Below are 57,671 nucleotides of genomic sequence, written 5' to 3'. Positions count from 1 at the left end.
CCCCGTTGACCTGATCTTCGCGGATGACGGCGCCGCCGCGCGACACGCCGACGCGCCCCTCCGGCGTCTCGCGCACCACGTGCACCGGCTCGCGCACGCAGGAGATGGCCTCCCGCAGATCGGTCGACGTGAACGCGGGGAGCCACGGTCCGCTGCGCCAGATCCCGATCGGCTGGAGGCCGGCGCTGCGGAGGGCCTGCGGTTCCTTTATCATGCTGAGCTGCCTCCCAATGACAAGCTCGCGGTCTATAACATCCGTGGTCTCCGGCCCGCGGTAATGGTTCGGTCACGGAACGACGGCACGCCCCGATCGCGCCGTCCCCTGGGTTCGGCCCATGAAAGCGCTTTCCCTCGGCGCCTTCGCGCCCGCGCCTCATGACGCATCGCGCCTCCGTTTCCCTGGCGATCCCTGAGCCGAAGGCTTCGAAATCGCTTGCTTTTTTTCAGCGCCTCGCCTCTGTGGGTCGAGCGCTGCGCGCCGTCGCGGGCGCGGGCCGGCGCGAATTGTCAGCGTCTCGTCATGAACCCCTTACCGGGCAGCGCGGCGCGCCCTCAGAGAGAGAGACTGAACCGCCAAGAAGCCAAGGGCGGCAGGAGGAGCCAACAGGCCTGCTCCTTGGTTCTCCTCACGCTCTTCACGTCCAGGCGGTTCAACCCCTCTCCCCACTGGAAGGCGGTTTGCTCTCGCCCAACTACGTCCCCGCAAAAGAATTCGAACCACAGAGGCACAGAGGGCACAGAGGGGAGAGAAGAAATAGAATTTTTATTTCTCTCCCCTCTGTGCCCTCTGTGGTTCCTTTTCTCGGGGCTTCGACCCGTTCGGTGTCCTAGAGCGAGTACCCGCCGTCGCTGACGAGGAGCGCCCCCGTCGTGGTGCCCGACGCGTCCGAGAGCAGGAACGCGATGAGCCCCGCGATCTCGTCGGCGCTCGCATACCGGCCGAGGGGCGTGGCCATCGCCGCCATCTGATCGAACGCGGCGCGCTCGCTCCCGGCGGTCGCGACGAGCTCCTGGAAGAACGGCGTCTGCGTCCAGATCGGCGTCTCGACGCCCCCGGGCAGGACGCCGTTCACGCGGATCTTGTCGCGCGCGCCCTCCTTCGCCGCCACGCGGACCAGCTGCGCCGCGCCCGCCTTCGAGGCCGCGTACGCGGCGATGCCCGGCTCGGCCTTGACGGCCGCGATCGAGGAGACGACGACGGCCGTCCCGCCCTCGCCCGACTTCCTGAGCAGGCGAAGGCCCGTCCGCAGCGTCAGAAAGGCGCCATCGAGGTTCACCGAGAGCACGCGCCGCCAGTCCTCGAACGAGGTCTCCGCGAGCGGCGCCCCGTGGGCGATACCGGCGTTCGCCACGACATGGTCGAGCCTCCCGAACCGACGCTCGACGGCCTCCTCGATCTCGGCCCACGGGGCCTCGGTCCCCACGTCGCCGTCGCGCACCAAGAGCTCCGGCCCACGGAGCTCCGCCGCGAGCGCGTCGAGCGCCGCGCGGTTCCGGTCGACGAGGACCAGGCCACCCACGGTTTGCGAAATCCTGCGTGCGGTGGCCGCGCCGATACCCGACGCCGCCCCGGTGACGAGCGCGACTCGACCTGACATAGGCGCAGCTCCTCTACCACAGCGAAGCCGCCATGTGCACCCGCTCCGTCCCGCGGCGGGTGGACGCGGGTGGATCGGAGAGAGGAGACGCGCTCTCGCCGGCACCGCCCGCCATGAGCCAGGTGTCTTTCCACGAGGACGCACGCGGACGCAGCCGGGCGCGCCGCAAACCAGGGCTCGCCAACCGCGACGGAACGGTTCCATGGAGGGCACACCCGGCCGGCGCAACACGAGAACCGCCGCGCTCGTTCGCCGGATCTCCCCGCCGGCCGCCCGTGCTCGGCGACGTTCCGGTGCGGTGATGCTTTGAGGTCGCTCGCGCTCGTTTTATGCTCTCGCGACGAGCCAACGATGCGACGCCCCTACCGGCTCTCTGCCAGGGTCAGCAAGCTCCTCCAGGCCCGTCGAGCGCGCGCCGAAAAGTCACGGGCGTCCAGGGCGGCGTCACCGGCCGAGGCGCGGGTGCACGCCGCCGACATCGCCGCGCAGCAGCAGGCTCAGGCGAGCCTCGAGCAACAGCAGGCGGTCCTCAAGTACGTCATCGCCAACGTCCCCCACGCCATCTTCTGGAAAGATCGTCAGGGCCGGTTTCTCGGAGGAAATCAGAACTTCCTCAACGACACGAACACGAGGGTCCTCGAGAATCTCGTCGGCAAGACCGACTTCGATGTGTGGGGGAAGCAAGACGCTGAGTCGTTCGTGCGCGTCGACCGGGAGGTCATCGAGCGCGGCACACCGATGCTCGACATCGAGGAGCCGCTGCTCCGCCCGGACGGCGAGCGGAGGGTCCTGCTCACCAGCAAGGTGCCCATCCGCGACGAGCGCGGCGACATCATCGGGCTCCTCGGGATCTACGCCGACATCACCGAGCGCAAGCGGATGGAGGTCGAGCTCCAGAAGGCCAAGGAGGCCGCCGACGCCGCCGCCCGCGCCAAGGGGGAGTTCCTCACGGTGATGAGCCACGAGCTCCGGACGCCGCTCTCGCTCATCCTCGGTCCGCTCCAATCGCTCCTGTCGAGCCAGGACGAGCCGCTCTCGGCGCGGGTGCAGGCCGATCTCGAGCGCATCCAGCGCAGCGGGCGGCGGCTCCGCCGGCTCGTCGACGACGTCCTCGACTACCAGAAGATCGAGGCCGGCAAGATGCGCGTCGACTGGGAGGCGGTCGACGTGACAGAGCTCGTCGCGGACATGGTCGAAGAGGCTCGCCCCGCGGCGGAGCGCGGCGGCGTGAGGCTGTCGCTCGAGGCGGATCCGGCGCTCGGGACGGTCCCCCTCGATCGGCGCAAATTCGAGAAGATCGCGCTCAACCTGCTGGGCAACGCGCTGAAGTTCACCCCGGCGGGCGGCCGGGTCGACGTCCGGCTGCGGGCGGCGGACGGGCTCTTCGAGCTCTCGATCGAGGACACCGGTCCTGGCATCCCGCCGGACCAGAGACACCTGCTCTTCCAGCGGTTCCAGCAGATCGACGCGTCGGCCACGCGCAAGCACGAGGGGACCGGGATCGGGCTGTCGCTGGCCAAGGAGTTCGCGGAGCTCATGGGGGGCACGGTCGGCGTGGAGAGCGAGCCCGGGGTCGGCTCCCGCTTCTTCGTGCGGCTCCCGCGCGCGGCGGACGGCGTGATGGCGTCGCGGGCGCCTCGCGCGCCGGAGCCGCCGAGGTCGTCGGGGCCGCCCGGCGGCGCGGACGACCCCGCGGCGTCCAGGCCGCGCGTCGCGGACCACCTCGCGGCGCCCGCGCCTCGGGCCGCGCCGGCGGTCCGCGGAGACGGCCACGCAGAGGCGCCCGCGTCGCGCGTGCTCGTCGTGGAGGACAACCCGGACATGGCGTCTTACCTGGAGGGCATCCTGGCCGCCGAGCACCAGGTCCTGCGCGCGACGAACGGCCGGGAGGCGCTCGAGGCGGTCGGGGCGACGAGGCCCGACGTCATCGTGTCGGACGTGATGATGCCCGAGATGGACGGCTTCGAGCTGGTCCGGCGGCTCAAGGGGGATGCCGGGCTCCGGGACATCCCGATCCTCCTGCTCACGGCCAGGGCGAGCCGCGCCGAGGCCGTCGGCGGGCTCGAGGTCGGCGCCGACGAGTACCTGAGCAAGCCGTTCGACCCGCTGGAGCTCAAGGCGCGGGTCCGCGCGGCCGAGCGGCTGCACCGCGCCTACCTGGAGCTCGCCGCGAAGAACCGCGAGCTCGCGGACGCGCTCAAGCGGCTCTCGGAGACGCAGGAGGAGCTCCTCCAGGCGGGCAAGATGGCGGCGATAGGCACGCTGGTCGCGGGGCTGTCGCACGAGATGAACAACCCGGTCTCGGTCATCGTGATGACCGCGCAGCTCCTGCTCCGGCGGCACCGCAAGGGGCACGGCCTGCCCGACGAGGCCGCGATCGTGAAGGCGCTCGGCACCATCGAGCGGCAGGCGAACCGCTGCTCGGACCTCGTGACCGCGCTGCTCGAGTACGCGCGCGGCAAGCCGGTCGGCCGGCAGGCGTGCGACGTGCGCGAGGCGCTCCGCCGCGCGGTCGACCTCTCCGCGCCGCGGGCGCGCGAGCGGCGGGTCCACCTCCAGGCGAACAGCGCCGCGTCGGCGCTGCCCCCGGTGCTCGTCAACACGTCGCAGCTCGAGTCGGCCCTGCTCAACGTGATCGGCAACGCCCTCGACGCCAGCCCCCAGGGCGGCGCCGTCGTCGTCGGGGCGCGCGCGCTGCCGCGCGGCGACGTCCACGGCGTGGAGATCGACGTGCGCGACACCGGCTGCGGCATCCGCGCCGAGGACCTGAGCCGCATCTTCGAGCCGTTCTTCACGACGAAGCCGCCCGGGCAAGGGACCGGGCTCGGCCTGTCGCTGACGCACCGGTTCATCCAGGAGCACCAGGGCAGCATCCGTATCGAGAGCGCGCTCGGCGAAGGCACGACGGTCCGCATGTGGCTGCCAGCCCTTCAGGCGGACGGGGCGGAGTGAGCGCGCAAGAGACGCGCGTAAGAGGGCGCCTGAGGCGCGCAAGAGGCGCGCGTAAGAGAGCGGCCGGCCCGAGGCGTGAGTCACATCAAGTAATACGGGCTACAGCGCATCATCTCCCACTTCAGCCCGCATCGTCGACTCTTCCACGTCCTTGACAGACACATCCTGTTTGGGATGTCATCGAGAGGCCTGCATGTACCTTGGGAGCCATGCCTCTTCGCGGTGCGTCCATCGAGCCGGCATGGGATCCACGCATCGCGGACAACGCCTGCGCTGCCTGGAGGCCGGGCTGCTCGTCGGGCTCGCGTCCCTCCTCTCGGCGTCCTGCGCGCCGAGCGAGCCCGAGCGCCCCGAGAACGCGGTCGTCATCGGCGCCCTCCTGCCCTTCACCGGCAGCGAGTCGGCCATCGGCCGCAACCTCGAGCAAGCGATGCTGCTCGCGATCGAGCACCTGAACGCCGCGGGCGGGCTCGACGGGCGGCCGTTCGACCTCCGGAGCCGGGACAGCCACTCGAGCTCGGAGCGCGGGATCCACCAGCTGGCCGCGCTGCTCTACAAGGATCAGGTCGCCTACCTGGTGGGGCCCGAAGAGAACGACCTCGCCAACGAGATCTCGCGGGACGTGAAGGAGCTCGACCGGTTTCACATGCTGCCGGGGTATGCCGCCCCCCCCGTTGCGCGCAGCGAGAGGAAGGGGGGCTGGATGCGGCTCGCCCCTACCCCGTTCGACATCGGCTGCGCGCTGGCGAAGGACGCCATTCGCGACGGCATCCGCACCGTGAACAGCCTCGCCGCGTGGGACGACTACAACGCCAAGGTCAACAGCGAGTTCACGACCAACTTCGTGGCGCTCAGGGGAAGGGCGTTCCCGTCGGTGCCGCTCACCGCGGGCGAGCATACCTACACGGACAAGATCGCGTACGCCTTCGATATGGGCCCCGACCGCACGCTCCTGGCCGCCTTTCCTGCCACCGCCTCGACCGTCGTGACCGAATGGACCGTCGCCGGGCGCCCGGGCGCCTGGCTCCTCGGCCCCGCGCTGCGCGCCGAGGCGCTCCTCGCCAACATTCCCGCGGGCGTCCTCGATGGCTACTCCGGGGTCTCGCCCTCGCTGAGCCTGCGGAGCGAGTGCCAGATCGTGGACGAAGCGGAGGAGAAGGTCGAGTGCACGACCGGGAACGCCGCCGCCTTCATCGACCACTTCTCCCGCCGGTGGGGCGGGGAGGTGCCGTTCCCCGCGGCGCACTTCTATTACGACGGCGTCGTCCTCATCGCGATGGGCCTCGTGTACGCCCAGGCCACGAGCGGGGAGATCCCCTCCTCCGGAAACGCGCTGCAGAAGATCATCCGCGAGCTCAACAGCCCCGACAACGAGCCGGCCTCGTGGCGGGATCTGAAGACGGCGATGACCAGGCTTCGCGAGGGGGTCCCTCTCCGGTACGTGGGGGCGGCCGCGGAGTACGAGTTCGACATCTACGGGGCGAACAAGCACCACTTCATGCAGAAGTGGACCATCCGCGACGAGACGTTCGTCGATCTCGACCCCGTCCCCGTCACCTGCAGCGTCAGGCAATGATCTCGCGGCGAGCGTGACGTTCACGCAGGAGTGCGCACGATCGACGAGCCACGGGCGAGGAGGAGCTGCTCATGGGGCGGATTGGACGATGGAGTACGACGGTCCTCGGTCTCGCGCTGACGACGGCGTCATGCGGGTCCGACCAGCCCCCCGGCGCGGGCGAGCAGCTCACGCCCATCCAGCGAGCCCCGATCCCCGACAACGAGTTCACGCCCGTGGAGCTCGAGGACACGGTCGACCGCCTCGTCGCCGAGATCAACGCGAGCGCGCTCCGGCCGATGCGGATGGCGGTCGTGCTGAAGAACGCCGCGGGCTTCTGGGGGCCGGTCGTGACGGCCGCGACCCGGGCCATGGCGGAGCTCGGGGTCGTGGGGAGCGTGATCGGGCCGATCGCGCTGTCGGAGGACGGCCCTCAGCCGGACGAGGTCCAGAACGAGCAAATCGCGCAGGCGGTGGAGGACAAAGCGGAAGGGATCGGCCTCGCGCCCTTCGGCGACCTCCAGACCACCGCCGTCGACGAGGCGGTGGCGAGGGGGGTCCACGTCGTGACGCTCGACAACGACGTGGCGGCCTCGAAGCGCTCGATCTACGTCGGGACGCTCAACGAGTCTGCCGGCACCACGGCAGCGGAGACCCTGCTCGCGATGCTGCCCTCGCCCCCTGGGACGGTGATCCTCCACGGCAGCACCGACGAGGCCGGGAGCGCCGGCCTGGAGCGAACGCAGGGCGCCCAGGACAGGCTCGAGGCAGCCGGCTACGAGGTCGTCGTGGGCCAAGCCCACTGGGACCTCTCGGGCGAGACCGACGACGTCGAGTGGATGACGGCCCAGATCGAGGCGGCGGACCCGCCCCTCGTGGGGATGCTCGGCCTGTTCAACGTCTCGTACCGGTGCGCGATGGCCGCGGAGGCCGCGGGCGCAAAGGTCCCCATCGTCGCCTTCGACTTCGATCCGATAACCGTCGAGTACATGCGCCAAGGGCGCATCCGGGCCACGCACATCCAGCGGCAGTACTACCAGGGCTATCTCGTGCCCTACATCCTCTACGGCATCGAGAACCTCGGCCTCGAGGCGACAAAGAACATCCTCGCCCCGCAGATGGTCGACGGCACCCGGGTCAACACGGGCCTCGACGTGGTCCGCGGGGACAAGGTCGACGACTACAACGACTTCCTCAGCTCGATCGACGCGAACCAGTAGCGGCGCCGCGGCCCAGCGCCCGAGCTCGCCCGTGGCTTCATGAGAGCGCCGCGCCTGCCCCGCGCCGCGCGCCCAGCGCCGGCACGCGCCGTGAGCAGCGGGCCATCCAACAGGCGCCCAACAGGCGCCACGAGCCGACAACTCCCTCCAATGTGGGTAAGGAAATTCCTGTTGCAAATATGAAATAAGCTACGTACCGTCGGGGACTGAAGGGTATTCTCCGTGCGCCTGTCCGCGCTCCTCCGGGGGGACGCTGACACTGCGCGCCGGCGCCCGGACATGCCTTTGTCTTTCGTGGGGGCGCGGATGACGTACGCTCTTCGATTCGACCGTTCCTTGCATCGGGTACGAGCTGCCGCGCCGGTCGCCTGATGCTGGACGCCGGCGCCGCCTCCACGCCCTCGACGCCCGACCGGCAGCGCGCCGGGCGCGCCGGCGTTCCCCTCGGCATCGGCGTCAAGCTCGCGGCGGCGACCGTGGTCGTCCTCACCAGCGTCACCGTGCTGGTGGCCAATCAGGTCATCGAAAAGACACGGGATGATCTCGTGTCGGCGAAGGCGAACGCCGCCTCGATGATGGCGGATCTGCTCTCGGGGTCCCTGACCGCGCCGCTCGATTTCGGCGATCGCGACGCGGCCCAGGGCGAGCTCGACCAGCTCCGGTCGAACCGGGCGCTGATCGGCGCGATCGCGTGGGGCAGCGACGCCGAGCCCGTCGCCAAGGTCGGGGATCCGCCAGAGGGGCTGTCGGTCTTCATCGCGCGCGGCGCCGAGAACCAGGTCCTCGAGCGCGAGATCCGCGTCGCCCGCGCGGTCGTGCGCGACGACGGGCGGCGCCTCGGGACGCTCGCCCTCGTCTTCTCCCTCGATCCCGAGAACGCCGCGTTCGCCGCGGCGCGCCGCGACATCCTCGAATACGCGGGGCTCGTCGGCGCGGTGACCGCCTTCCTCCTCCTCGGGTTCGCCCGGTGGCAGATCGTGCGCCCGCTCTCGCGGCTCGTCGACGCCGCGCGGCGCCTCGGCGAGGGCGACCGCACCGTCCGCGTGCGCGTCCGCACGAACGACGAGCTCGGCCGGCTCGCCGACGTCTTCAACGCGATGAGCTCCGCCATCCTCGAGCGCGAGGGCAAGCTGGAGATGGCCACGGAGAGCCTCCGCGAGCTCTTCGACAACATGCGCGAGGCGATCGTCGCCTTCGGCCCCGACGGCCGGCTGGGCGTCGAGGCCTCGAAGCACGCGAGGCAGCTGTTCGGCGAGCGCGCCGAGGCGGGCCGCCACGTCGCGGAGCTCCTCTACGGCGACGACCCCCTCAGCGTCGAGAGCCAGGCGCTCCGGCAGTGGATCGACGCCGCGTTCGGCGCGGAGCTCGACCTCTTCCCGGAGGTCGCCGAGCTCGCCCCGCGCTCGCTCTGGTTCGAGCGCGCGCCGGGCGACCGCAGGTTCTTGCGGCTCGAGTTCTGCCCCGTCGTCTCCGGCCAGCAGGTCGCGCGCGTCATGCTGCTCGCGACCGACGAGACCGAGCTCCGGCGCCTCGAGGCGAGCGTCAAGACCAAGGACGAGGAGCACGCGCGCCAGATCGCGGCCATGCGCCGCCTCGTCGCCGGCGGCGGCCAGGTCTTCGTCCGCTTCGTCGAGATCTCGCGCGAGCGCGTCGCCCGGTGCGCCGAGATCCTGGGCGCCGGCGGGCGGCTCGGCGCCGCGGACCTCGACGAGCTCTTGCAGCAGCTGCACACCCTGAAGGGCGAGGCCCGCTCGTTCGACCTCGAGCGCCTCGCGGACGAGGTCATGACCCTCGAGGACGAGCTCGCCGCGGTCCAGGCGCGCGCGCGCTCGGAGGACGAGCTCTCCGTCGACCTCGGCGCGGCGACCCTTCGCGCGCGGCTCGAGCGCGTCGCCGAGGAGCTCGCGCGCGCGCAGGAGACGTTCGTCGACGCGTCGCCCGTGGGCCGCGCGGTCCTCGACCAGATCACCGTCCGCCGCACCGACGTGAGCCGGCTGGGCGAGCTCCTCGCCGGGCAGGGCGGCGAGGCCGCCGAGATCGCCCGCCGCCTCGCGTCCCGTCCGTTCGGCGAGGTGCTCGCGGCGCTCGTCGAGCGCGTGCCCCGCTGGGCCGAGAAGGAGGGCAAGCGCGCCTGCCTCGAGATCGAGGGCCGCGAGGTCCCTGTCCCCGCCGATCTCGCCGGCCTGCTCCCGGGCGTGCTCATCCACCTCGTGCGCAACGCGATCGCCCACGGCATCGAGACCCCCGACGCGCGCGCCCAGGCGGGCAAGCCCGAGCTCGGCGTGATCCGCGCCGTCTGCGCCGAGGCTCAGCCGCTGCCCACGATCGTCGTCGAGGACGACGGCCGGGGGCTCGACCTCCACGCCCTCGCGGCGCGCGCCGGCGTCGACCCGACCGATCTGCGCCGCGCGCGCGAGCTCCCGTTCGCCCCCGGCGTGAGCACGAAGGGCGACGTGAGCGACCTGGCCGGCCGCGGCGTCGGCCTCTCGGCGGTCCGCGCCGACCTCCTCTCGGTCGGCTGGCTCATCGAGGTGGACGCGTCGCGCCAGACCGGGACGGCGTTCGTGATCCGGCCCCGCGACCGGGCCGTTCCCCTCAGCAACGGAGATTGAACCGATGGCACACGGCGGACGCATCCTGGTGATCGATGACAGCGAGATCGTGCTGATGCGGATCCGCGTCGAGCTGTCGAGCGCCGGCTACGACGTGGTCACGACGACGCAGCTCGTCGGCACCGCCCGCCACCTGCGCGGCTGCGATCTGGTCATCATCGACTTCTTCATGCCGGGCCTCGACGGCGGCGCCGTCCTGCGCTCGCTCAAGGCGGCGGTGCCCGCGACCGAGCGGCCTCCGCTCTTCTACCTCTACACGACCGACGCCAAGGCCGGGGCCCAGTACGCGGAGCTCGGCTTCGACGGCGTCTTCGGCAGGAAGGGCGATCTCCTCGCCCTCACCCCGCAGGTGGAGGCGGCGCTCCGCATCCGCAAGCTCTCCGGCCTCGCCCGCGCCAAGGAACGCAGGGCGTGACGCTCTGCCGGCGCGCCTTCGTGCTCGGCCTCCTCGCCGCGGCCGCCCTCGCCCCGCGCCGCGCGCGGGCCGAGACGGCGACGGCGCCCTTCGACGTGCAGGCGGAGATCGTCACGCGCATCCTGCCGTACGACCGGGGCTTCCCGGAGCGGGTGAAGGCGCAGGTCTCCTTCCTGCTGCTCACGAGGGCGCGCGACGCGGACTCGGCGAGCGCCGCGCACCAGATGAGGCGGGCGCTCCTCGACATCGGCAAGGTGCGCGACCGGCCGATCCGCGTCGAGGCCATCGAGTACTCGAGCGCGCCCGAGCTCGCCGCGGCGTGCCGCGCGCGCGACATCCACGTCGTCTACATCTCCTCCGGGCTCGCGAAGGACGTCGCCGCCATCCGCGGCGCGCTCGCGGACACGGGCGTCTTGAGCTTCGCGGCCGTCGAGCCCTACGTCGCGCAGGGCGCCGTGCTCGGCGTCGACGTCGCGAACGGCAAGCCGCGCATGAGCATCAACCTCGCGCAGGCCCGGGCCCAGCGCATCGATTTCCCGGCGTCCATCCTCAAACTGGCAAGGATCTACTGACGTGCGCTCGCCCGGTTTGGCACTGCTCTGCACAGCGTCGCTCGCGTGGTCGACCGCCGCCTCGCGCGAGGCGCGGGCGGAGGACGTCAGCTCCCTCCTCGAGATCCTCGAGGAGAACGTCGTGTCCGGCGCCTCCCGCGCCGCGGAGCGCGCGAGCGACGCGCCCGCCATGTCGTCGGTGATCACCGGCCAGCAGCTCAAGCGCTTCGGGATCCAGCGCCTCGCCGACGCGCTCAACTTCCTCGGGAGCGGCGTCTTCGCGCACTACCGCATGTCGGCCCCCGAGGTCGGCGCGCGCGGGGTCGCGCTGACCCGGGACGCGAACAGCCACGTGCTGCTCGTGCTCGACGGCATGGTCGTGAACGAGCAGGGCGGCGGCGCGGTCTTCCTGCACGACATCCCGGTCGACGCCATCGACCACATCGAGGTGATCCTGGGGCCGGGCTCCGTGCTCTACGGCGCGCAGGCCATGCTGGGGGTCATCAACGTCGTCACGAAGAAGGCCGCCGACCACCAGGGCCTCCACGCCTCGCTCATGCTCGGGGCGTCGCCGCCGCTCGACGAGTCGGGGAGCATCATGGCCCCGGCGGTCGAGAGCCCCGGGGGCGAGAACACCGTGGCGCTGAGCCTCGGGCGCAGCTTCACGCTGCTCGGGCAGCCCGCGGGCGTGGTGGCGGCGGCCGACATGCACACGTTCAAGGGCCCGCACTTCGCCTTCGCGAAGCAGCCCATCCCGGTCGGGCCCGACGGCGCGCCCTCGCTGGATCTCGGCTCGCACGCCGAGCCCGGCACCTGGGGCGGTCCGGTGAAAGAGCAGTGGTTCCGCCGCAAGGCGGGCGCGTACCTGCGCGTCGACGTCGGCGACCTGAGCGCCGCCGCGCAGGTGACGCGCTCGGTGTGGGCGGCGCCCCAGATGGATCTCTACGAGAACCGCGTCGGCGCCTACGACGACGCGCACAACAGCAACACGCAGTCGCTGTCCCTGGCCAGCGTGCGCTACCGCGCCCGCTGGAGCGAGCGGCTCGAGGGCGTGGCGCGCGCGTATTTCGGGTACAGCCGCCTCCTGCGCTCGCGCTACGTCGTCGGCCACGACGCGCTCGTGCCGGGCGTGCCGCTCAGCGTGAGCGATCCCGAGCAGTGCCCGCGCGGGCCGTCCGGGCCCTGCCGGAAGGAGGCGCTGTTCCTCTCCCGCTGGGTCGGGCTGGAGCTCCAGGCGGTGGTCGACTGGGCGGGCGACGGCGCCTTCTCGACCCTGGCGGGCGTCGACGGGCGCCTCCGCACGTCCGCGTACGAGATCGTCGCGTTCGACGACCTCACGGGCAAGAGCTACGGCTCCGAGACCGCGCTCACGCGCTGGCACGGCGGCGGGCACCGCCTCGAGGACGAGGCCGCGCTCGGGGCCTACGTGCAGCAGACGCTGCGCCCTTTCCGGCCCATCGCGCTCAACGCGGGCATCCGGGTCGACCTCGACTCGCGCATCCCGCTCGAGCACCTGCCGGCCGCGATCTCGCCGCGCGCCGCGCTGATCGCCGAGCCGGACGATCGCGTCTCGCTCAAGCTCATCTATTCGAGCGCGTTCCGCGCGCCCAGCTTCGTCGAGCTCTACATGCTGAGCGGCAGGCTCCTGCCGAACCCGGACGGCCTCAAGCCGGAGAAGGTCTCGTCGGTGGAGGCGGTGTCGTCGTTCCGGACCGGCGCGTACGCGATCACGGCCGGCGGCTTCGCCTCGACCTGGCGGGACGTCATCGAGCTCCAGATCGTGAAGGCCAGGGCGCCCAGCGTCTCGAGCTTCAAGAACGTACCGGGCATCCGGAACTACGGCGCGAACCTCGGGTTCGAGGCGAGCTTCCTCGAGCGGCGGCTGCGCGTCGGCGCGAACTCCACGTTCGCGGTGACGCGGCGCCGCATGTCGGGGACGCAGATCGACAACAATGCAAAGTTCGGCGTCGGCGACGAGGTCCCCCTCACGGTCGCGCCGTCGGTGTACGGCAACGCGCACGTCTCGTACGAGATCGGCGCCGGCGCCGTGTCGCTGGCGGCCGCGTACATGGGCCGCCGGATCGCGGATCAGGCGTATGTTGGCGGCAATCCGTCGAACATCTCCCCGCGCCCCGAGGTGTCGCCGCAGCTCGAGCTCCGCGCGGCGCTGACGGGCGCGTTGCCCGGGGTGAAGGGCGCCGGGTACACGCTCGGCGGTCAATACGCGTTCTCGGCCTACGAGCCCTACGTCGTCGGCCCCAACCAGGGACAGCCGCGCTACCTCGTGGAGCGCGGCCCCAGCGCGGATTTCGCGCTGACGAACCGGCTCACGGTCTTCGCCGGGATCGAGCTTCACCTGGGCGGCGATGACGCTGCCGCCGGCCCGCCCGCGGCGGCCGGGCCCTCCTCGCGCGCGACGGCGTCCCGCGCGCCCCTGGGAGCTTTGCCGTGAAGAAGAGACCGATCCTCTCCTCGCTCCTCGTCGTCTCGCCGGCCGCCGCGTGCCTCCTTGCGTGGGGCTGCATCGAGGTCGGCCACCCTGTCGAGGTGGGCTGTTACGTCGAGGTCGACAACCCGAATTGCGTGGACACGGGCGTCTCCGCGAGCTCCTCCCGCGCGAGCGGGACCACCTCGACCGGCGTCGGGGGCGGCGGCGGCGCGGACACGCACGGCGGCGGTGACGGCGGTCACGGGGGAGGCGGCGCCGGCGGGACAGGCGGTCACGGCGGCGACGGCGGGACAGGCGGTCAGGGCGGCGACGGCGGCGCCGGCGGGACAGGCGGTCACGGCGGCGACGAACCATGATGGACGCCGCGCGTTGGCAGCCAAACATCTCTCACCCGATCGCACCATCGTTCTTGACGGCTTTCTTGGTTCTCGAGCGTGGAGGGGGTTCATGCGCTATCAAACATTCTCGGGTATTCTCCTGGTGACCAGCCTGCTCGCCTGCAGCGACAGCGAGAGCGCGACGGGTGATCCGATCACCATCGCCTACATCACGCACAACAAGTGCAATCGATTCCACGACCTCGGGCGCGAGGGCGCCAGGCAGGCGAGCACGGAGCTCGCGGCCACGAGCGCGCGCCCGGTCGAGGTGATGATCCTTGATCCCGAGTGCCCGGAGCTCGATGGGAACGGCGATCCGAAGGATCCCGACGACGAGTGCTACTTCTCCCGGCCGCAGATGGCGGTGCTGGAAGAGGTCATCGCCAGGAAGGTCGACGCCATCTCCGTCGACGTCTTCGACGGGGTCTGCGAGAACGACATCATCAACCGGGCCGTGGACGCCGGCATCAAGGTCGTCACGTACGGCGGCGACGCGCCGAACAGCAAGCGCCACACCTACTACGGCATGGACAACAAGGCCGCTGCCGCCTTCCTCATGGATGCGCTCGCGACCATCAACGGGAAGACCGGGAAGATCGCCTTCCAGACGATGATGGAAGAGAACAGGGACGGCGGCTACACCCCCACCGCCGCAGGGACCTTCATCGACCGGACCGCCGGCTTCTCCGAGGCGCTGAAGAAATACCCGGACATGACGAACGCCGCGACCCTCCCCTGCCTCTGCTGCGACTATCAAGACCCCTTCTGCACGCAACAGGCGGAGCAGGCGCTGGAGGACGACCCGGAGATCACGGGCTTCTTCTTCTCCTACAGCAAGCTCCTCGGCGAGCCGGACCTCGAGGCCCACGCGCCGTTGCTCGCCGAGAAGGCGATGGCGAAGGAGATCCACTCGGTCGCGTTCGATACGCTGCCGGAGTACCTGGATCGCATGCGCGCCGGCTACGTCGACGTGCTCCTCGGCCAGAAGCTGTTCGGCTGGGGCTACGACACCGTGATGCTGGCGTACGACCTGGTCACCACCGATCGGCGCGTGGACCCCTTCACCGACGCTGGCTGGTACGTCGTCTGTCCGAACAACCTGGACGAGTTCGAGCGCAATACCCAGGCGATGGACTACCGGACGCCCCTGTCCGACTGCAGCCTGCTCCCGTGAGCCCGCCGGTGCGCCGCGCGGCAGGCGACGCCGCGTGACGCGCGCCGCGCTGGCTTGCTGCCTGCGCCTGCGCGGTAAGGCTGGCGCGCCGCGCCGGGCGCGCTCGACAGGGAGGCGACGTCGTCGATTCGGCCGCGCGCCCCGCGGCCAGTGGCTATCATGTGGCAAGCTCAGGCCCGCGCGCTTGCCGCCGCCCGACGTCGAAGGAGCCACCATGAACAAGGCCGTGCCGGGATGAAAGAGACCAGGGGCAAGGACCACCATGAGGCGACCGGCGGGCGCGCTCAGCGGATGCTCGACGCGACGCCGGCGATCCTGTGTGTCGTGGACATGAGAGAGCGGCGGCTCACCGCGCACAACGCCGCCCTCGCCCGCGCGCTCGGTTGCTCCGACGAGGAGCTCTCGACGCGCGGCCTCGCGGCGCTCTCGGCCCGCATCCACCCCGACGACCTCGCCGGCCTGGCCGCGCGCGCCGAGCGGCTCTCGGCGGCGCGGCACGGCGAGGTCGTGGACGGCGAGCTGCGGGCGCTGGGCCGCGAGGGGGACGAGCGGCTCTTCGCCGTCCGCGCCGAGGTCTTCACCCGCGGCGAGGACGGCGCCGCGCGCGAGATCTTCCTGTCGGCCGAGGACGTGACCGAGCGGCAGCGCCGCGAGCGGCGCCTGCTCCGGAGCGAGGCGTTGCTCGCCGCGTTCTGCGAGCGCGCGCCGGTCCTGCTCTACGCGAAGGACGGGGACGGCGCCTTTCTCCTGGTGAGCCGCTCGCTCGAGGAGATCGTCGGCGCGGCCCCGGGCAGCATGGTCGGCAAGACCGACAAGGACTTCTTCCCGCCGGAGGTCGCGGCGATTTACAACGATGTCGACGCGCTCGTGCGCAGCAGCGGCACCCCGTTCGAGGCCGAGGATCCCGTGCCGCACCCCGGGGGCGAGAGGACGTATTTCACGATCAAGTTCCCGGTCTCGGGCGAGGGCATCCCGGAGGGCTCGATGGCCGGCGTCTCGCTCGACATCACCCGCGTCAAGGAGGCGGAGCGCGAGCGGGAGGCGGCGCGGGACGAGCTCATCGTCGCGCAGCAGGACACGATACGGGAGCTCGTCACGCCGCTCTTGCCGATCGCCGAGGGCGTCCTCGTCATGCCGCTCATCGGCTTCTTCGACAGCGCGCGGGCGGGCGGCATCATCGAGACGCTGCTCCAGGGCGTCGAGCGGCACGCGGCCCGCATCGCGATCATCGACATCACCGGCGTCAAGGCGGTCGACGAGCGCGTCGCCGAGATGCTGGTGCAGGCCGCGCGCGCGGCCGGGCTGCTCGGCGCCGAGGTCGTCTTGACCGGCATCCAGCCCGCGATCGCGCGGACGATGATCGAGCTCGACATCGACCTGCGCGGCCTGGTCACGGAGGGCACCTTGCAAGGCGGCATCGCGTACGCCCTGAAGCGCCGGTGACGGGCGGCCGGCCGCGCGTCGGCGCGAGGGCCCGCGGGCTCCCGTTCGATCCATCGGTAAAGTTGCGCCACGAGCGCCGATCGCCGGCCTTCGGCGCGCCCGCGCGGGCGCTCGCGCGCCGCGGCGTTCGTACGAGCTTGGATGAAGGATGTGGCGCGCCCCCGTGTGGTAGCTTCGGCGCATGACCAGCGCGAGCGTGACGCTGCCAGTCCCGGTCGCGGCGCCGCGCCGGGAGGCCTCGGGCGCCCGCCTCATCGAGTTCCTGCTCGTGGGCGGCGCGACGCTCGTGCTCTTTCCGCTCGCGTGGCTGCTCCGCCGGGCGGTCGGGCTCGACGCGTCGGAGCTCGCGATCGGCTTCTTGACGTTCCACGCCGCGTCCGTGATCAACGATCCTCACTTCGCGGTCACGTACCTGCTGTTCTACAGGGACGCGAGGCGCCGCGCGTTCGACGGCGCGCTCCCCCCGGCGCAGCGGGCCCGCACCGTCGTCGCGGGGCTCCTCGTCCCGCTCGCGCTGCTCGCGTGGGCGGCCTTCGCGCTCTCGACCGGCTCCGCGCGGGCGATGGGCTTCATGATCCAGCTCATGTTTCTCCTGGTGGGCTGGCATTACGTCAAGCAGGGCTTCGGCGTCCTGACGGTGCTGTCGGCGCGGCGCGGGTTCCGGTTCAGCCCGCTGGAGCGCAGGGTGATCCTCGCGCACTGCTTCGCGGCCTGGGCCTATGCGTGGGCGAGCCCGGCCGATCCGGGCAGGGAGCTCGAGGAGAAGGGCGTGGTCTACACCTCGATCGCGCACCCGCCGGCCCTCGAGCCCATCGCCGGCGCGGCCTTCGCGCTGAGCGCGCTCGCGCTGTGCTGGGCGCTCGCGCGGCGGTGGCGCGCGGACCGGCGGCTACCGCCGCTCTCGCCGCTCGCGGGGTTCCTCATCACGGTGTGGCTCTGGACGGTGTACTCGAGCCTCGACCGGCTCATGATGTACGTGATTCCGGCGCTGCACTCCGTCCAGTATCTGTATTTCGTCTGGCTCCTGAAGCGGAACGAGGCGCGCGACGCCGAGGGCCCGCCGCTGTTCGGGAGGCCGACAAGCCTGCGCCTCGGCCTCCTGGCCGCCTCCGCCGTCGGCCTCGGGTGGGTCGTGCTCCGCGGCGCGCCCGCGCTCCTCGACGGCGCGCTGGTGCTGAGCGCGAGCGGCGACGAGACGATGGCCGGGCTGGGCCCGACACCCTACCTCGCGGCCATCTACGTGTTCGTGAACATCCACCACTATTTCATGGATAACGTGATCTGGCGCCGGGAGAACCCCGAGACACGGTATCTGCTGCGCCAGGACGGCGAGGACGGCGAGGACGGCGCGAGCGGCTGAGCGGCGAGCGCGCGCCCCCGCGCCCGCGTCACGCCCTCCGCTTCACCACCGCCCCCACCGCGCGCGCGGCGAGCCAGACGACGGACGCCGCGGCGCCGATCGCGCTCGCCGCCGCGAGGGAAGCCCGCATCAGCGCCGGATTGACCTTCTCCGGCCGGTGATCGGGCAGGTACGGGTGGAGGGCGCGCGGCAGCACCCACGCCTCGCTCCCGGGGCCCTCGCCGCCGATCGCGCGCACCGCGCGGGCGAGGCGGCCGCGGGGCTGCACGCGGCTCTGCACCCAGGGGATGAAGCGGGCGATCGGGAGGCGGCCAGGCGCCTGCCGCTCCATCCAGGCCACCGTGCGCCTCAGCTCGGCCGCCGTCGCGGCGGCGCTGCCGTCGCCGTCGAGGCGGTGCCACTCGCCGTGGCTGGGCAGGAGCCACGCGAACCGGAGGTGGCCCGCCTCCGCAAGGGCGACCAGCCGGCGCACGGAGCCGGTCTGGCGCTCCCAGTCGTGCCAGCACTGGAGTCGGAACGCCATGATCTGGCCGAGACGGCGCGAGTAGGCGAGGTGATCGCCGGTGAACAGGAAGCGGCCGCGGTACAGCAGGCACATCGACCCCGCGGTGTGGCCGGGCTGCGAGAGCACGGCCAGCTCGGCGCCGGCGAGCGCGGCGTCGGCGAGCGGCGCGCCCTCGAGGGTCATGGGCTCGGGGCGGTCGGGGAGCTGGATCTCCACGTCGGTGGTGACCGCGGTGTACGCGCCGCCGCGCGCGCTCACGTCCGCGTAGCCGAGGATGCGGCGAGCGCCGGGAAAGCGGGCCGCGAACTCGGCGTGGTGCGCGGTGTTGTCACTGTGGGTGAGGAAGATCCACCGCACGCCGCCGCGCTCCTCGAGGAAGCGGAAGATGGCCTCGCTCGGCTTGGGCAGATCGACGAGCACGTTCCCGCCGGGGCGCTCGATGAAGTAGGCCGTGGCCCCGACGGTTTCCCTCGAGGGCTCGCCGAGCGCCCAGACGTCCTCCTCGATGCGGCGCGGCCAGGTGCTGAAAGGAGCGCCGAGCTCGCCGGCGCGAGGGCGCGCGGCGGGCGGCTTGAGGCGTAAGGCGTGGACCGGGCAGGAGGCCACGGCCGTGCGCGCCGCCTCGAAGTCGGCCCGGCTCCGCGGCTGGCGCAGGACGCCCGTGAACGCCCCCTCCTCGTACGTGCCCTCCAGCACGGCGGGGCCGCGGCGCTTCACGTCGCCGTCCATGGCCTCCCAGTGCGCGGGCGCCACCTCGCCCAGGAGCTCTGGCGCGAAGTTCCTGCAGACACCGACGCCGCAGCAAGCTCGCGTGACGTGCAGTCGTCCCCAATCTTCCCCATCGATGCCGTCGGTAGGCGTGTTGTTCATGGGCGCGCAGACTACCACGCTCCACCCGGGCCGCCATGGGCGCCCAGCGGTCCGAGCCGGTGAGTAATCGCACCGAAGCAGACCGAGCGCTGCCGCTCCGCCGCCCTCCCCGGTCGTCCAGGTTGTACACACCCGCGGTTCGCGCGAGCAGCTTTACGACGCTGCGGCGGCGCCCGTCATCCGCCGCGCGCTCCCGCCCCGGTGACCCGGGTCCTCTCCGGCGCCGGCGAGGCCGCCGCGCCGGCCGCCTCCTCCTTTCAGGCGCGGGAGGTCTTCGACCTCTTCTGGCCGCAGGTGGAGGTGATCGCCGCGTCCGCGGCGTCGCGCTCGCGGGCGATCGGCGCGCACCTGCTCCGAGGCACGTTGTTGCGCGCGTCGGAGGGTTGCCACTGCCCACCACGATAGGCCTCCAACCAGACCGAGGAGTCCATGGCCCGCGGAGAGGAGGCACGCCGATGTTGCCGAGATCTCCAGCGCACTGCGGGGCCCGACTCGCGCCTGAAGGCGACATGCCGATGAACGAAATCACAGATGGCCCGCGCGCGGGCCCACGGGCTCGCCCATCGCGGGCTCGCCGCACGGACGAGATCGAATCGAGTGGCGCGGGGACATACTCGCGCGACAAACGCGGTTCCGGACTCGTCGGATTCGATGCCCCACGAGCGCCAGGTCGCCCGGCTGGACACCGGGACCGCGGGCGCCGAGGGGTGAGCGCCCTCCCCGGAAGAGACGGCTCGCACCACGCCCGAGCAGCCACGACGCGAAAAAGCGTCGCCCCGGCGAAATCGGCGCCTGCTGCGCCGATATGCGTGGTGCCGAGGCGCATCTTTCTGCTATACATTGGCGCACACGCAGTGAAGTTGTCGGCGATGCCGTCTGGCCCATCGACCAGGCCCGGCAAACACGGCCGTCATGCGACGTTCGAGGCAACTTTCGCACAGCCGTGGGATGCACGCGCGTCTCGTGCCTCCCACCGTCGGAGGAACGTCGAGATGGCTCACACGTGCACGCCGAGCATCACCGCCGCGCCGGTCGAAGCGACCCAGGGCGACAGCCCTGCCTCGGCCGCGAGCTCGCGCGCTGAGCGCGGGGAGGTACAGACCGTGAAGCCGTGGTTGTCGCGGGTGGTGGACGGTGTGGAACAAAGGCTCTGCTGGCGCTTCCAGGTGCACGGGCGGAGCGACGTCACGTACGAGCCGGCGAGCGGCCAGCACGGCCCCTTCGATCGCGACAGGCAGCGGCACCTCAAGACGGGTGAGACGTTCCAGCGGCTCGACCGCTCGGGCTCTCCCCGGAAGTACGGCGGGCTCGTCTGGCAGCCGAAGCGCTCGATCGCCCGCTCAGGCCTGTGAGCGACGGCTCCACGGGAGCTCGGCCGCCAGGCCGTCACGGAAAGACACGTCACCCGGTCCGCACTTAAGGGCCGTCCACGGAGCTTGTTGATCACCGCCATGTCCATCCCCCAGAAGCCAGTCGCCTCCGCCCAGTTGCTCGCCACCGCTGCCCCCCTCAGCTTCCGCGCCACGTCGCGCGACCGGAGCGGCTCGACGCTCGGGGTGCTGCTCGACGCGTCCGGCGCTCAGCAGCACCTCGTGATCGAAGAGGGCGGCCTGGAGGGTACCTGGATGCTGTCGAGCGCGTTGCCCTACGGCCACGCCTCCTTTCTTCTGTACGAGAGCGCCGCCAACGTGCTGCGCGGCGGAAACCTGAGTGAGGGCGGGAGCATTTCGTACCAGGGAGCGCTGTACACGATCGAGACGTCGCTCGACGGGAATACCCGCACAGCGAAGGTGAGCGGCAGCGTGTGATCGGCCGCCGGTCGCTCACGCTCGCCGGCCGGATCGATCCGCGGCCGCTCGTGCGGCGCCGTCGCCGTTCTCCGGGTCGGAGCGGCAAGCGCGGCGACGACCGTCAACGCGGCTGACGCAGGGCGCGCCCTTCAGGGCGTGAACGATCCCCCACATCCGGCGGATCGAAGGTGAGGGTCGGCGTCGCGCCGGCGCCCTCGATCACCGCGCCAACAGCACAAGCGAAAACTTCCGTTACAGGCGCCCCCCCGGGTGATTCTACCCGGCGTGCGTTCCGCGCCGCCGCCGACCCCGAGCGATCCAGGCGCGCCGCTGACCGTGATCCCGGCAATATGAACCGGTTAACTCAGTGGGCCCGACGGCGGCCCGAAACTGACGACGGCCTCTCGTACCGGAAATTGGCATTGACGCTGAACCGATTCAGATCTTACTGCTTCCCCCACCACTCGTATCCTTCGCGGGGAAGCCACCATGAATCTCCACCAGCTCAGCCCACGCCTGTGCGCCGCGTTCTTTCTGTGCTTGGCAGCCGCGTGCGGGTCGTCGAACGACGGCACGCCGCCGGGGGAACCCCCTCCCGGAGACGACCCGCCCGGAGACGACCCGCCGGACGACAACCCCCCGGACGACAACCCCCCGGACGACAACCCCCCGGACGACAACCCGCCCGGCGATGATCCGGAGTTCCCGGACACGCCCCGGGGCAAGCTCCTCGAGGACCTCTGGACCTCGTCGCGAGCCGGCAAGTTCCGGTTCGGGTACGAGCACAGCATCCTGTGGGGGCTCTACGACCCGGGCACGAAGGGGCTCATCTCGACCAACGACTGGTTCGCGACCCTCGCGGGCGCGGCCAGCCGCGACGAGCGCGCGTGGGCGTCGGACGCCGGCGCGACCGTGGGAGAGAACCCCGGGCTGCTCGGCCTCTCCCTCGACGCGATGGTCTTCGACCCGGTCGCCTGGAACCGGCGCGACGTCGCCGCCGCCGCCGTGGCGTACACGCTGGAGCAGCCGGGCGGCATGGTGGCCATCGACTGGCACACGCCCCCGTGCAACTACGACATCGCGAGCTCGGACTTCGCGGCCGACATCGCGACGCCGCTCGCCACCATCACGGTCGACGGCCAGAGCGTCCCGATCCACGCCCAGGGCGGCGGCACCCCGTTCTACGCCGAGACGTACTATTCGGCGTCCCTGGGCTCCAGCGCGGACATCCCAGAGAACCTGAAGTGCGTCTGCAAGATCGCCAATGACGTGCCGATCGCGGAGGGGACCTTCGCCGGGATCTCGGCGCGCGACTGGCTCGTGGCCCACGCGAAGTACGTGGCCCAGTTCTTCCGCGACCACGGGCTCGACGGCAAGCCGGTCGTCCTCAGGCCGTTCCACGAGCACACCGGCGCGTGGTTCTGGTGGGGTCAGCCGTACTGGAACTGCCAGGCCCTGCTCGGCGACGATCAGGCCGTCACCGGCCCCGACGCCTACCGCGCCGCGTACCGCACGTTCGCCGAGGCCGTCCGGAGCGAGCCGGGGATGGAGAACGTGATCTTCGCGTACTCGACCGACAAGCTGCGGAAGCTGAGCGACAGCGAGGTGACGCCCGCCGAGGCGAAGATCCGAGATCCAGAGAGCCTCTCTCGCGACCTGCTCCGAGCGCGCCTGGTCGAGGAGCTCTCCGAGCTCGGCGCGGCCTACGAGAGCCCGCCCCAGCAGGCGATCCTCGACCACGACGGCCAGCCGCCGTCCGAGCTGCTGGAGGCGTACTACCTCGAGGCGTATCCCGGGGACGACCTCATCGACATCCTCGGCATCGATCTCTATTACCCGTACGAGCGGGCGGCGTCCCCGGCCGACCTCGAGGACATGAAGGCGATGGCGAGCGCCGTCGCGGCGGTCGGCGCGGCCAAGGGCAAGCCGCACGCGCTCAGCGAGACGGGCACCTACCGGCTGCACCTCCTGCACCGGGTCAGCAAGCTCGCGGCGGGCCAGCCGCTCGCGCTGTATCCGGCGGACCACGTGAGCCGGTGGTACGACACCCTGTTCGATCAGGGCATGAAGGCCGAGTTCCTGGACAACTACGGCCTCAGCGCGGCGTCCGCCGTCGCGCTCACCTCGACCGAGCTGACGAGCCTCTTCCCGGACGCGGGGCAGGGCGCCGTCACGGAGGACTGGTACAACGAGCACCTGCTCGAGATCGCGAAGAGCGCGGGCGTCTCCTACGCGCTGACGTGGCAGACCTACTATGACGGCAGCGACTTCGACGACAAGGCCGTCTACTATTATGTCCCGTTCCCGGGCCACCCCGAGGCGGACAACTTCCGCCGCTTCGCGGAGGACCCCGCGGTCTGCTTCGGCCCGATGGCGTGCGAGTAGGCGCCGCCGCGGGGTCGCCCGCCCCTCGAGCTCCACCCGGCTTCCCGGCAGGAGTCCTGCCCGGGGATCCGGAGGGAGAGAGAGCTTAACGCAAAGGCGCGAAGACGCAAAGACGCAAAAAAAATAGAACAAATATCATGCATTTTTGCGTCTTTGCGCCCCTTGCGCCTTTGCGTTGAAATTCATCTTCGCCCGCGAGTCAGATCCCTGGCGGGATTTCTGATCCGCGGTCCTAGGATTGCGGTCCAGGCATGAACCTGCATATTGCAGCGATGCCAGCTCCGCTCGAACACTACGGTCTCATCGGTGACACGACCACGGTCGGTCTGGTCTCACGTAACGGCTCGCTCGACTGGCTCTGCTTGCCACGCATCGACTCAGACGCGTGTTTCGCGAAGCTGCTCGGACGCGACGAACACGGCTACTGGACCATCCGGCCAGCCACGGCGATACGAAGCTTGGAGCGGCGCTATCGGCGGGACACGCTGGTCCTTGAGACCGAGTTCGTCTGTGAGAGCGGCCGCGCGCGCCTGATCGACTTCATGCCCCCAGGCGTGGCCGCGCACGAGGCCCCCCGGCTCGTCGACGGAGCCTATGGCATCGTCGAGCACGACGTCATCCGGATCGTCGAGGGAGTCGAGGGCGAAGTCCCGATGCACTCCGATCTGAGGGCGCGGTTCGGCTACGGCCGCGTGATCCCGTGGATCCAGTGTGACGGAGGCCGCGCGACGCTCACGTCTGGACCCGCCGCGATCGCGTTCAGCAGCCCAGCGTCGCTCGACCCCGACTGGAACGCCGCCCGGTTGGAGACGAGCTTCGTCGTCCGCGCGGGTCAGCGCCTGCCGTTCACCCTCACGTTCTACCCGTCGCATGAGCACGCGCCGGCCCACCCCGTCGACGCGGAGCAGGAGCTCGCGCGAACCGAGCGTCACTGGCGCGAGTGGGCGGGCCGTTGTCGCTACCAAGGCCGCTGGCGTGATGCCGTCGTGCGGTCGCTCCTCACGCTGAAGGCGCTCACCTACGCGCCCACGGGTGGGATCGTGGCGGCGCCGACCACGTCCTTGCCGGAGGACCTCGGCGGCGTTCGCAACTGGGACTATCGCTACTGCTGGTTGCGCGACTCCACCCTCACGCTCGACGCCCTGATGCGCGGCGGGTACCTCGAGGAAGCTCAGGCTTGGCGCGACTGGCTCATGCGCGCGGTCGCCGGTGCTCCTGCGCAGCTGCAGATCATGTACGGCGTGGCCGGGGAGCATCGGCTCACCGAGATCGAGCTGCCGTGGCTCCCGGGATACGAGGAATCGAGACCGGTGCGGATCGGCAACGGCGCATACGATCAGTTTCAGCTCGACGTCTACGGCGAGGTGCTCAACACGCTCTACGACGCCCACGCACACGGCCTGCCGGATCTGCCGCACACGTGGGACCCTATCGTCGAGATCGTGGACTTCGTCGAGAAGTCCTGGCAGCGGCCGGACGAAGGCATCTGGGAGGTACGCGGGGGAAAGCAGCTGCACTTCACGCACTCGAAGCTGATGACCTGGGTGGCCGTGGATCGCGCCGTACGCATGATCGAGGAGTTCGGCGTAGGCGGACAGCATCGACTGGAGAAGCGGCTCCAGCGCTGGCGCGCGTTGCGCGAGGAGATCCGCGGCGACCTGCTCGCGCGCGGATTCAACACGCGCGTCGGCGCCTTCACGCAATCGTACGGCTCGGAGGCCCTCGACGCGAGCGTGCTCCTGATCCCGCACATGGGCTTCCTGGCCGCCGATGATCCCCGCATGCTGTCCACCGTCGCGGCGATCGAGAAGGGCCTCACCCGGGATGGCCTCGTCCTGCGCTACGCGACCGAAACGGGCGTGGACGGTCTGCCGGGGGACGAAGGGACCTTCCTCATCTGCAGCTTCTGGCTCGCCGACAACTACGCGATGGTCGGTCGCCTCGACGAGGCGGAGGCGCTCCTCGATCGCTTGGTCTCCTTCGGCAATGATGTCGGCCTGCTCGCCGAGGAGTACAGCCCCGAGCTGCGCCGCCAGCTCGGCAATTTTCCACAGGCGTTCTCTCACGTCGGGGTCGTCAACACCGCACACATCATCGACGCAAGGAGAGCCGGGGAGGAAGTGTCCTTGCCATCCGCGGCGTAGGCCTTGCTGACGGTAGCTGACGATAGCCGACGGTCGCTGGCGACAGTGGGTAAGCGGCCGGCCGAGTCCCGTCAGATCCGGTCATACGCGATCAAGCGAGAAGCTCACCGCCGCCGCGCTCGTCGGGGAGCGACCGCCTTCTCCGAAGCGGTGGGTCACCGGCGGGTGGTCGCCTCGGGCTTGCCGCCCCCAAACGAACGCCCCATGGGACCCATCGCCGGCGTGCGCTGCCTGGCACGCACGACGACGAGCGGGCACGGCTCGCAGGAAGGGGGGACGCGTGAAGTCGGTCGCTGCCTTGATGGCCGAGAGGGTGGTGTGTCTCGTGGAAGAGGAAGACCAGCCGGATGCTCGGCGGCTTCCGTACGGGCACGCGCTGCTCCGCACCCTCGCCGTCGGCGTGTGCGGAACCGACCGGGAGATCGCCGCGTTCACCTACGGGTCCGCCCCGGCAGGGACGGACCGGCTCGTGCTGGGACACGAGGCTCTCGCCGAGGTCGTGCAGACGGGTGACGGCGTGGTTCGCCTTCGTCCCGGAGATCTCGTGGTGCCGACCGTGCGTCGTGCCTGTACCAGAATCGAGTGCCCGGCCTGCCGCGTCGGGCACCAGGACTTCTGCGCGACGGGCGAGTTCATCGAGCGCGGCATCTGCGGAGCGGACGGCTTCATGACCGAGCTCTTCGTCGAGGAGGAGCGTTACCTCGTCCCCGTCCCTCCGGCGGTCGGCGAGCTCGGCGTCCTCGTCGAGCCGCTGAGCGTCGTGGCCAAAGCGTTCGCCCAGCTCGACGCCACCCTGACGCGCTTGCCATGGGAGGACGGCGGGGCGCGGGGCCTGGTCCTCGGCGCCGGACCGATCGGCGTGCTCACGGCGATGGGGCTGGTCGCGAACGGAGCGCGGGCGGTCGTGTATTCGAGGGAACCGAAGGACGGCGATCGGGCGCGCTTGGTGCGCAGCATCGGCGCCGACTACGTATCGAGCGAGGCCACCGACGTGCCGGGGCTGGTGAGGCGCCTCGGGCGGTTCGACGTGATCATCGAAGCGGTCGGTGTGCCGGAGTTCGCGTTCAAGACCCTCCCCGCGCTGGCGGCGAACGGCGCGTTCATCCTCACCGGCATCCCTGCGCCGCGGCCCGCGATCGACTTCGACGCATCCGGTCTGATGCGCGATTTCGTCCTCCAGAACCAGCTGATGTTCGGGACCGTGAACGCCGGACGCAAGTCGTACGAGGCAGCCGTCCGGATGCTCGAGCAGTTCCTGATCCTGTTCCCCGACGCCGCGCGCCGGGTGATCGCGCGGCGGATCGCGCTCGACGAGGCGCCGGCCTCGCTGCGAGCAGCGGGGGGCGGAGCGAAGACGGTGATCCACATCGCAGAGGCCGGAACGGCGACGCGCGACGAAGGGCTTCGGGCTGCCGGGTAGGCCGCGGCGCCCCCTCGTCCAGGAAGGTGAGCGATGAACCAGAAGCGAAAGCTGCGGAGCCAGGCGTGGTGGGACGACGCGACAAATCCGGATATGACGGCGCTGTACCTCGAGCGCTACCTCAACTTCGGGCTGACCCGCGGAGAGCTCCAATCCGGCCGCCCCGTCATCGGGATCGCCCAGACGGGGAGCGACCTCGTGCCATGCAACCGCCATCATCTGAGCCTCGCCGTCCGAGTCAAGGAGGGCGTGCGCGACGCTGGCGGGATCCCGCTGGAATTCCCGGCGCACCCTCTCCAGGAGACAGGCAAGAGGCCCACCGCAGGCCTCGACCGGAACCTCGCGTACATCGGGTTGGTGGAGGTGCTCTTCGGATACGCGATCGACGGCGTCGTCCTCATGACGGGCTGCGACAAGACCACGCCGTCCTGCCTGATGGCGGCGGCGACGGTCGACCTGCCGGCGATCGTGCTCTCGGGCGGGCCGATGTTGAACGGGTATTACCGGGGGAGGCTCGCCGGCTCGGGGCTCGTGATCTGGGAGGCGCGCCGGCTCCTGGCGGCCGGCAGCATCGACTACGCGGAGTTCATGGACATGGTCGCCGCGGCGGCGCCCAGCGCGGGACACTGCAACACCATGGGAACGGCCCTGTCGATGAACGTCCTCGCCGAGGCCGTCGGGATGTCGCTGCCCGGGTGCGCGGCGATCCCGGCGCCCTATCGGGAGCGGGCGCAGATGGCATACGCGACCGGGCGCCGGATCGTGGAGATGGTGCACGAGGACCTGACGCCGAGCGCGATCATGACCAAGGCGGCGTTCGAGAACGCGATCGCCGTCGCTTCGGCGATCGGCGCGTCGACCAACTGCCCCATCCACATGAACGCCATCGCGCGCCACGTCGGGGTCGACTTGACCAACGACGATTGGCAGAGGGTCGGGCAAGACGTCCACTTGCTCGTCGACTGCCAGCCGGCCGGGCGATTCCTGGGAGAGGATTTCTATCGCGCGGGGGGCGCGCCCGCCGTCATGAACGAGCTGCTCCGCGCGGGCCGTCTCCACGGGGATGCGCTCACGGTGTCCGGACGAACCGTGGGTGAGAACGTGGCGAGCGCCGTCGCCGCCAACCGCGACGTGATCCGACCGTACGAAGATCCGCTGCGCCGCGCCGCCGGCCTGCTCGTCATGAGCGGGAACCTCTTCGACTCGGCCGTCATGAAGAGCTGCGTCATAGGAGAGAGCTTCCGCAACCGCTACCTCTCGGACCCCGCGCATCCCGACGTCTTCGTGGCACGGGCCGTCGTCTTCGAGGGGCCGGAGGATTACCACGCTCGCATCAACGATCCGTCGCTCGGGATCGACGAGAGCTGCATCCTCGTCATGCGCAACACGGGGCCCATCGGTTATCCGGGCTCCGCGGAGGTCGTGAACATGCAGCCGCCCGACGCGCTGGTTCGGGAGGGGACGACGCTGCCGACGCTCGGCGATGGCCGCCAGAGCGGCACCTCGGACTGCCCCTCCATCCTGAACGCGTCGCCCGAGTCCGCGGTGGGCGGCGGCCTCGCGCTGATCCGGACGGGGGATCGCATCCAGGTCGATCTGCGCCGGCGTCGCGTGGACGTGTTGCTCTCCGACGAGGAGATCGAGCAGCGCCGCAAGTCCCTGAAGCTGCCAGAGCTCGAGAGCCAGACGCCATGGCAGGAGATCTACCGGAACGCGGTCGGTCCCCTGTCCACCGGCGCCTGCTTCGAACCGGCCGTTCGGTACCAGCACCTCGTTCAGCTTCACGGGCTGCCTCGTCACTCACACTGAACGGCACGGGAACGGAGGTAAGGACCATGAGCGTGGAACGGACGGGGCAGGTCGTCGTGCTGGACTACGATTTCGGCGACGTCGACATCGAGCGCTCTCTCGTGGAGCCGGCCGGCTTCGAGGTGGTCGCCGCACAATGCAAGACCGAAGAGGACGTCGTGGCCGTCGCGCGCGACGCCGTCGGCGTGCTCACGCAGTACGCCGAGGTCAAGGGGCGAGCCATCTCGGGGCTCCGGCGCTGCCAGGTCATCGCTCGGTACGGCACCGGGGTCGACACCGTCGACGTCGCGGCAGCGACCCGCCGTGGGATCCGCGTGACGAACGCGCCGAACGACTGGTGCGCCGACGAGGTCGCTGACCACGCCGTGGCGCTCTTGCTCACGCTCGCCCGCAAGCTGCCCGCGTACGATCGTGCCACGCGCGGTGGATCCTGGTCCTGGCAGGATGGCCGGCCGATCCACCGGATGCGGGGCGCGACCCTGGGGCTCCTGTCGTTCGGCGCGATCGCCCGGAACATCGCCGCGCGGATGGCGAGCTTCGGTGTGCGCGTCACGGCGCACGACCCCTTCCTCGACACGGACGAGATCCGCGCCGCCGGCGCTGCCCCGGTGTCCTTCGACGAGCTCCTGGAGCGCTCCGACTACCTCGTCATCCAGGCGCCGCTGACCCGCGGGACCCGTGGTCTCATCGGAGAACGCGAGCTCCGGCGCATGAAGCGGACGGCGATCCTCGTCAACACCGCCCGTGGTCCGATCATCGACGACGGCGCTCTGTACCGGGCGCTCGCGGAGGGATGGATCGCGGGGGCCGGGCTCGACGATATCGCCGAGGAGCCGGCGAAGCGCCGGGACTGGAGTCCGACGAGCCCGCTCTTCTCGCTCGAGAATGTCGTCATCTCGCCCCACGCAGCTTACTACTCGGAAGAGTCGATCGAGTTCGTCCGACGATTTGCGGCGAGCGAGGTCGTTCGGGTCCTGTCCGGCCAGGAGCCGATGTCGCCCGTGAACCTCATGGCCGCTTGAGCCCGCCGTCTCGCCGGCGCCGGCGGGTATGGCGGATGCATTGGAGGAGATGGGAGGAGATGGGAGGAGATGGGAGGGCTCCCGCGCGGGTCGTCTTGCGCCGGCGGCGAGCGGAAGAAACGAAGGAGGTGCACCATGGAGCGAGCGAACATTCGTGAGGTCCCGATTCCAGCGAGCCGGGTCGGCCTAGGGACCTGGGCCATGGGCGGGGTTCAATGGGGGGGCGCCGACGACGACGCGTCGGTCCGCACGATTCACGCGGCGCTCGACCTCGGGATCAACCTGATCGACACCGCGCCGGCCTACGGGTTCGGGCACTCCGAGGAGGTCGTCGGACGGGCCATCGCCGAGCGGGGCCAGCGCGAGCGGGTGGTCCTCGCGACCAAAGTGGGCCTCGAGCGCCGGGGCGATGCGCTCTTCCGGAACGGGACGCGCAAGCAGATCCTGGAGGAGGTCGAGCTCTCGCTCATGCGTCTGCGCACCGACTACATCGATCTGTATCAGGTACACTGGCCGGACCCACAAACGCCCTACGAAGAGACGGCCCAGGCCCTCCTCGATCTCCAGCGCGAAGGCAAAATCCGCGCGATCGGCGTCTCCAATTACTCGATCGACGCGATGCAACGGTTCCGCTCCGTCGCGCCGATCGCCTCGGCGCAGCCGCCGCTGAACCTCTTCGAGAGGCAGGCGGAAGGGGACATCCTGCCCTGGTGCCGCGACAACGGGATCGCCACGCTCACGTACGGCGCGCTCTGCCGCGGGCTCCTGAGCGGCGCGATCGACGAAAAGACCGCGTTCCAGGGGGACGACCTCAGGAGGACCGATCCGAAGTTCCAACCTCCACGCTTCGCGCAGTACCTCGACGCGGTGAGGGACCTCGATCGATTCGCGCGCGACCGCTACGCTCGGGGCGTGCTCGCGCTCGCGGTGCGCTGGGTGCTCGACCACCCGGGTGTCTCGGTGGCCCTCTGGGGAGCTCGACGGCCGGAGGAGCTCGCGCCGATCAACGATGTGGTGGGATGGAGCCTCGACGACGAAGCCCGCGCCCACATCGACGCCGTGCTCACCCGAGCGGTGCGCGACCCGGTGGGTCCAGAGTTCATGGCGCCGCCGGAGCGCCCCGCCGAGGCGCGCAGCGCAGCCTGACGCTACCCGCACGGCTCCTGCGAATCCATGGCGACGGCTACGGGCCAGCCGTCGCCATGGCGATTCACGCCGCCCGGAGGCCCGACTCCGGGCGCGCTCGACCGAAGGCGTCGCTCCTGCCCCAGCGCCCGGGGATGTCGAGCAGTCGGATCTCCCCGAGCTCGGCGGGGACCGCCGGATCGACGAAGAGGCGATTGCCCATCGGCTCCAGCCCGAGCACGGCGCGCAGAAAGAGCAAGGGAGCCCCGGCGGCCCAGGCCTGGGGGCTGCACGCGGTCGGATACTCGACCGGGAACCTGGTGAGCTCTCGTGGGTACCCGGCAAACGCCTCCGGCAGGCGGTAGTGGAAGAAGGGAGCCGCGGCCAGGTTGCCCGTCGCGATACGCCCGGCCTCCACGCTGAAGCCGTAACGCTGGAGCCCGAGCGCGATCAGAGAGTTGTCGTGCGGCCAGACCGTGCCCACGTGATATCCGATGGGATTGTACCCGCCCTCGTCGTCGGCCAGGGTACGCACGCCCCAGCCGCTGAACAGATGAGGTCCGAGGAGGTGCTCCACCACTCGTTCGGCCTTCGATGTATCTACGATACCGCTCCAGAGCAAGTGGCCGATGTTCGAGGTCAAGGAGTCGACCGGGCGCTTCCGGCCATCCAGCGCGAGGGCGAAGAACCCGCGATCGTCGAGCCAGAAGTCCTGATTGAATCGACGTTTCAGCTCAGCCGCGTCTCGCTCCAGGCGCGCCGCCAGCTCGGGGTCCCGCCAGAGCTCGCGCGCGAGCCGGGCGCAGCGCACCTTCGCGTCGTAGACGTAGCCCTGGATCTCACAACACGCGAGGGGCCGCGGCGCGAGCGATCCGTCATGAAAGACGATGGCGTCCCACGAGTCTTTCCAGCACTGGTTCTCCAGGCCGGTCTCGGGGTTGCGCGTGTCGTATTCGACATACCCATCGCCGTCGCGGTCGCCCCACTGGTCGATCCATCGAAGCGCGGCGCGCGCGGTGTGCTCCATCGACAGGACGAGCTCCGCGTCGCCGGTCCAGCGCTCGTACTCGTCCAGCAGGATCAAGAAGAGCGGCGTCGAGTCGGCAGCGCCGAAGTAGGGAGAATGCGGCCGCTCTTCGAAGGCGGTCAGCTCGCCCCAGCGGACCTCGTGGAGGATCTTCCCCGGCTCCTCGTCGCGGAAATCGTCCCGGCGGCTGCCCTGGCGGCGCGCGAGATAGCGGAGCGTGGAGCGCGAGAGCTCGGGGACGAACGGCAACGCTTGCAGGCTCGTGATGATGCTGTCGCGGCCGAAGGCCGCCATGAACCACGGTAGACCAGCTGCCGGAATGGCGGCGTCCGGCATCAGCTTGGAGAAGAAGCGCAGCGCGGCGAGGTCGATGAGGCTCCGCTCGTACGTCCGGGCGAGCGTCTCGTTCGAGGTGACGAGCCGTGGGGCGTGGTCCATCCAGCTCTCGAGGCTGATGCCGATGTTCGGGCGCGCGTGGCGCTCGCCGTGGGCGTACTTCACCCGGGTGTGCCGCTCCTCGAGGCCGTCGATCGCCGCCACGACGTCGAGGCACGTGCTCCAGCGGCCGTGCGGCGCGATGCTCGCCCGAAAGGTCAAGCCGTTCGGATCGATCTGCGCGGGCTGCGAGGCGGAGATCCACGTCTCGCGCACGAAGCGCTCGCGTCGATAGCCGAGGACGAGCCGATTGTCTTCGATGCGGTGATAGCGCTCGCCCTTCTTCGGGAGCATGTCCTTGACCTCGAACAGGTCGGCGAAATCGGCGGCGGCCTGGATGCGGACCTCGAGGTCGACGGGATCCTTGCCGTGGTTCATGAGCAGGAGGTCCTCGTGGAAGCCATCGCCCGCAAACCGGCTCCGGACGATCGAGAGGGTCGATTGGACGTACATCGCCGCAGGCCTCGGGACGAGGAAGAACTGGGCCTGGAAGTACTGCACGTCGTCGGTGGACAGCGCGGCGGGGACGACGCCGTCGATCGTCAGGATCCATTCGGAGAGGAAGCGCGTATCGAGGTGAAAGAGGCCGAGCGGCCGGCTGACGGAGTGTTCGATGTTGCCGCGCAGATCGCTGACGACGAACGTGCCGCCGTCCAGAATGCTCACTTGCCGTTCCATGGGTCCCCTCCGACGACGGTGGCTCAGCGCGTCGTTCCTGGAGTCTGTTGGTCCCCCGGGGAGAAGACGCTCTGAAACATCTGGGCGACGCCCAGGTCTCCTCGCACGCCGACGCGGCCCTGCATGATCGCCGTGATCAGGTTCTGCTCACCGCGAAAGATCCGCAGGAAATCGTCGAGCGAGCAGGAGAGCTGGCAGTCCTCGCTCGCGCCCTCGGGCGCGATTCCGAAGGACCCGTCGGCGATCTCCACGACGACGCGCTCGTCGTCGCTGAGCTGCACGGCGCACGCCTTCCGTATTCCTCGCAGACGGGCGTCGTAGCGTCCTGCCGCGAGGTCGTTGATGAGCTTCCTTGCTTGCGACATGGCCAAAGAGTGTGTCCGGGTTGCCGACCTCGCCTTCGCGCTTCCCACCCCAAGCAACGGGTGTGCCCTTCTGCACGGCGCGCAGGCCGCCTCCTTCACGCTCGCGTGTGGAGCACGCGAGCGCCGCCCAGCGCGATCAGGATCATCGACGTGCCGCCGGTCAGGAGGCTGATTCCGACGAGCAAGCCGAGCACCCTCGCGGCGGTGGTGACGCCGCCCGTGACGATCAGCACCCCGAGCCCCAGCGCCAGGATGCCGTCGAACACGAGCCACCCCGAGCCCCGCAGCCCGCGGTGCTGATAGGCGCGGACGAGCTTGAGCGCGCCCTCGGCGGCGAAGTACGCCGAGGCGAGCACCATCAGCGCGAGCTTGCCGGTCATCGGGAAGGCCACGAGGAGAAGGCCGAACGCCACCTGCACCAGGGCGCTCACGAGCTCCCAGCCGGCCCCGGCCCAGCCGCGGCTCTGGATGGCGTGACAGCCCTCGGCCACGCCGGCGACCACGATCAACCAGCCGAGCGCGATGGCGGCGACCCGAGAGGCGACGAAGGGCAGGAGGAACGCGAGCACCCCGAGCACCATCGAGGTCACGCCGATCGCGAGGAACCAGCCGCGGTTCTCCCGCACGGTGTGAAGGTCGACCGGCGCAAAGCGTAGCGGCTTCGTGGACTCTTCGAGCGGACCAACCATGGGCACCCCTCTGGTTCGTGGAGCACGCGTATCCCGTCGGTCCCCCGCCCCACGCGGGCGAGGTGGCCGGGACCGCGTCCTCTTTGAGCATCGTCGTCGAGCCTCGTCTTTGAGCATCCTCCGTGCCAGCGCGCCGGCGGGAACATTGTGCCTGGCGCTCGCGGGAGACGTCACGGCCGAGGGCGGCCAGGAGCGCACCGCCTCATCAGCAGGCGATTGCCCGCGCGGCCCTGACGCGCGGAGCGGCCGCCCTTCGAGCCCTGCTTCGCGCGATTTTCACGCTTGCGCGTCGACTTGCGCGACCGGCGGTCCCGCGCCGGGCCTTCCGGCGTCGCGCTGGCCTTCCGCGCCCTCCGCGTCGACGCGCCGAACGCGCTCCGTGCCGCGGATCACGGGCAGAAGGTGACCTCGAAGCTCGTCTCCGACGAGCAGGCGTGGAGCCCGGCGGCGTCGTCGTAAGCATAGCTGTACGCGGTGGGGCACATCTGGTGCATCCGGATCACGTAGTCCGTGTGCTCCACGCTCCGCGGATCCGCGGTGTTCCGGCACGCGTCCGACGTCATGCACCCTCGCTCGGCGGTGCACTGGCCCGTGGCCGGATCGATGGGCGTCGGGCAGCAGAGGTGGAGCCCGGGGTCGGCGCTCTCCGGCTGGCCCAGGCCCCAGGGCGCCGGGTAATTCCACTTCTTGCACGGGGCCATGCAGCCGACCACGACGCCGTTTCTGTCGCGCACCCGGAGGTCCTGGTGCGCGTATCCGGGAAACTGGCCGTTGCCGAGGTCTTCGTCGCCGGGGCAGAGCGAGAGCGACAGCCCGGAGCAGTCCGAGGTGATGCAGCTGCCCTGCTCGGCGCCGGCGCCCTTGGGGACGACCTTGAAGGGCAGCGTGTAGCCGTCCACCTGGCTGAGGTTGTACCAGGTCTGGTCCGCGCTGCCCCTGGGCGCGAAGGTGGCCTCGAACTTCGACTCGATCGGCGGCTGACAGCCGCCCGCCGGACAAGGGGCGACGCTGTCGCCCGTGGTGCAGTTGCGGCCGCCGTCGTCACAGCCGGTCTTCGGCCAGAAGCGCGTCGCGCTGATGCCGCCGTCGGGCACGTCGTAGGTGTACGCGGCGCCCCGGGTGAGCTTGACGTTCTGCGGGCCCTGCACGTTGGTCGAGTGGGCGACCCAGATCGGCGCCGAGCAGTTGTTGACGATCGTGAGGGTGCGGGCGCCGGAGCCGGTGGAGGAGCCGCCGCTCACCTTGTCGAGCGTCCAGCGCTGGTTGGTGGTGCCGCCGTAGGGATACTGGAGGATATCCGTCCCGTCGGCGGCGTTGCCCCACGCGAGGTCGACGACCTGATCGGTGTGGCGCGCGTGGATGCTGAACTGGTCGCCCCCGCGATTCACGAGCTTCCACTGCTGGTTGGCGCCGCCGACATAGGTCCACTGGTGGATGACCGCGTTCGCCGCGGTGCTCACGTCGCGCACGTCGAGGGCCTTGTTGCTGCCCACGTTGACGATCTTCCAGTAGCCGTCGGTCGTCGGGGAGATGTGGAATTTCTGCGCGTTCGTCCCGTTGCAGGTCCACTGCTGCATCCGCGTGCCGTCGGCGGTGCTGGCCCCGGGCACGTCGAGGCACTTGTTCGTGGCGACCGAGCGGATGACGTAGTCCCCCTCGGTGACGCTGGACACGAGCACCGCGTCCGCGTCCTCGGCGCTGGCCTCGGCCCGCGCCGCCTCGTCGTCGGCGACGAGACACCCGCCCAGCAGCACGATCCACCCCAGCGCCAGCGACAGACCCCCCACCGCGATCTTGCGAGCCATGATGCCCTCCTCGTGGTTGCGATGCGCCCTGGATGCCGGCGCGACCGCTGGTCGAGGTGCCAGTGCACGCGACGTTCCACGCCGGCAGCGCGGGCGCGCACGGCCAGGCCGCCGAGGCTCCACCGGGCTTCGCCGAGATCCGGCGGGGCCCGGGGGCGATCCGCGGGATCGCCCCTCGCCAGCGCGAGGCGATCCGCGCGATCACCCTCCGGCCTCGAGGGGCGATCCCGCGGAGCGCTCCCGCGCCGCGCAGCAAACCGGCGTTGGGCGCATCACAGTCCCGCGTGGAAGCCATTTACCCACGTGGTGCGCGGGTGTTATTCAACGATGATGGGCAGTGACGACGATCGCGGTCACGGGCTGCCCATCCCGCAGAAGCTCTATGGCCGAGACGCGGAGATCGCGGTGCTCCTCGCGGCGTGGGAGCGGGCGAGCCGGGGCGCCGCCGAGCTCGCGCTGATCTCCGGTCACGCCGGCATCGGCAAGTCGGCGGTGGTGAGCGAGCTGCACCGGGCGATCGCCGGGCGCGGCGCGCGCTTCATCTCGGGCAAGTTCGACCAGTTCAACCGGAGCGTCCCATACGCCTCGCTGGCGCAGGCGTTGCGGGAGCTCGCGCGGCACCTGCTCACCGAGCGCGGCGAGGCGCTCTCGCGCCTGCGGCGCAAGCTCGCGACCGCCCTCGGCCAGAGCGGGCAGGTCCTCGTCGACCTGCTGCCGGAGCTGGAGCTCATCATCGGCCCCCAGCCGCCCGTGCCCGAGCTCGGGGCGGCCGAGTCCCAGAACCGGCTCAACCTTGTATTTCAGAGCTTCCTGCGCGTCTTCGCCACGGCGGAGCACCCGCTGGTCCTCTTCCTCGACGATCTGCAGTGGGCGGATCTCGCCTCGCTCCGGCTCCTCACGCTGCTCCTGTCGGATCCGGAGCGCGGCCACCTGCTCGTGATCGGCGCCTACCGCGACGACGAGGTCGACGCGGGACACCCGCTCTCCGCGGCTCGGGCGGAGCTCCGGAGGGCGGGGGCGAGCATGGTCGAGATCACCCTCGATCCGCTGCGCCCCGCGGACGTCAATCAGCTCCTCGCCGACGCGCTCGGCTGCGGCCCGGAGCGGTCCGCCGCGCTGGCGACGCTCGTCCTCGACAAGACCCAGGGGAACCCCTTCTTCATCAATCAGTTCCTCGTCTCGCTCTACAAGGACCGCCTGATCGCCTTCGATCCGCAGTCCGGCGCGTTCTCCTGGGATCTCGATCGCATCCGGAGGGCGGGGATCACGGACAACGTGGTCGATTTCATGGCGAAGAAGCTGCGGCGTCTCTCGCCGAGCGCGCAGCGGGTCCTCACGCTCGCCGCGTGCATCGGCCACAAGTTCGACCTGGGGACGCTCGCGCTGGTCGACGAGCGGCCGCCCGAGGCCACCGCCGCCGATCTCCGGGAGGCGCTCCGGGAGGGCGTCGTCCTGCCTGCGGACGCCGAGCACCGGTACGTCCACGCCGCGCCCGACCACGGCGGCGAGGGCGGGCTGCCGGCCGGGGACATCGACGCCTCTTACCGGTTCTTGCACGATCGCGTGCAGCAGGCGGCCTACTCGCTCGTCGACGAGGACCGCAAGCAGGACCTGCACCTCCGGATCGGGCGCCTCATGCTCGCGCGGCGGGAGCTCGGTGAGCGGGACGAGCACCTGTTCGACACGGTGAACCACCTGAACCTCGGCGCCTCGCGGATCGCCTCGCCGGACGAGCGGACCATCCTCGCGCGCCTGAACCTCGCCGCCGGCATGAAGGCGAAGGCGTCGGCCGCCTACGACGTGGCCGCCGGCTACTTCGGCGCCGGCGTGTCGCTCGTCGACGAGGAGGGGTGGGAGCAGGACTACGAGCTCGCGTTCGCGCTCCACCTCGAGGGCGCCGACTGCGGGTTCCTGAGCGGCCGCTCGGCGGAGGCCGAACCGCTGTTCAACGTCTCCCTGACCCGCGCCAGGACCGACCTCGATCGCGCGCACGTCTACGCCCGGCGCATCTTGCTCTTCAACACCGTCGCGAGGTTCGACGAGTCCGTGCGCTGCGCGCGCACGGCGCTCGCCCTGCTCGGGATCGAGCTGCCCGAGCGCGAAGACCGGATCCGGGCGGCCCTCGCGGCGGAGCTCGCCGAGGTGCCGCGCAACCTGGCGAGCCGCCAGATCACCGAGCTGTTCGACGCCCCGGAGCTCAAGAGCCCCGAGCACAAGGCCGCGCTGACGATCCTCACGAACGTGAGCGCCGCCATCCTCGTCGCGGAGCCGTCCCTCCACGCCCTCGTGTGCGTCAAGCACGCCAACATCTCGCTCAAGCACGGCCACGCGGAGGTCTCCGCCTGGGGATATCTGATCTACGCGATCGTCCTGGTCGACCAGGGCCGGTACGCGGAAGCCTACGAGTTCGGCAGGCTCGCGATGGATCTCGACGAGAAGATGGGCTGCGCCGTGGTGTCGTCCAAGGTGAAGTCGAGCTTCGCGGTGTTCATCTCGCCCTATCGGGAGCCGCTCCGGCGGTCGTTCGCGTACCTGGCGCAGGCGCACCGGGACGGGCGCGAAACGGGGGATTTCCAGTTCGCCAGCTACTCCCTCCTCCACGGGATCACGAGCCGGCTGAGCCACGGCGTCGCGCTCGGCGCGGTGTCCGAGGAGATCGAGCGGTCCCTCCCGTTCTTGCAGCGGACGAGAGACGTGATGTCGGGCCTCATCGTGACCTCGTCGAAGCAGATGATCGCGAACCTGCGAGGCTGCACGCTGGGCCACCACACCCTGAGCGACGGCGTCTTCGACGAGGACGAGTTCAGCGCGACGCTGGGCGCGCCGAACCACGAGTTCATGGCGGCGTTCTATCATATCCAGAGAGCGCAGCTCGCGTTCCTCTACGGCGACCACGAGCGCGCCCTCGCGCTCATCGCCCTGGCGGAGCCGCTGCGCCCGTACCTGGCGAACATGTGGATGTCGACCGAGGTCCCGTTCTACGCGAGCCTCATCCTGCTGGCGCTCTGCCCGAAGGCGCCGGGCGCCGAGCAGGCGCGCTACGCGAGCGAGATCGCGCGCCACGCGGCCGACGTCGCGGCGTGGGCGGAGAGCTGCCCGGAGAACTTCCGCCACAAGCATCTCCTGATCTCCGCCGAGCGCGCGCGCGTCTCGGGGGACGACGCGGCGGCGACGGATCTCTACGAGGAGGCGATCAAGGCCGCTCAGGAGAGCGAGTTCCTCCACCACGAGGCGCTCTCGAACGAGCTCGCCGCGCGGTTCCACCTGGCGAAGGGGCGGATGAAGATCGCGCGCATGTACATGGCCGACGCCGCCCACGGCTACGCGCGGTGGGGCGCGGAGGCCAAGGTCGCGCAGCTCCATGGGGCGCACGCGGAGCTCACGCCGCGGGGGCCCGCGGCGGAGACGGCGAGGCCTCCGCGGCCGACGATGACCCCCGCGCCCGGCGCCACCTCGAGCGAGGACAGCCGGCTGTACGGCGCGCTGGAGGAGAAGGTCCGGGAGCGCACGGCAGCGCTGGAGGAGGCGCAGGCGAAGGTGATCCGGCTGGAGCGCGAGGTCGCCGACAAGCGGATGGCGGGCGGCTTCGCGCGCGAGATCGAGGACGCGCTGGCGGGCGCGAAGCTGGCGCTCGCGAGGGCGCTCGGACAGGACGAGTCGAGCTCGCGACCGTGCCTCACCTTCGACTCGGGGGTGGAGCTCGGCAAGCTGCACGAGGAGCTGAGCCTGCGCTTCTCCGACGAGGAGATGGAGCGGATGAGCGGGCGGCTCCAGCACATCTTCGAGAACCAGGAGGAGCTCGACGCCGCGCTGAGGCTCGCGTTCAAGGCGACGGACCACGCGCTCGCCGTCGCCAGGGAGATCATCCGCCTCTCCGCTGAAGCCCACGGCGGATAGACCTGCGAACGGACGCCGCCGAGGCGCCCAGGCACGCTATCCTCGGCGCATGGCCAAGAAGCGAGACCTCGTCGTCAACGACCTCGCGCGTTACGAGAAATCGTCGGAGCGCCTCGTGCTCGAGGACTACTCGAGCTGCGAGGTCCCGGCGGGGTGCGGCGGCGGGATCCTTCGCTGGATCGATCCGCAGGAGGCGCTGCCGCTGACGCTGCGCCTCTGGACGGCGGGCAAGGCGGAGGTCTTCTTCGACGGCGCGCCGGTGCGATCGAGCCGGATCCAGGCCCGCCCGGGCGCGCACGTCCTCGCGGTCGCCATCCGAGCCGCGGACGACGCGCCCGCCCGGCTCGCGCTCTCCCTGCGCTACAGCGACGAGGCCAACACCCGCGCCCCGCTCGAGCCCCGGCGCGACAGGTCGATCGGGCGCACGCTCGACGTCCGCTCGGGCGCCGGCGCGGCGATCGTCGGGACCACCCGCGACCCCGGCGGCGACGCGTGGAAGCTGCCCGGCTTCGACGAGCGCGGCTGGCGCGCGCTCGCGCCCGCGCAGGGCGGCGCCGGCTGGCACTTCAACGACCTCATGAGCCGTGGAGCGCGCGCCGTCGGGCTGCCGGACGCGCAAGGCGACCTCTGGGCCCGGTGCTCGTTCGACGTCGACCTCGGGGGCGCGCCGTGACCGCGCGCCCGCCGCTCGCCCTCGTCCCGCAGCACTTCGGGTCGACCGTCTTCGATCGCCGCACGTCGCGCTACCTGCCGTTCGATCACGAGACCACGGACATCCTGCTCCGCGCCCGCGCGACCCCGATCGGGGCGATCGTCGACGCCGCGCCGCCCGAGCGCCGCGGCGCGCTCGCCGCGTTCGCCTCCGCCTTCTACGAGCGGGCCTTCTTCACGCACGACCTCCTCTTCGACGGCGTCGCGCTCGACGTGACGCCGCCCGCCGATCACCTCACCGGGCCGCTGGCCGTGCACCTCGAGGTCGTCGCCGCGTGCAACCTCGCCTGCGCGCACTGCTTCGCGGGCGAGCTCCCGCGCCGGGAGCCGCCGCTCACCCTCGCCGAGCTGGACGCGCTGTTCGCCTCGCTCGCGCGCCTCGGCTCGTTCCGGCTGGGCCTCACCGGCGGCGAGCCGCTGCTCCGCAAGGATCTGTTCGACATCCTCGATCTCGCGACCTCGCACGGCCTGCACCCGTGCCTCACCACGAACGCGCTCCTCCTCACCGAGGAGACCGCGAAGAAGCTCGGCGAGCGCTCGCTCGTGTGGCTCAACGTCAGCCTCGACGGCGCCACGGCCGCGACGAACGACGCCGTCCGCGGCGAAGGCACGTTCGCGCGCGTGCTGGAGAAGGTCGCCATGCTCCGCGAGCACGCGCGCTTCTCGCTCGCGTTCACGATCATGCGCCATAACGCGTCCGAGGCGGCGGCGTTCGCCGAGCTGGCCGCGGCCGCCGGCGCGCACACCGCTGTGTTCCGGCCGCTCTACCCGGTGGGCGCCGCCGGGTCGCGCGCCGAGCTGTGGCCCTCGTTCGACGACTACGAGGCCGCGCTGGGCGCCCTCTGGACGCTCGGCGCGACCGGCGACGGCCGCGCCACGGCCGCGCGCGCGATCGACCCCTTCTCGCCGAGGAGCCGCGGCGAGACGCGGGCCGTCGTGCACGACAACTGGGGCTGCGGCGCTGGCAACACCGTGTGCTCCATCTCGGTCGGCGGCGACGTGAACCCGTGCAGCTTCCTCGGCCCCGGCTTCGTCGCCGAGAACCTCCGCCGCGCCCCCTTCGAGCACATCTGGCGCGAGAGCGAGCGCTTCCGCGCCATCCGCGGCCTCCCCGGCGACGGCGCCGGCACCGCCTCCTTCGGCGGCGGGTGCCGCGCGCGCTCGCTCGTCATGGCCGGCGACGTGAACGCCCCCGATCCGTGGCTCGCGCGGCACGAGGCGGCGCCGCAGCGCCACAACCCGCTCACCGTGCTGCGCGCGCAGCGGAGGCTCGCGTGAGCGCCGCCGACCCGACCTGGCTCCTGTCCGCGGACCGCGAGCTCCCCTCGGCCGCGGAGCTCCTCGGCCTCGCCGCGCGCCTCGCCGGGGAGGGGCGCCTCGAGCTGGCCGCCACCGCCTGCGACGCCGCGTTCGGCCTCGCGCCCGGGGACCCGGCGCTCGCCGAGGCGCGCGCCCGCCTGCTCGATCGGCTCCAGATCGAGGAGCATGGCCTCGTGTTCCGCTACGTGCCCGCGGGCCCATTCCTCATGGGCGCGGACGACGGCGACCCCGACGAGCGGCCCATGCACCCGGTGGAGCTCGGCGCGTTCTGGATCACCGACGTGCCGATCACCTGGGCCGCGTACCACGCGCTCATCGGCTGGCCGCCCCCGCCGGACGGCGGGCCTCCGTCGAAGCCGACGAGGGAGGGCAAGATCGACGTGGACGCGTTCCGGGTCTACAACGACGGCAAGATCCGCCGGCAGTACTGCGAGAGCGAGACGGTCCGCGCGCACGACTGGCATGCCCATGCGCCGGACGCCGAGTGGCGGTCGGGCGGCCGTGTCATGACGGCGCGCGAGCTGTTCGGGGAGGTCGCGCGCGGCGATCCGGCGCGCCCGTGGACCTACGATCAGAAGCCCATGGTCGCGGTCCGGTGGGATCAGGCGGTGGCGCTCGGCGATTCGCTCTCCGCAGAACAGGAGCAGGTCACCTACCGCTTGCCGACCGAGGCCGAGTGGGAGAAGGCCGCGCGCGGCGGACTCGTCGGCTGCCCGTACCCCTGGGGCGACGCGCCGCCGTCCCCGGCGCTCTGCGATTTCGATCGGTTCGAGGAGTTCTCGCTCCGCCCGCCGCGCAGCTTCCCGCCCAACGGATATGGCCTGTTCGGCATGAGCGGCGGCGTCCGCGAGTGGACGGGCGACGGCTACGACGCGCTCTATTATGCCGAGGGCCCGCGCGCCGCCCCGGTCGGGCCGGCCGCCGCGAAGCAGCGCGTCCTGCGCGGGGGTTCCTGGGCCGACTGCGCGTGGGCGGTGCGCGTCTCGTTCCGGATGGGCAGTCCCCCGGATCTGCACGGCGACCCCACGATCGGCTTCCGGCTGTGCCGCGTCGCGCGCCCCGGGTGAGCGCCTCTTCGTGGACCCCTGCCCCCCTTCGATGCATGGATAAAGCTGTTGCATCAGCGTCGTTGGGGGGAGCTAACCGCCATAGAGCGACAGACGGGTTGAAACGGCGGAACAGGTCGTGGAAGCCGCAGGCGGCGCGACCGGCGCGTCAGGGCTCGCCGGCGAGCTTCTTCACCGCGGCGAGCAGGAGGTCCGGCTTGAACGGCTTGATGATCCAGCCCTTCGCGCCGGCCTTGCGGGCCTTGTCGATGAGCTCGGGCTGCCCCTCGGTCGTGAGCATGAGGATCGGCACGCCGGACGCGAGGCCCTTGTCCCGCAGGCTCTCCAGCATCTCGATGCCGTTCATCACGGGCATGTTCACGTCGGCGATGATCATCGCCAGATCGCCCTTGTGGGCGCTCACCGCCGCGACCGCGTCCCGGCCGTTGTCCGCCTCCACGATGCTGTAGCCCGCCCCGGACAGGAGAATGCCGACCTGCTGGCGGACCGTGTTCGAATCCTCGACGAGAAGAATTTTCTTGGCCATCTGTCGTATCTCCTTCGGCGCGCGCGGTCCGCGGCTCAGAACAGCAGCACTTCCCCCTCGCGCTGCGGATCGGGCATGTCGACCTCCTCGAGCTCCAACGCCGTGTCGGGCGCCATCGCGTCGAACAGCACGGCGAGCCGGTCGGTCCCGGCGTCGAAGAGGAGCCGCCGGAAGCCCTCGCTCTGCTCCTCCCGGGCGCGCAGGTGCTCGCCGATCGCGGCGCTCGGCGTCGAGAGCACGATGATGAGCCCGAGGTGGCGCAGCCGGTTCTTCACCCGCCCGAGGAGCTGGTTCGCGAGCTCGCTCGCCCAGTCGCACACCATGTCGTCGTCGAGCTGGCGCCGCTCTCGCAGCGGGTGGCAGCGGGTGATGAGCGCCACGGGAGCGACGATCGTCAGGCTCCCGCGGAGGTGATCGCCCGTGAAGCCGATGAACGAGACCACCGCGTTGCCCGGCGTCGCCTCGGAGTCCTGGTGCTCCAGGAGCCGCAGCTCGACGCCGTTGTCGCGAAACAGGTGGACGCACGACGCCGCAAGCTCGTCATAGATGCGGTGCCAGCTCTCCGAGTTCATTGCGCTCTCCTCGATCTGTCGCTGTCCATGGTCGACGCGCTCATCGCGACACCCGATCCGGGCGGCTCGCGCCCGGCGAGGGGGCCCGCGCTCGAGCCGCGCGGAGGGCCGGCGAGGGGCGCGCCGCGCCGGCTCGACGGCGGCAGCGGCGCGCCGGCCGCGTCCCCGAGCTCCCGGGGGAACCGGAAGCGGAAGGTCGTCCCCTGCCCTCGCTCCGTCTCGATCTCCACCCGGCCGCCGAGCCGGCGGCACTCGTGGAGCGCGACGCCGAGGCCGACGCCGCGGCCGGAGACGTCCGTGACCTGCTCGGCGGTGGTGAAGCCGGGGGCGAACAGCGCGGCCTCGAGATCCCGCCGCGTGGCGTTCGGCAACCCGACCGCCCCGGCCTTCTCGCGCACGCGCTCCCAGTCGATGCCGGCGCCGTCGTCGCCCACCTCGATGAGGACCTCGTCCGCCGTCGCGCGCGAGCGGAGGGTGAGCGCGCCGCGCGGCGGCTTGCCGGCCGCCTCGCGCGCCTCCGGCCGCTCGATCCCGTGGTCCATCACGTTGCGCACGACGTGCCCGAGCGCCTGCCACATCGCGGCGAAGCGCGGCGCGGGGAGCCGGACGCCGCCCGCGTCGATGCGCACGTCGGGCCTCGGCTTGCCGAGCTTGCGCGCGAGCGTCTCGGCCTGATCCTTCATCCGGTTGAACCGCACCTCCGTGCGCTCGTCGCGGAGGGCCGCGACGGCCCGCTCGAGATCGGCGTGGTCGCGCCGCTCCTGCACCATCGCGAGCAGGGCCTCGACCTCCGCGTCGTCGACGTCGACGCGCGAGGCCTGCGCCGCCCCGGCGAGCAGGCCGCCTACCCGCGCGACGAACGCGGACCACGCGTCCTTCAGCGCGTCGATCTGCTCGTCGGGCGGCAGCGAGCGCTCCTCGACGACGAAGCTCTCGATCTCGTGCGCCACCTTCGCCACGCTCGTCACGTCCCAGAGCCCGGCGTTCCCCTTGATCGTGTGCACGAGGCGCATCACGTGGTCCACGTCGGCGATGCTCCGCGCGCTCACCGCGTCGACGAGCTTGCTCGTGTCGCTCACGAACCCGAGGAGCCCGAGCCGGTCCTTCACGGCGCGCTCGAACACCTGGATGTGCTCGCGCTGCCGCTCGGCCTCCCGCAAGGAGTCCATCGTGGCCGTGACGTCCGTGATCACCATCAGCGCGCCGCTGAACTGGCCCTCGTGGGACAGGATCGGCTTGAAGCCGAGCGTGAGGTGGCGGCCCTCGCGGTGCAGGGCCTTCGGCAGCTGATCGAGGACGACCTCGAGCGGGAGGAAGTCGTCGCACGCGGCCTCCCACCCCATCGTGAGCAGCGCGCGGGCCCGGGGGTCGTGGCCGGCGATGCGCTCGGCGAAGTGCTCGTCGTGCGCCGGCACGCCGAAGAGGCGCTCGAAGGCGGCGGAGCGCGCGGGCTCCATCGTGCCGTCGCGGTGGATCGTCACGAGGGCCTGATCGACGTTGTCGAGCACGAGGCGCATCTCCCGGTTGCGCTCCGCGAGCTCGCACGTCCGCTGGGCGACGGTGGCCTCGAGGTTCTGCCGGTGGCTCTCCAGGGCCTCGTCGCGCGCCTGGATGCCCGCCAGCATCTCGTTGAAGGCGTCGGTGAGCGCCCCGAACTCGTCGTCGGCGGTCTTGCGGGCGCGCGTCGTGTAGTCGCGCGTCCGCCGGACGTGGGCCGCGGCCTCGCCGAGGACCTCGAGCGACCGGGACAGCCCCCGCACGAGCACGAGCGCGAGCGCGCCCGACACGAGCAGCACGACCCCGGAGACCGCGATGCCGTTGAGCACCGTCCTCCGCGTGTCCGCGACCTTGTCGGAGGCGGCGCGCCGCATGCCCGCGATCGCCTCGTGCTCGATCGCGGCGAGCCGGTCGAGGCGCCCTTGCTGCGCGTCGAACCACGCGTCGTGGTCGATGGCCAGGTCCTCGTCCGTCGACGCGATCGCCGCGGCGCGCAGCTCGTCGGCGCGCCGCACGCGCGGGTCGCCGCGGGCGGCGTCGTGGAGCGCCCGCGCCGGCTCCGACGCGTTGGCCAGGAACATCTCGCGATAGAGCTGCTCCTCCGTCATCAGCGTCACGAGCGTCTTGAAGGCGCCCGGCTCGAACTGCGTCGACGCGAAGGCGTGGGCGAGCAGCGCGTGCTGGCGGCTGGCGCGCTCGGCGAGCTCGTGCACGGCGACGATCGACTGGATCCTCCGCAGGAGCTCGCCCTCGTCGCTCAGCTCGGAGAGCCCGGCGTTGGCCCGGATCAGGCTCGCGTTGATGCCGCCGAAGATCTGGAGGGCGCTGTCGAGCGGCGCCGCCTTCGCGTCGGCCTGGCGCCGGAACGCGCCGAGCTCGCCGACGTGGGCGCGCGCGTCGGCGAGGTCGCGCGCGAGCCGGGACGGCAGGCGGGAGAGATCGCGCTCGGCCAGGAACGCGTCGAGGTGGGCGAGGCTCTCGTCGGTCGCCGCCCGCGCGGTCTCGAGCTGGGCGCTCGCGCGCGCGAGCGCCACGGCGCGCTGGAACGGCCGCGCGGCGCCCCGCGCGGCCTCGGCGTCCCGCGCGTCCGGCGGCCGGATCTCCAGCCCCTCGACCAGCGCGGTCCACGCCCGCTCCCTCTGGAGCGCGTGCAGCGGCTGCGCCATGATCGACGAGAGCTGCGCGAGGTCCTCAATCGAGCCGATCGCCGCCGCCCTCGCGGCCTGCTGCCGCGCGTCGCCCGCGATCATCGCCGCGAGCAGCAGGGCGCCGACGACGGGCACGCCGGCGAGCGACCACAGCTTCAGACGAATCGACGCCTTACGCAAGGTAGGCATGCCCCCGTTTCCTCGACGCGGCCTCTGCGGCGCGACGACGGCTCGCCCTCTCTACAGCGAGACGCCCCGCGAGCACGCATGAAATCGCGCGCCGTGTCCTCACGTTGGCCCCAAAAGGATTGAAGCTGACGAGCGACCGGCGAGGCGCGCGGACGCGGCCGTCATCGCCGCGCCTTCGCGCACCATGTGCGTCTTCCTGATTCAGGCTCTTTCTTGTTGCGACGTTTCACTGGCCGTGTTCTGCGGACCCGGGCGGATCGCGTTGTTTCCCCGCGGCATCGACGCTGTGTATGCTACGCGTGAAGGTCGCGAGTCCGCAAGAGCGCGCGCGGCGCCGCGCCTGTACCGCAATGGAAGCTCTTCGGACAGGGAGAGAGCAATGATCATGGGTCGGAGTTCACCGCGGCGAGCGCGAGCAGAGCGCCTCGCGCGCGCTTCGAGCGCTGCGATCGCAGGGGTGCTTGTCACGGCATCTCTCGCGCACGCGCAGAGCCCTGCCGCCGGCGTCGCCCCGCGGCCCGCTGCGCCTGCGCCGCCTGCGGCCGCCGCTGCGCCTGCGCCCCCTGCGCCAGCCGCTGCGCCTGCGCCCGCCGCTGCGCCTGCGCCCGCCGCGGCTGGGCCCGCCGCTGCGCCCGCGCCGCCCGCTGCGCCTGAGACGGGCGCGGCCGCCGCGGCGCCTGCGGCCGACGCTGCGCCCGCCGCGGCCGGAGAGGCTGCCATCCTCGCGCGGCTCGAGGCGGCGGAGAAGCGCTCGGCGGACCTCGAGAAGCGCCTCGCGGCGATCGAGGACGCGCAGGTCGCGCCGGCGCAGGATGAGGGCAGAGAGCTACTCCAGCTCTACGGGTTCATCGACGTCGGCGTCCAGCGCACGTGGGCACCGGAGAACTCGGGCCTCGCGGCCGCCCTCCCGCAGGCCAACGCCCTGAACTTCGTCGTGGGGAATTTGAACCTCTACCTCGACGCGCAGCCGAGCGATCATTTTCGCTTCCTCGGGGAGCTGCGGTTCACGACCGCGCCCGGCGGCGCCCCGGTCCCGGTGACGACGCCGCTGCCGCCCGACGTCGCGTACCGGATGACCACGCAGGAGTACGGTGCCTTCGACTCGACGTCGGTCGCGCTCGGCTCACCGACCTTGTATGGCGGGCTGGTGTCGATCGAGCGCGCCCACATCGACTGGACGCGCTTCAACCTCTTCAAGGTGCGCGTCGGGCAGTTCTTCACCCCGATCGGCATCTACAACGTCGACCATGGGAGCCCGGTGCTCATCACCGCCGCCATCCCGTATTTCATCACCTCGCGCCTGTTTCCCACGCGGCAGACCGGGGTGATGATCTACGGCAATGCGTTCGCGGGCCCGTGGGAGCTCGGGTACAACGCGTACGTGAGCAACGGGCGCAACGAGAACGCGCCGTTCGCCTTCGACGACAACCGCGGGTTCGGCGGCCGCCTGCACGCCAGCTACGAGGACCCCGGCAAGCTGACCTTGAAGCTCGGGGCGTCGTTCATCGCGAGCCACGCTCGCGACTGGGTCGTCGATTACAAGCTCAACGCCCCCAGCCCGGACATCCATTCGACGTGGTCCTTCCAGGAGTACACCGGCGCCGGAGACGTCTCGCTCGACATCGGGAAGACGCGCGTGCGCGCGGAGGCGGCGGTCGTCCGCGTGGTGTACGACGAAGGGAAGCGCCAGGGGGGATTCGGGTCCTACGCGCCGGACGCCTGGAAGACCTCCACGTATGCCGTGGCGGCGCACCGGCTGGATTTCCTGAACATGGAGCCGTTCGTCATCGGCGCCATGCTGCACGCGCCGTTCCTGGGGCACGACACGATGTTCCAGGTCGGCGGCGGTCTGAACTTCTACATCACGCCGGACGTCACGCTTCGGACCCAGGTGCTGCGCACGATCATGACCGTCCTGCGCGAGCAGGAGAGCACGGCGCCGGCGCTCCCGGCGCCGGAGGACTTCCACACCACGGCCGCGCTCGCTCGCCTGATTCTGGCCTTCTGAGAGAGGTTCAACGCAATCATGAAGCGTTTATCCCTTCTGCTCCTCCTGGCCTTGCTCGGCATGACCCCGTCGGCCTCGTCCTTCGCCGACGCGGATGAGATCGTCGTCGTCGTCAACCAGGCCAATCCCGTGAGGTCGGCCGGGCGCGACACGCTCCGCCCGATCTTTCAGACGACGCGCACGGAGTGGTACGGCAAGTCGGCGGTGCCCGTGAACCTCCCCGAGGACTCCCCGCTGCGGCAGCGCTTCGACATGGCGGTGCTGGGGCTCGATCCCGACGGCGTCGCCCGCTACTGGATCGATCGGAAGATCCGCGGCGGCGAGCGGCCGCCGCGCAAGGTGCCGACGGCGAGCGCCGTCCTCCGCGCGGTGGGCGAGGAGGCGGGCGGCATCGGGTACGTCGCCGCCAGCGATCTCAACCCTACCGTCAAGGTGATCGCGCGCATCCGCGACGGACAGGTGGTGCCGCCGTGAGCCGGTCGAGAGAGGAACGAACGATGGATATCCAGCCGTCTTGCCTGTTGCTGCCCAGCCGCCGCGGCGCCTTGGCCCACGCGCTCGTCGTCACGTGCGCGGCGCTGCTGGCGGGGTGCTGGGATTCCGACCCTTGCGATCCGGGCCAGCTCGTCGTGTGGAATGTCTGCGCTGACCCTCTCCCGCCGATCCCCCCCACCACGGCCAGCGGCAGCGCCACCGGCACGGGGAGCGCCACAGGCACCGGCGGCGGCGCCCCGGGCACCGGCGGTGACGGCGGCGCGACGGGCACGGGCGGCAACGGCGGTGACGGCGGCGCCGCGGGCACCGGCGGCGGGGGTGGTGACGGCGGCAGCGGTCCCTAGGCTAGAGCGGTTTTCCACTGGGCCTGGCACACCGTCTCTCGTCTCCGTCATCCGCCCTCCCTCTTCCGTCTCCCCTCTTCCCTCTTCCGTCTTGCGCCGCCGAGCGGCGGTCGCCCGCACAGGAGACGGGCCCAGATCGGCGTTTTCGGCGCACAGGCGTACTCTTGTACGCCGAGCACCGAAAACGCCGAGGTGGGCCCGTATCCGAAGCGGGCGACCGCCGCTCAGAAGAGGATGACTTTGCCGTCGAGGGGGAGCGGGGACGCGTTCGAGAACACCAGGGAGCTCTCGTCGAAGTCGCCGCTCAACGTGACGAGCACCTCGCCCTTCAATGTCCTGAAAGAATAACAGCACTGCTGCTTACAGCTCCGGCTCCGGCGCTCCACGTCGCTCGGGTGGCGCAGCTGCGGCAGCTCGGCCTGAAGCGCTATCTGGAACCGGGCGAGGCGGCTCTTCACCTTCCCCATGAGCTGATTGGCCACCTCCCGCATCCAGTCGCCGACGCCGTCGACCATGGGCGGCACCCCCGTCATGGCGCGAAACACGCCCTGGTTCGCGGACAGCGCCAGAAAGCCGGAGAAGCCGCGCGCCGAGAACTCCACCGTGCTCGCGGGATCGGTGTGAAGGCGCACCTCCTCGCGGCTATCCCCGGTATTCGCCGGCGCGATGGCGACGCCGTAAAAGTGAAAGAGCTCCACGGTCGCGCCCTGAACGAGGACGTCGATCGTCCGCACCTTGCGCGACGCGGGCGGCCGAGACGAAGGCGAAGGCGGAGGCGACGGCTCGCTGGGCGGGCTGGGGCGCCCCGACGAGGACGGCGGGGGCCGCTGCGAGGAGCTCGGCGCGCGGTGATCGGTGCTCGGGCGTTCATGGATGCTAGGCCCGGGCCGCGCCTCGGACTGCCCATCGCTCGAGATGCCCCGCCGATGCCCCATGATAAACGCACAGCGTAGCTCATCTATCCCATATGGAGCAATGATGTTCTCAAAAGAGATGCGCGAGCACGCCGCGACACGTGCACCCACGTCGATGGACATATCGACGACATCGGCGCCCTCTGTGGGCATGTCCGATTGCGGAAATTTCACGCGCGGCCGTCGAGACGCGGCGCGCCAACATCGGGCCTGAGGTTGGCGCCCGCTCCGCCGCCTTCATGTGAACTCTCTCCGGGCAAATTTGAGCACTACCCCGGGGAGACACCGCGCGCGCGGTGACCGCGCTTACCGGCTTACCGGCTCCGGCTAAGGGCTCATGACCGAATTTTTCACCGGAGAGCGACGGCGGTGGGCGCGGCCCGGCGGGACTCTGCTCCAACGCCGCGCGCCGCGCGCCGCGCGCCGCGCGCCGAGGCCCCGATCCGTTCCGAAGAGAGCGCTGCTCGGCGCGGCGCCTCCCGCGGCGACGCGCTCCTGCGCGCCTCTTCCCAGTGGAGCGGAGCGCCCAGTAACGTGGTCGTTCATGGGTGGCGTGGATCGGGACCCCGCCGGGCTCCTCGAGCGGGTGCCAGAGCTCGCGGATCTGGCGCAGATGAACCCCGGCGTGCGCCGGGCGATCGAGCAGGGTCGCCCGCACGCCGTCTACCGGCGGCTCTTCTGGATGCGGTGGCGCGAGCGCCTCCTGCCGCGGCCCGGCGCCGCGGGCGCCCAGCTGCGCGCGCTGCTCGACGCCCTCCTCGCGCGCCGGCGGCTCTTCCTCGAGCCCATGCGGCGGAGCCCCTGGCTCATGACGATGAACGGCGTCGGAGCCACGGTGTACGGCGAGTCCGACCGCGACCCGGAGGACGGCACGTACATCAAGACGCTGTTCTTCGTCTTCCTCTTCGTCCCGCTCTATCCGTTCGGGAGCTACCTGGTCGCCAACGGCACAGAGGCGCGCTCGTGGCGGTTCATCGCGCGCGCGCCGCTCGGCCCGGCGCTCTACGCCTGGCAACGCGCGGTGGCGCTCGGGATCACCACGGTCGTCGCGCTCGGCGCCTGGAACGCGCTCGCCGCCGCCCGCTATACCACCGTCCGGGTCGCGAACGCGCTCCCCTACCCCGTCGAGGTGAGCGTCGGCGACGCCTCCGTCCAGGTGCCGGCGCAAGGCCTGGAGCGGCTCGAGGGCCGCGTCGGGCGGAGGCCCGTCAAGGTCACCGCCCAGGGCCGGACGATCGAGGAGGGCGAGCTCGACGTCCCCCGCGGCACCGACGTCGTCGCGTGGAACGTGCTCGGGCTCGCGCCCATCTACCAGCTGGAGGTGCGGTACACGGCCGACCGCAACGCGAGCTCGCGCGACGAGGCGGCCCCTGCCCTCTTTTGCGGGCAATCGGCCGTGATCGTGGACGACGTCGACTTCGTCTTCGAGCCGCCGCCCGAGCAGCTCAGCATGCCCAAGGGGGAGTCGTTCGTCTCGCGCACGCTCGTGACGATGGCGCCCGTGGAGCCGGGCGGGTGCGCCTTCGCGCTCGTCGGCGCAGGGAAAGCGGCGCTCGGCGCCGAGCTCGCGGCGCGCTACGCGGAGCACACGGGCTACGACGTCCCGGCCTCGGAGCGGGCGGTCGTGCTCCTGATGAACGCCGAGGACGAGCAGGGCGCCGCCGCCGTCGCGGACAGGGCGCGGCGCGCTCACCCGGATTCCATCGAGCTTCACCGCCAGTACCAGAAGGTGATGACCATGGTCGGGCGCCGCCACGAGCTCATCGACGAGTACAAGGGCCGCCACGAGGACGACCCGGGCTCGGCGGACGCGGCGTACCTCTACGTGCGGCTGCTCTCCGGGCCGGCCGTGAACGAGGTCCTCGCCGGCATGCTGGAGCGCTTCCCGGACCACCCCTACCTGCTGCGCACGCTCGCGTACCAGGCCGGCCACGACGGGAAGCATCAGCTCGCCCTCGACACCCTGGAGAAGCTGCGCGGCGTCGATCGCGCCCTCGCCGAAGACAGCGTCGCGCTCGAGGTGACCGCCGCCGTCGGGCTCGGGCAGGTGGAGCGGGCGCGGAACCTCGTCGCCGCCGCCCTCGCCGCGGGCCAGGAGAGCTCGCTCGATCGCCGCGAGCTCGCCGAGCAGGCCCTGCTCCTCGCCCAGCTCGAGCCGAAGGCCTCGATCGAGCGCGCGCTCGATTCGCTCCGCGGGAAAGGCGACGAGGAGACGGCGCTGCTGCGCCTCCGGGCGCGCGTCGACGCGGGGCTCGAGGTGAGCGCGCCCGAGCTCGCCCGGGTGAGCGACCCGGCGCTGCGCGACGCCCTCGAGCTCGCGGTGCTGTCGCGCGCCGATCCGCGCGCGGCCGTCGCGCGCCTGACCGGCGCCGAGAAGGCCGTCTTCCACCACCTGTCCATGCCCGTCTGGGTGCTGCTCATGGCCGAGGCCGTCCACGCGGAGGGCGCGGGGGCCGCGCTCGCGAGGCTGGAGCAGCACTCGCCGCTCGGGCGCGCGTTCACGCGCGGGCTCATCGAGTACGTGCGCGACGGGACCCGCTTCTCCGAGATCGACGATCTGCCGGACGCGGTGCGCGCCGCCCTGCACTTCGGCCGGGCCCGGCACCGCGCCCTCGCCGCCGAGGAGCGGCAGTCGCTCCTCGCGCTGGCGCGGCGCGAGGACGCCCTGCACGGCGCCGTCAGCGTCGCGATGGAGTCGTGGCCGCCGTGAGGCCGCGCGGCCTGGCGCACCGCGCCGCGTGGCTGCTCGGCATGGCGGTGGGCTTTTACCTGCTCGCCGCCGGGATCGCGCTCGGGCTCTTGTGGGTGCCGTACGCGCAATCCGAGTACGGCGACGGCATCGAGCCGTCCGGCTTCCTCTGCGGCGCCGGCGCGCTCTGGGTCGCCTGGGGCCTGATCCCGCGGCGGCGGCGCGCCCAGGACCCGGGCGTCCCGCTCGGCGAGGGCCGGCACCCGCGCCTCCAGTCGCTGATCCGCGACATCGCCGCGCGCACCGGCCACGCCACCCCGGCCGACATCCACCTCTTCCACGACGCCAACGCCTTCACCGCGGTGCGGCGCGAGGCGTGGCTCCGGAGCCGCACGGTGGTGGGCGCCGGGCTCCCGCTGCTCGCCTGGCTGAGCCGGAGCGAGCTCGAGTCGGTGATCGCGCACGAGTTCGGGCACCACGTCTCGGGCGACCTCGCGCTCGGCCCCTGGGTGCACAGGACGCGGCGCACCATCGGCGGCGCCCTCGACCACCTCGACGGCTCGAGCTTCTGGCTGCACCTGCCGTTCGTCGCGTACGCCGAGCTGTTCGTCCGCTCGAGCTCGGGGATCTCGCGCGCGCAGGAGCTCGAGGCCGACGCGGTGGCCGCGCGGATCGCCGGGCGCGGTCCCACCGCGCGCGCGCTCCGGATCACGCACGAGAAGGGGCCGCTCTGGACCGCCTACCTCGAGCTGGAGGTGCTGCCCGTGGTCGCCGCCGGGCGCTTCCCCCCGCTGCTCGAGGGCTTCCGGTGGTTCGAGGGCGCCGTGGCCGCGGAGCAGGGCGCCCTCGCCGAGCGGCAGGCCGAGCGGGCGGGCGAGAAGTCGACGGTCTACGACACGCACCCGTCGCTGTCGGAGCGGCTCGCCGCGCTCGGCGCCGAGGCCGGCGGGCCGGAGCCGGGCGCGCACTGCCTCGACCTCCTCGACGACGTCGCCGCGGCCGAGGAGGCCGTCCTGCGGTCGCTGCTGATCGACCCGTCGCGGCCCCTGCCGCGCATCGCCTGGGCGGACGTCACGCGCGAGGTGTGGCTGCCGCGCTGGCGCCAGCAGCTCGAGGCGCACCGGGCGCATTTCCGCGAGCTCCGCCCGAGCCAGCTGCCCGAGGCGCTGGCGCAGATCGACGCCTGGGCGGAGCGCACGCGGGTGGGCCTGGCGCTGCTCTCGCCCGCGGCCGAGCGCCGGCGGATGACGGGCCTGTTCAGCGTCTGGCTCGCCGCCGCGCTGGCGGAGCTCGGCTTCGAGCTCGACGGCCTGCCCGGCGCGCCCGTCCGCGCGCGCCGCGGCGAGCACGCGCTGGAGCCGTTCCTCGTGGTGCGGCGCCTGCTCGACGGCAAGCTCGACGCCGGCGCGTGGCGCGCGCGCTGCGCCGAGGCGGGGGTGCCGTAGCCCCGGCGCCAGCGCAGAGGGGCGTCCGGCTCACCGCTTCGGCCGCGGCCGCTCCCCGGTCGTGGCCGCGGCGAGCCAGCCCCGGAGCGCCGCGATCTCCTCGCGCGCCGCCGCGCCCGGGAGGTGCACGAAGTGGTAGCGATAGCCGTCGAGCGCCGGGCCGAACGGCTGCATGAGGGCGCCGCTCTTCAGGTCGTCGGCGACGAGGACCAGGCTGAGGAGCGCGACGCCCTGGCCGGCGATCGCCGCCTGGATCGCGTGGGCCTCGTCGGAGAACGTGGTGCCGCCGTCGTCGCGGACGCCGGAGATCCCGGCGCGCTCGAGCCACAGGCGCCACGTCGGCGTGTCGCGCTCGACACGCCGCCACTCGAAGTGGAGCAGCGGCGCGCGGCGCAGGTCCTCCGGGCGACGGACGGCGAGCCCGGGGCTGCAGACGGGCGCGAAGCGATCGGCGATCAGCGCCTCGGCGGCGAGCCCGGGGTACGGGCCTCGCCCGTACCGGATCGCCGCGTCGGCCTCGCCCGCGGCGAGGTCGACCGGCTCGTCCGACGCGTGGAGCCGCAGGTCGAACCCGGGGCACGCCTCGCGGAAGGCCGCGACGCGGGGCACGAGCCACTTGGCGGTGAACGCGGTCGTGGCCGACAGGGTGATCCCGCGGCGCGCGCGGCGGGCGGTCAGCTCGTCGATCGCCCGCGCGAACGCGTCGAACCCGTCCCGGAGCACCGGATAGAGGCGCTGCGCCTCGCGCGTGGCCACGACCTGCCGCGCGTGGCGCTCGAACAGCCGGACGCCGATCGTCTCCTCGAGCAGCCGGACCTGGTGGCTGATCGCGGTCGGCGTCACCCCGAGCTCCCGGGCGGCCCGCTTGAAGCTGAGGTGGCGCGCGGCGGCCTCGAAGGCGCGGAGCGCCGTGAGCGGTGGGAGCCTTCGCATGGGGGTGAGATAGCTGATCCCAGCTCATCTATCAGCTGAGAATTACTCGTTGGTCATCCGCGCGCGGCGGCCCATATTCATCGAGTGAACGCGCCCGCCACGGGCCCAGGAGCAGAGAGACCGGCGCCGCGGCGGCGCTTCGACGGGTGAATGTCGATCATCCCGGATCGACCCCGCTCGGCCGCGGGCCGCGCCCCCACCCCGCTCAGGAGACAGGCCATGTCCACGATACTGCACATCGACTCGAGCGCTCGTCCGGGCAGCTCGGATACGATCCGCCACGGCTCTCACACCCGGCGCCTCACCGCCCGCTTCGTCGCGCGCTGGCGCGCGGCGCGTCCAGGCGACGAGATCCTTTACCGGGACGTCGGCCAGAGCCCGCCCTCGCCCGTGACCGGCCGCTGGATCCAGGCCGCGTTCACGAAGCCCGACCGGCGCGAGCCCTGGATGTGGCAGGCGCTCGCGGAGAGCGACGCGCTCGTCGACGAGCTCCTCGCCGCCGACCTCATCGTGGCCGGCGTGCCGATGTACAACTTCAACGTGCCCGCGCAGTTCAAGGCCTATATCGACAACATCGTCCGCGTGGGGCGCACGTTCGGCTTCGACCGCGCGCGGCCGGGCGAGCCGTACTGGCCGCTCCTCGACGGGCACGGCAAGAAGCTCGTCCTCCTGACGTCGCGCGGCGACCACGGATACGGCAAAGGCGGGCGGATCGAGGCCATGAACCACGTCGAGCCGAGCGTCCGGACCGCGTTCGGCTACATCGGGATTACCGACGTCGAGTCCGTGGCGATCGAGTACGACGAGTTCGCCGACGAGCGGCTCACGGCGTCGATCGCGAGAGCAGAGCTCGAGGTGGACGCCCTCGTCGACCGCCTGCTGTCGGCGCGCCGAACGGCGGCCGGATCGTCGCCCGCCCGTCGAGATCTTGCTCACGCGCCGGCGCGGGGCGGGGTCCACAAGGAGGTTGACACCGGAGAAAGTTCCAGGATTCCCTGAGCGCGCGATGCTGAAGCGCAGAGAGTTCCTTCGAGCCACCCTCGTCACCGCCGGCGCGCTGGTCGTCCCGGCCTGCGGCGATCCCGAGATCGTCAATCCGCTCGGCGCCGAGCCCGGGCGCGAGCTCGCCGACGGGTCGGCGTACTTCCCGCAGTCGATCGCCTCCGGCGACCCTCGCCCCGGCAGCGTCGTCCTCTGGGCCCGCGTGCAGGACGGCGACGAGGATCTCGATCTCGAGGTCGAGGTCGCGACCGACGCCGAGTTCACGCAACGGGTGGCGCTCGACGCCGGCCAGGCGAAGCTGAAGGCGCTCGCGCGGCACGATCACTGCGTCAAGGTGAAGGTCCGCGGGCTCTCGGCGGGCACGGTCTATTACTACCGCTTCATCTACGTGAAGGGCGGCACGGCCTACGTGTCCCGCGTGGGGCGCACCAAGACCGCGCCGGCCGAGGACGACGACGTCAAGGTCCGCTTCGCGTACGTGTCGTGCCAGGACTACATCGGGCGCTTCTACAATACCTACCTGGCGCTCGCCGAGGAGGAGCTCGACTTCTTCGTCCACCTCGGCGACTACGTCTACGAGACGACCGGCGATCCGAGCTTCCAGAGCACCTCCGGGCGCCGCGTCGTCTTCACCGACGCGGCCGGCGCCATCGCCCTCGGCGAGGGCGAGAACGCCTATCAAGCGGCCAGGTCGCTCAGCAACTACCGGGAGCTCTACAAGACGTATCGCTCCGACGCGAACCTCCAGCGGGTCCACGAGCGCTTCCCGATGATCGCCACGTGGGACGATCACGAGTTCTCGAACGACTGCTACGGCGCGACGGCCACCTACTTCGACGACCGGGAGGACGAGACCGACGTGGAGCGCCGCAGGGCCGCGAACCAGGCCTGGTTCGAGTACCAGCCCGTCGATTACGGCGACGACGTCGAGCAGGACCCCGGCGCCTCGCTCCCGGACGATTTCCGCATCTACCGCGACTTCGTGTTCGGCAAGCACGTCCACCTGGTGATGACGGATCTGCGCAGCTACCGGCCGGATCACCTCGTCCCGGAGGGCGCCTTCCCCGGCAAGGTGGTGCTCGACCAGGCGACGCTCATCGAGGAGCTCGAGGAGTTCCCCGAGTTCGCCATGCCCTACG

At 71.3% G+C, this 57,671-nt stretch carries 43 protein-coding genes and 1 pseudogene (2 of these 44 cut by a window edge); 32 read left to right on the top strand and 12 right to left on the bottom strand.

Going from position 1 to position 57,671, the window contains the following annotated elements; genetic code table 11:
- Both WMF33_RS06155 and WMF33_RS06150 read right to left on the bottom strand, forming a co-directional pair.
- A protein-coding gene (locus tag WMF33_RS06155; protein WP_437336266.1) for a PfaD family polyunsaturated fatty acid/polyketide biosynthesis protein crosses the window boundary here: on the bottom strand, nt 1-214 show its start. It extends 1,436 nt beyond the left edge of the window; the window shows 214 of its 1,650 coding nt (coding positions 1-214); the start codon lies at nt 212-214; the stop codon falls past the left edge of the window.
- Nucleotides 215-827: 613 nt separating this feature from the next.
- The gene (locus WMF33_RS06150) at nt 828-1,598 is read right to left on the bottom strand and encodes an SDR family NAD(P)-dependent oxidoreductase (protein ID WP_437336265.1); all 771 of its coding nucleotides are present in this window, start codon (nt 1,596-1,598) and stop codon (nt 828-830) included.
- A gap of 351 nt (nt 1,599-1,949) precedes the next feature.
- Here WMF33_RS06150 and WMF33_RS06145 point away from each other — a divergent pair, with 351 nt between their 5' ends.
- The 11 genes from WMF33_RS06145 to WMF33_RS06095 all read left to right on the top strand — a co-directional run bounded on the left by WMF33_RS06145 (nt 1,950) and on the right by WMF33_RS06095 (nt 17,706).
- Nucleotides 1,950-4,550, top strand: coding sequence for an ATP-binding protein (locus WMF33_RS06145; protein ID WP_437336264.1), 2,601 nt, complete (start codon nt 1,950-1,952; stop codon nt 4,548-4,550).
- 241 nt (nt 4,551-4,791) lie between these two features.
- Entirely contained in the window at nt 4,792-6,126 is a 1,335-nt protein-coding gene (locus tag WMF33_RS06140) for an ABC transporter substrate-binding protein (protein ID WP_437336263.1), read from the top strand.
- Between the two features lie 71 nt (nt 6,127-6,197).
- Complete coding sequence (locus WMF33_RS06135) at nt 6,198-7,325, top strand: substrate-binding domain-containing protein (RefSeq protein WP_437336262.1); 1,128 nt, start codon at nt 6,198-6,200, stop codon at nt 7,323-7,325.
- A 371-nt stretch (nt 7,326-7,696) separates the two neighbouring features.
- Nucleotides 7,697-9,937 (top strand): HAMP domain-containing protein, encoded by a 2,241-nt coding sequence (locus WMF33_RS06130; RefSeq protein WP_437336261.1) that lies wholly within the window; start codon nt 7,697-7,699, stop codon nt 9,935-9,937.
- Between the two features lie 4 nt (nt 9,938-9,941).
- The gene (locus WMF33_RS06125) at nt 9,942-10,352 is read left to right on the top strand and encodes a response regulator (RefSeq protein WP_061629359.1); all 411 of its coding nucleotides are present in this window, start codon (nt 9,942-9,944) and stop codon (nt 10,350-10,352) included.
- Entirely contained in the window at nt 10,349-10,924 is a 576-nt protein-coding gene (locus WMF33_RS06120; protein WP_437336260.1) for a YfiR family protein, read from the top strand. The genes WMF33_RS06125 and WMF33_RS06120 overlap by 4 nt, the downstream gene beginning before the upstream one ends.
- A gap of 1 nt (nt 10,925) precedes the next feature.
- On the top strand, nt 10,926-13,355 hold the full coding sequence (locus WMF33_RS06115; protein ID WP_437336259.1) for a TonB-dependent receptor plug domain-containing protein: 2,430 nt from the start codon (nt 10,926-10,928) through the stop codon (nt 13,353-13,355).
- A complete protein-coding gene (locus WMF33_RS06110; protein WP_437336258.1) occupies nt 13,352-13,708 on the top strand; it encodes a hypothetical protein in 357 nt (118 codons plus the stop codon). Before WMF33_RS06115 ends, WMF33_RS06110 begins: the two co-directional genes overlap by 4 nt.
- A gap of 91 nt (nt 13,709-13,799) precedes the next feature.
- Nucleotides 13,800-14,903: a substrate-binding domain-containing protein gene (locus tag WMF33_RS06105; RefSeq protein ID WP_437336257.1), complete on the top strand. Its 1,104-nt coding sequence runs from the start codon at nt 13,800-13,802 to the stop codon at nt 14,901-14,903.
- Nucleotides 14,904-15,137: 234 nt separating this feature from the next.
- Nucleotides 15,138-16,346: a PAS domain-containing protein gene (locus WMF33_RS06100; RefSeq protein ID WP_437336256.1), complete on the top strand. Its 1,209-nt coding sequence runs from the start codon at nt 15,138-15,140 to the stop codon at nt 16,344-16,346.
- Between the two features lie 181 nt (nt 16,347-16,527).
- Nucleotides 16,528-17,706, top strand: coding sequence for a hypothetical protein (locus tag WMF33_RS06095; RefSeq protein ID WP_437336255.1), 1,179 nt, complete (start codon nt 16,528-16,530; stop codon nt 17,704-17,706).
- A gap of 28 nt (nt 17,707-17,734) precedes the next feature.
- Here the strand turns inward: WMF33_RS06095 and WMF33_RS06090 are convergent, their stop codons facing one another.
- Nucleotides 17,735-19,081, bottom strand: coding sequence for an MBL fold metallo-hydrolase (locus WMF33_RS06090; RefSeq protein ID WP_437336254.1), 1,347 nt, complete (start codon nt 19,079-19,081; stop codon nt 17,735-17,737).
- Between the two features lie 201 nt (nt 19,082-19,282).
- Here WMF33_RS06090 and WMF33_RS06085 point away from each other — a divergent pair, with 201 nt between their 5' ends.
- The 9 genes from WMF33_RS06085 to WMF33_RS06045 all read left to right on the top strand — a co-directional run bounded on the left by WMF33_RS06085 (nt 19,283) and on the right by WMF33_RS06045 (nt 30,797).
- Nucleotides 19,283-19,486 (top strand): hypothetical protein, encoded by a 204-nt coding sequence (locus tag WMF33_RS06085; RefSeq protein WP_437336253.1) that lies wholly within the window; start codon nt 19,283-19,285, stop codon nt 19,484-19,486.
- Between the two features lie 587 nt (nt 19,487-20,073).
- The gene (locus WMF33_RS06080) at nt 20,074-20,433 is read left to right on the top strand and encodes a hypothetical protein (RefSeq protein WP_061629367.1); all 360 of its coding nucleotides are present in this window, start codon (nt 20,074-20,076) and stop codon (nt 20,431-20,433) included.
- A gap of 99 nt (nt 20,434-20,532) precedes the next feature.
- Complete coding sequence (locus WMF33_RS06075; RefSeq protein WP_437336252.1) at nt 20,533-20,889, top strand: hypothetical protein; 357 nt, start codon at nt 20,533-20,535, stop codon at nt 20,887-20,889.
- A 471-nt stretch (nt 20,890-21,360) separates the two neighbouring features.
- Nucleotides 21,361-23,256, top strand: a complete 1,896-nt coding sequence (locus WMF33_RS06070; protein ID WP_437336251.1) for a glycosyl hydrolase — start codon at nt 21,361-21,363, stop codon at nt 23,254-23,256.
- A gap of 272 nt (nt 23,257-23,528) precedes the next feature.
- A complete protein-coding gene (locus WMF33_RS06065) occupies nt 23,529-25,400 on the top strand; it encodes a glycoside hydrolase family 15 protein (RefSeq protein ID WP_437339449.1) in 1,872 nt (623 codons plus the stop codon).
- Between the two features lie 280 nt (nt 25,401-25,680).
- A complete protein-coding gene (locus tag WMF33_RS06060) occupies nt 25,681-26,820 on the top strand; it encodes a glucose 1-dehydrogenase (RefSeq protein ID WP_437336250.1) in 1,140 nt (379 codons plus the stop codon).
- A gap of 33 nt (nt 26,821-26,853) precedes the next feature.
- Complete coding sequence (locus WMF33_RS06055) at nt 26,854-28,629, top strand: IlvD/Edd family dehydratase (RefSeq protein WP_437336249.1); 1,776 nt, start codon at nt 26,854-26,856, stop codon at nt 28,627-28,629.
- A 26-nt stretch (nt 28,630-28,655) separates the two neighbouring features.
- Entirely contained in the window at nt 28,656-29,651 is a 996-nt protein-coding gene (locus WMF33_RS06050; protein WP_437336248.1) for a C-terminal binding protein, read from the top strand.
- 135 nt (nt 29,652-29,786) lie between these two features.
- Complete coding sequence (locus WMF33_RS06045; protein ID WP_437336247.1) at nt 29,787-30,797, top strand: aldo/keto reductase; 1,011 nt, start codon at nt 29,787-29,789, stop codon at nt 30,795-30,797.
- Nucleotides 30,798-30,861: 64 nt separating this feature from the next.
- Here WMF33_RS06045 and WMF33_RS06040 read toward each other — a convergent pair whose 3' ends face one another.
- The 4 genes from WMF33_RS06040 to WMF33_RS06025 all read right to left on the bottom strand — a co-directional run bounded on the left by WMF33_RS06040 (nt 30,862) and on the right by WMF33_RS06025 (nt 35,775).
- The gene (locus tag WMF33_RS06040; RefSeq protein WP_437336246.1) at nt 30,862-32,916 is read right to left on the bottom strand and encodes an amylo-alpha-1,6-glucosidase; all 2,055 of its coding nucleotides are present in this window, start codon (nt 32,914-32,916) and stop codon (nt 30,862-30,864) included.
- A 23-nt stretch (nt 32,917-32,939) separates the two neighbouring features.
- Nucleotides 32,940-33,281 carry an SCP2 sterol-binding domain-containing protein gene (locus tag WMF33_RS06035; protein WP_437336245.1) on the bottom strand — a complete coding sequence of 114 codons (342 nt, stop codon included), beginning with the start codon at nt 33,279-33,281 and terminating at the stop codon, nt 32,940-32,942.
- A gap of 95 nt (nt 33,282-33,376) precedes the next feature.
- On the bottom strand, nt 33,377-33,970 hold the full coding sequence (locus WMF33_RS06030; protein ID WP_061629372.1) for an HdeD family acid-resistance protein: 594 nt from the start codon (nt 33,968-33,970) through the stop codon (nt 33,377-33,379).
- A 389-nt stretch (nt 33,971-34,359) separates the two neighbouring features.
- Nucleotides 34,360-35,775, bottom strand: a complete 1,416-nt coding sequence (locus WMF33_RS06025) for an RICIN domain-containing protein (RefSeq protein WP_437336244.1) — start codon at nt 35,773-35,775, stop codon at nt 34,360-34,362.
- Nucleotides 35,776-35,796: 21 nt separating this feature from the next.
- Here WMF33_RS06025 and WMF33_RS06020 point away from each other — a divergent pair.
- The 5 genes and pseudogenes from WMF33_RS06020 to WMF33_RS06000 all read left to right on the top strand — a co-directional run.
- A pseudogene (locus tag WMF33_RS06020) lies at nt 35,797-36,657 on the top strand (ATP-binding protein); the annotation flags it as partial.
- 141 nt (nt 36,658-36,798) lie between these two features.
- Nucleotides 36,799-39,672: a hypothetical protein gene (locus WMF33_RS06015; RefSeq protein WP_437339607.1), complete on the top strand. Its 2,874-nt coding sequence runs from the start codon at nt 36,799-36,801 to the stop codon at nt 39,670-39,672.
- Between the two features lie 49 nt (nt 39,673-39,721).
- Complete coding sequence (locus tag WMF33_RS06010) at nt 39,722-40,345, top strand: hypothetical protein (protein WP_437336243.1); 624 nt, start codon at nt 39,722-39,724, stop codon at nt 40,343-40,345.
- Complete coding sequence (locus WMF33_RS06005) at nt 40,342-41,661, top strand: radical SAM/SPASM domain-containing protein (protein ID WP_437336242.1); 1,320 nt, start codon at nt 40,342-40,344, stop codon at nt 41,659-41,661. The genes WMF33_RS06010 and WMF33_RS06005 overlap by 4 nt, the downstream gene beginning before the upstream one ends.
- Nucleotides 41,658-42,770 carry a formylglycine-generating enzyme family protein gene (locus tag WMF33_RS06000; protein ID WP_437336241.1) on the top strand — a complete coding sequence of 371 codons (1,113 nt, stop codon included), beginning with the start codon at nt 41,658-41,660 and terminating at the stop codon, nt 42,768-42,770. Before WMF33_RS06005 ends, WMF33_RS06000 begins: the two co-directional genes overlap by 4 nt.
- Nucleotides 42,771-42,918: 148 nt before the next feature.
- Here the strand turns inward: WMF33_RS06000 and WMF33_RS05995 are convergent, their stop codons facing one another.
- Genes WMF33_RS05995 through WMF33_RS05985 form a run of 3 tightly spaced genes read right to left on the bottom strand, consistent with a single transcriptional unit; the run spans nt 42,919 to nt 46,702 of the window.
- A complete protein-coding gene (locus tag WMF33_RS05995) occupies nt 42,919-43,296 on the bottom strand; it encodes a response regulator (protein WP_437336240.1) in 378 nt (125 codons plus the stop codon).
- Nucleotides 43,297-43,331: 35 nt separating this feature from the next.
- On the bottom strand, nt 43,332-43,868 hold the full coding sequence (locus tag WMF33_RS05990; protein ID WP_061621797.1) for a chemotaxis protein CheX: 537 nt from the start codon (nt 43,866-43,868) through the stop codon (nt 43,332-43,334).
- Nucleotides 43,865-46,702, bottom strand: a complete 2,838-nt coding sequence (locus WMF33_RS05985; RefSeq protein WP_437336239.1) for a nitrate- and nitrite sensing domain-containing protein — start codon at nt 46,700-46,702, stop codon at nt 43,865-43,867. The genes WMF33_RS05990 and WMF33_RS05985 overlap by 4 nt, the downstream gene beginning before the upstream one ends.
- 457 nt (nt 46,703-47,159) lie before the next feature.
- On the opposite strand from WMF33_RS05985, the gene WMF33_RS05980 reads away from it, so the two are divergent.
- The 3 genes from WMF33_RS05980 to WMF33_RS05970 are packed head-to-tail and all read left to right on the top strand — an operon-like array spanning nt 47,160 to nt 49,549.
- On the top strand, nt 47,160-48,710 hold the full coding sequence (locus WMF33_RS05980; protein WP_437336238.1) for a hypothetical protein: 1,551 nt from the start codon (nt 47,160-47,162) through the stop codon (nt 48,708-48,710).
- An 18-nt stretch (nt 48,711-48,728) separates the two neighbouring features.
- Entirely contained in the window at nt 48,729-49,184 is a 456-nt protein-coding gene (locus tag WMF33_RS05975; RefSeq protein ID WP_437336237.1) for a hypothetical protein, read from the top strand.
- 23 nt (nt 49,185-49,207) lie between these two features.
- Complete coding sequence (locus WMF33_RS05970; protein ID WP_437336236.1) at nt 49,208-49,549, top strand: hypothetical protein; 342 nt, start codon at nt 49,208-49,210, stop codon at nt 49,547-49,549.
- Nucleotides 49,550-49,773: 224 nt separating this feature from the next.
- On the opposite strand, the gene WMF33_RS05965 is transcribed toward WMF33_RS05970, so the two are convergent.
- Complete coding sequence (locus tag WMF33_RS05965) at nt 49,774-50,283, bottom strand: chemotaxis protein CheX (RefSeq protein ID WP_437336235.1); 510 nt, start codon at nt 50,281-50,283, stop codon at nt 49,774-49,776.
- Between the two features lie 724 nt (nt 50,284-51,007).
- On the opposite strand from WMF33_RS05965, the gene WMF33_RS05960 reads away from it, so the two are divergent.
- Nucleotides 51,008-53,173 carry a hypothetical protein gene (locus tag WMF33_RS05960; protein ID WP_437336234.1) on the top strand — a complete coding sequence of 722 codons (2,166 nt, stop codon included), beginning with the start codon at nt 51,008-51,010 and terminating at the stop codon, nt 53,171-53,173.
- On the top strand, nt 53,170-54,597 hold the full coding sequence (locus tag WMF33_RS05955) for a M48 family metalloprotease (protein ID WP_437336233.1): 1,428 nt from the start codon (nt 53,170-53,172) through the stop codon (nt 54,595-54,597). The genes WMF33_RS05960 and WMF33_RS05955 overlap by 4 nt, the downstream gene beginning before the upstream one ends.
- Before the next feature lie 30 nt (nt 54,598-54,627).
- Here WMF33_RS05955 and gcvA read toward each other — a convergent pair whose 3' ends face one another.
- Nucleotides 54,628-55,530 (bottom strand): transcriptional regulator GcvA, encoded by a 903-nt coding sequence (gene gcvA / locus WMF33_RS05950; RefSeq protein WP_437336232.1) that lies wholly within the window; start codon nt 55,528-55,530, stop codon nt 54,628-54,630.
- Nucleotides 55,531-55,749: 219 nt separating this feature from the next.
- On the opposite strand from gcvA, the gene WMF33_RS05945 reads away from it, so the two are divergent.
- Entirely contained in the window at nt 55,750-56,529 is a 780-nt protein-coding gene (locus WMF33_RS05945; protein ID WP_437336231.1) for an FMN-dependent NADH-azoreductase, read from the top strand.
- 7 nt (nt 56,530-56,536) lie between these two features.
- Nucleotides 56,537-57,671, top strand: partial view of an alkaline phosphatase D family protein gene (locus WMF33_RS05940; RefSeq protein ID WP_437336230.1) — the 5' portion only. The gene runs 1,046 nt beyond the window's last position; 1,135 of the gene's 2,181 nt are visible here — the first part of the coding sequence; the start codon lies at nt 56,537-56,539; its stop codon lies off the right edge, out of view.

The sequence above is a fragment of the Sorangium sp. So ce394 genome (genome assembly GCF_051474665.1).
GTDB classification, from domain to species: Bacteria; Myxococcota_A; Polyangia; order Polyangiales; family Polyangiaceae; genus Sorangium; species Sorangium cellulosum_D.
This window is presented reverse-complemented; position numbering and strand designations above follow the sequence as displayed.

What these genes read in the sequence shown, in the direction of transcription:
- WMF33_RS06040 (WP_437336246.1), bottom strand. Translation starts at nt 32,916, where the DNA reads ATGGAACGGCAAGTGAGCATTCTGGACGGCGGCACGTTCGTCGTCAGC.
- WMF33_RS06130 (WP_437336261.1), top strand. Translation starts at nt 7,697, where the DNA reads ATGCTGGACGCCGGCGCCGCCTCCACGCCCTCGACGCCCGACCGGCAG.
- WMF33_RS06090 (WP_437336254.1), bottom strand. Translation starts at nt 19,081, where the DNA reads ATGAACAACACGCCTACCGACGGCATCGATGGGGAAGATTGGGGACGA.
- WMF33_RS05970 (WP_437336236.1), top strand. Translation starts at nt 49,208, where the DNA reads ATGGATATCCAGCCGTCTTGCCTGTTGCTGCCCAGCCGCCGCGGCGCC.
- WMF33_RS06105 (WP_437336257.1), top strand. Translation starts at nt 13,800, where the DNA reads ATGCGCTATCAAACATTCTCGGGTATTCTCCTGGTGACCAGCCTGCTC.
- WMF33_RS06135 (WP_437336262.1), top strand. Translation starts at nt 6,198, where the DNA reads ATGGGGCGGATTGGACGATGGAGTACGACGGTCCTCGGTCTCGCGCTG.
- WMF33_RS06100 (WP_437336256.1), top strand. Translation starts at nt 15,138, where the DNA reads ATGAAAGAGACCAGGGGCAAGGACCACCATGAGGCGACCGGCGGGCGC.
- WMF33_RS06015 (WP_437339607.1), top strand. Translation starts at nt 36,799, where the DNA reads ATGGTCGAGATCACCCTCGATCCGCTGCGCCCCGCGGACGTCAATCAG.
- WMF33_RS06070 (WP_437336251.1), top strand. Translation starts at nt 21,361, where the DNA reads ATGAATCTCCACCAGCTCAGCCCACGCCTGTGCGCCGCGTTCTTTCTG.
- WMF33_RS05995 (WP_437336240.1), bottom strand. Translation starts at nt 43,296, where the DNA reads ATGGCCAAGAAAATTCTTCTCGTCGAGGATTCGAACACGGTCCGCCAG.
- WMF33_RS06125 (WP_061629359.1), top strand. Translation starts at nt 9,942, where the DNA reads ATGGCACACGGCGGACGCATCCTGGTGATCGATGACAGCGAGATCGTG.
- gcvA (WP_437336232.1), bottom strand. Translation starts at nt 55,530, where the DNA reads ATGCGAAGGCTCCCACCGCTCACGGCGCTCCGCGCCTTCGAGGCCGCC.
- WMF33_RS06035 (WP_437336245.1), bottom strand. Translation starts at nt 33,281, where the DNA reads ATGTCGCAAGCAAGGAAGCTCATCAACGACCTCGCGGCAGGACGCTAC.
- WMF33_RS06065 (WP_437339449.1), top strand. Translation starts at nt 23,529, where the DNA reads ATGCCAGCTCCGCTCGAACACTACGGTCTCATCGGTGACACGACCACG.
- WMF33_RS05945 (WP_437336231.1), top strand. Translation starts at nt 55,750, where the DNA reads ATGTCCACGATACTGCACATCGACTCGAGCGCTCGTCCGGGCAGCTCG.
- WMF33_RS06140 (WP_437336263.1), top strand. Translation starts at nt 4,792, where the DNA reads ATGGGATCCACGCATCGCGGACAACGCCTGCGCTGCCTGGAGGCCGGG.
- WMF33_RS06030 (WP_061629372.1), bottom strand. Translation starts at nt 33,970, where the DNA reads ATGGTTGGTCCGCTCGAAGAGTCCACGAAGCCGCTACGCTTTGCGCCG.
- WMF33_RS05975 (WP_437336237.1), top strand. Translation starts at nt 48,729, where the DNA reads ATGAAGCGTTTATCCCTTCTGCTCCTCCTGGCCTTGCTCGGCATGACC.
- WMF33_RS06150 (WP_437336265.1), bottom strand. Translation starts at nt 1,598, where the DNA reads ATGTCAGGTCGAGTCGCGCTCGTCACCGGGGCGGCGTCGGGTATCGGC.
- WMF33_RS06075 (WP_437336252.1), top strand. Translation starts at nt 20,533, where the DNA reads ATGTCCATCCCCCAGAAGCCAGTCGCCTCCGCCCAGTTGCTCGCCACC.
- WMF33_RS05985 (WP_437336239.1), bottom strand. Translation starts at nt 46,702, where the DNA reads ATGCCTACCTTGCGTAAGGCGTCGATTCGTCTGAAGCTGTGGTCGCTC.
- WMF33_RS05990 (WP_061621797.1), bottom strand. Translation starts at nt 43,868, where the DNA reads ATGAACTCGGAGAGCTGGCACCGCATCTATGACGAGCTTGCGGCGTCG.
- WMF33_RS06025 (WP_437336244.1), bottom strand. Translation starts at nt 35,775, where the DNA reads ATGGCTCGCAAGATCGCGGTGGGGGGTCTGTCGCTGGCGCTGGGGTGG.
- WMF33_RS05960 (WP_437336234.1), top strand. Translation starts at nt 51,008, where the DNA reads ATGGGTGGCGTGGATCGGGACCCCGCCGGGCTCCTCGAGCGGGTGCCA.
- WMF33_RS06055 (WP_437336249.1), top strand. Translation starts at nt 26,854, where the DNA reads ATGAACCAGAAGCGAAAGCTGCGGAGCCAGGCGTGGTGGGACGACGCG.
- WMF33_RS06080 (WP_061629367.1), top strand. Translation starts at nt 20,074, where the DNA reads ATGGCTCACACGTGCACGCCGAGCATCACCGCCGCGCCGGTCGAAGCG.
- WMF33_RS06145 (WP_437336264.1), top strand. Translation starts at nt 1,950, where the DNA reads ATGCGACGCCCCTACCGGCTCTCTGCCAGGGTCAGCAAGCTCCTCCAG.
- WMF33_RS06050 (WP_437336248.1), top strand. Translation starts at nt 28,656, where the DNA reads ATGAGCGTGGAACGGACGGGGCAGGTCGTCGTGCTGGACTACGATTTC.
- WMF33_RS06045 (WP_437336247.1), top strand. Translation starts at nt 29,787, where the DNA reads ATGGAGCGAGCGAACATTCGTGAGGTCCCGATTCCAGCGAGCCGGGTC.
- WMF33_RS06095 (WP_437336255.1), top strand. Translation starts at nt 16,528, where the DNA reads ATGACCAGCGCGAGCGTGACGCTGCCAGTCCCGGTCGCGGCGCCGCGC.
- WMF33_RS06010 (WP_437336243.1), top strand. Translation starts at nt 39,722, where the DNA reads ATGGCCAAGAAGCGAGACCTCGTCGTCAACGACCTCGCGCGTTACGAG.